This is a genomic window from Spirosoma gilvum (assembly GCF_054776815.1).
This window is the reverse complement of record NZ_BAAHBH010000001.1, coordinates 230,687-288,357: the sequence shown is the minus strand read 5'-3', so window position 1 is coordinate 288,357 and position 57,671 is coordinate 230,687. Positions and strand designations below refer to the sequence as shown.

Annotated in this window: 36 protein-coding genes (2 of these 36 running past the window's edge); 13 read left to right on the top strand and 23 right to left on the bottom strand. The window is 50.1% G+C overall.

The window, feature by feature from the left end; genetic code table 11:
• Nucleotides 1-506: the 5' end (the start) of a sulfatase family protein gene (locus ACYVFD_RS01085; protein ID WP_461087661.1), read on the bottom strand. 895 nt of this gene lie to the left of the window's left edge; only the first 506 of its 1,401 coding nucleotides appear in the window; it begins with the start codon at nt 504-506; its stop codon lies beyond the left edge, outside the window.
• A 690-nt stretch (nt 507-1,196) separates the two neighbouring features.
• Between ACYVFD_RS01085 and ACYVFD_RS01080 the strand changes: the two genes are divergently transcribed.
• From ACYVFD_RS01080 to ACYVFD_RS01065, 4 genes are all read left to right on the top strand, one after another.
• Nucleotides 1,197-1,619, top strand: coding sequence for a putative Ig domain-containing protein (locus ACYVFD_RS01080; protein ID WP_461087659.1), 423 nt, complete (start codon nt 1,197-1,199; stop codon nt 1,617-1,619).
• Between the two features lie 332 nt (nt 1,620-1,951).
• Nucleotides 1,952-6,046: a hybrid sensor histidine kinase/response regulator transcription factor gene (locus ACYVFD_RS01075; RefSeq protein WP_461087657.1), complete on the top strand. Its 4,095-nt coding sequence runs from the start codon at nt 1,952-1,954 to the stop codon at nt 6,044-6,046.
• 182 nt (nt 6,047-6,228) lie between these two features.
• The gene (locus tag ACYVFD_RS01070; protein ID WP_461087656.1) at nt 6,229-10,200 is read left to right on the top strand and encodes a hypothetical protein; all 3,972 of its coding nucleotides are present in this window, start codon (nt 6,229-6,231) and stop codon (nt 10,198-10,200) included.
• A gap of 240 nt (nt 10,201-10,440) precedes the next feature.
• Nucleotides 10,441-13,041, top strand: coding sequence for a hypothetical protein (locus ACYVFD_RS01065; protein ID WP_461087654.1), 2,601 nt, complete (start codon nt 10,441-10,443; stop codon nt 13,039-13,041).
• Nucleotides 13,042-13,142: 101 nt separating this feature from the next.
• Here the strand turns inward: ACYVFD_RS01065 and ACYVFD_RS01060 are convergent, their stop codons facing one another.
• Both ACYVFD_RS01060 and ACYVFD_RS01055 read right to left on the bottom strand, forming a co-directional pair.
• Entirely contained in the window at nt 13,143-13,775 is a 633-nt protein-coding gene (locus ACYVFD_RS01060; RefSeq protein WP_461087652.1) for an HAD-IA family hydrolase, read from the bottom strand.
• 14 nt (nt 13,776-13,789) lie between these two features.
• A complete protein-coding gene (locus ACYVFD_RS01055; protein ID WP_461087650.1) occupies nt 13,790-15,121 on the bottom strand; it encodes a glycosyltransferase in 1,332 nt (443 codons plus the stop codon).
• Nucleotides 15,122-15,255: 134 nt separating this feature from the next.
• On the opposite strand from ACYVFD_RS01055, the gene ACYVFD_RS01050 reads away from it, so the two are divergent.
• Nucleotides 15,256-16,653 carry a sensor histidine kinase gene (locus tag ACYVFD_RS01050; protein ID WP_461087648.1) on the top strand — a complete coding sequence of 466 codons (1,398 nt, stop codon included), beginning with the start codon at nt 15,256-15,258 and terminating at the stop codon, nt 16,651-16,653.
• A gap of 151 nt (nt 16,654-16,804) precedes the next feature.
• Here ACYVFD_RS01050 and ACYVFD_RS01045 read toward each other — a convergent pair whose 3' ends face one another.
• The 8 genes from ACYVFD_RS01045 to ACYVFD_RS01010 all read right to left on the bottom strand — a co-directional run bounded on the left by ACYVFD_RS01045 (nt 16,805) and on the right by ACYVFD_RS01010 (nt 27,969).
• On the bottom strand, nt 16,805-20,674 hold the full coding sequence (locus tag ACYVFD_RS01045; protein WP_461087646.1) for a beta strand repeat-containing protein: 3,870 nt from the start codon (nt 20,672-20,674) through the stop codon (nt 16,805-16,807).
• 87 nt (nt 20,675-20,761) lie between these two features.
• Nucleotides 20,762-21,031, bottom strand: a complete 270-nt coding sequence (locus ACYVFD_RS01040) for a hypothetical protein (protein ID WP_461087644.1) — start codon at nt 21,029-21,031, stop codon at nt 20,762-20,764.
• A gap of 35 nt (nt 21,032-21,066) precedes the next feature.
• On the bottom strand, nt 21,067-21,600 hold the full coding sequence (locus tag ACYVFD_RS01035) for an FAD-dependent oxidoreductase (RefSeq protein WP_461087642.1): 534 nt from the start codon (nt 21,598-21,600) through the stop codon (nt 21,067-21,069).
• An 85-nt stretch (nt 21,601-21,685) separates the two neighbouring features.
• Entirely contained in the window at nt 21,686-22,366 is a 681-nt protein-coding gene (locus ACYVFD_RS01030) for a peroxiredoxin (RefSeq protein ID WP_461087640.1), read from the bottom strand.
• Nucleotides 22,367-22,421: 55 nt separating this feature from the next.
• Nucleotides 22,422-22,619: a hypothetical protein gene (locus ACYVFD_RS01025; RefSeq protein WP_461087639.1), complete on the bottom strand. Its 198-nt coding sequence runs from the start codon at nt 22,617-22,619 to the stop codon at nt 22,422-22,424.
• Nucleotides 22,620-22,926: 307 nt separating this feature from the next.
• Nucleotides 22,927-25,500, bottom strand: coding sequence for an NHL repeat-containing protein (locus ACYVFD_RS01020; protein WP_461087637.1), 2,574 nt, complete (start codon nt 25,498-25,500; stop codon nt 22,927-22,929).
• A gap of 554 nt (nt 25,501-26,054) precedes the next feature.
• Nucleotides 26,055-27,389 carry a hypothetical protein gene (locus ACYVFD_RS01015; protein ID WP_461087635.1) on the bottom strand — a complete coding sequence of 445 codons (1,335 nt, stop codon included), beginning with the start codon at nt 27,387-27,389 and terminating at the stop codon, nt 26,055-26,057.
• Complete coding sequence (locus ACYVFD_RS01010; RefSeq protein WP_461087633.1) at nt 27,349-27,969, bottom strand: DUF4870 domain-containing protein; 621 nt, start codon at nt 27,967-27,969, stop codon at nt 27,349-27,351. The genes ACYVFD_RS01015 and ACYVFD_RS01010 overlap by 41 nt, the downstream gene beginning before the upstream one ends.
• 251 nt (nt 27,970-28,220) lie before the next feature.
• Between ACYVFD_RS01010 and ACYVFD_RS01005 the strand changes: the two genes are divergently transcribed.
• Entirely contained in the window at nt 28,221-29,861 is a 1,641-nt protein-coding gene (locus ACYVFD_RS01005) for a S8 family peptidase (RefSeq protein ID WP_461087631.1), read from the top strand.
• Between the two features lie 289 nt (nt 29,862-30,150).
• Here ACYVFD_RS01005 and ACYVFD_RS01000 read toward each other — a convergent pair whose 3' ends face one another.
• Both ACYVFD_RS01000 and ACYVFD_RS00995 read right to left on the bottom strand, forming a co-directional pair.
• The gene (locus ACYVFD_RS01000) at nt 30,151-31,395 is read right to left on the bottom strand and encodes a helix-turn-helix domain-containing protein (RefSeq protein WP_461087629.1); all 1,245 of its coding nucleotides are present in this window, start codon (nt 31,393-31,395) and stop codon (nt 30,151-30,153) included.
• 1 nt (nt 31,396) lies between these two features.
• Complete coding sequence (locus ACYVFD_RS00995; protein WP_461087627.1) at nt 31,397-31,918, bottom strand: hypothetical protein; 522 nt, start codon at nt 31,916-31,918, stop codon at nt 31,397-31,399.
• Between the two features lie 838 nt (nt 31,919-32,756).
• Between ACYVFD_RS00995 and ACYVFD_RS00990 the strand changes: the two genes are divergently transcribed.
• Nucleotides 32,757-33,776: a vWA domain-containing protein gene (locus ACYVFD_RS00990; RefSeq protein WP_461087625.1), complete on the top strand. Its 1,020-nt coding sequence runs from the start codon at nt 32,757-32,759 to the stop codon at nt 33,774-33,776.
• A 272-nt stretch (nt 33,777-34,048) separates the two neighbouring features.
• Here ACYVFD_RS00990 and ACYVFD_RS00985 read toward each other — a convergent pair whose 3' ends face one another.
• The 5 genes from ACYVFD_RS00985 to ACYVFD_RS00965 all read right to left on the bottom strand — a co-directional run bounded on the left by ACYVFD_RS00985 (nt 34,049) and on the right by ACYVFD_RS00965 (nt 46,343).
• Entirely contained in the window at nt 34,049-36,925 is a 2,877-nt protein-coding gene (locus ACYVFD_RS00985) for a beta strand repeat-containing protein (protein WP_461087623.1), read from the bottom strand.
• Nucleotides 36,926-37,196: 271 nt separating this feature from the next.
• Nucleotides 37,197-41,363, bottom strand: a complete 4,167-nt coding sequence (locus ACYVFD_RS00980; protein WP_461087621.1) for a hybrid sensor histidine kinase/response regulator transcription factor — start codon at nt 41,361-41,363, stop codon at nt 37,197-37,199.
• Between the two features lie 538 nt (nt 41,364-41,901).
• On the bottom strand, nt 41,902-42,642 hold the full coding sequence (locus tag ACYVFD_RS00975) for a LytR/AlgR family response regulator transcription factor (protein ID WP_461087619.1): 741 nt from the start codon (nt 42,640-42,642) through the stop codon (nt 41,902-41,904).
• 5 nt (nt 42,643-42,647) lie between these two features.
• On the bottom strand, nt 42,648-45,863 hold the full coding sequence (locus tag ACYVFD_RS00970; protein ID WP_461087617.1) for a histidine kinase dimerization/phosphoacceptor domain -containing protein: 3,216 nt from the start codon (nt 45,861-45,863) through the stop codon (nt 42,648-42,650).
• Nucleotides 45,864-46,151: 288 nt separating this feature from the next.
• Nucleotides 46,152-46,343 (bottom strand): cold-shock protein, encoded by a 192-nt coding sequence (locus ACYVFD_RS00965; RefSeq protein ID WP_461087615.1) that lies wholly within the window; start codon nt 46,341-46,343, stop codon nt 46,152-46,154.
• Between the two features lie 158 nt (nt 46,344-46,501).
• On the opposite strand from ACYVFD_RS00965, the gene ACYVFD_RS00960 reads away from it, so the two are divergent.
• Nucleotides 46,502-46,693 (top strand): hypothetical protein, encoded by a 192-nt coding sequence (locus ACYVFD_RS00960; RefSeq protein WP_461087613.1) that lies wholly within the window; start codon nt 46,502-46,504, stop codon nt 46,691-46,693.
• Here the strand turns inward: ACYVFD_RS00960 and ACYVFD_RS00955 are convergent.
• Complete coding sequence (locus tag ACYVFD_RS00955; protein ID WP_461087611.1) at nt 46,677-47,141, bottom strand: hypothetical protein; 465 nt, start codon at nt 47,139-47,141, stop codon at nt 46,677-46,679. The two genes, ACYVFD_RS00960 and ACYVFD_RS00955, sit on opposite strands and share 17 nt — an antisense overlap.
• Before the next feature lie 234 nt (nt 47,142-47,375).
• Between ACYVFD_RS00955 and ACYVFD_RS00950 the strand changes: the two genes are divergently transcribed.
• From ACYVFD_RS00950 to ACYVFD_RS00930, 5 genes are all read left to right on the top strand, one after another.
• The gene (locus tag ACYVFD_RS00950) at nt 47,376-48,227 is read left to right on the top strand and encodes a DUF6597 domain-containing transcriptional factor (protein WP_461087609.1); all 852 of its coding nucleotides are present in this window, start codon (nt 47,376-47,378) and stop codon (nt 48,225-48,227) included.
• 147 nt (nt 48,228-48,374) lie between these two features.
• Nucleotides 48,375-49,001: a DinB family protein gene (locus ACYVFD_RS00945; RefSeq protein WP_461087607.1), complete on the top strand. Its 627-nt coding sequence runs from the start codon at nt 48,375-48,377 to the stop codon at nt 48,999-49,001.
• Between the two features lie 59 nt (nt 49,002-49,060).
• Complete coding sequence (locus ACYVFD_RS00940; RefSeq protein ID WP_461087605.1) at nt 49,061-49,498, top strand: nuclear transport factor 2 family protein; 438 nt, start codon at nt 49,061-49,063, stop codon at nt 49,496-49,498.
• A gap of 378 nt (nt 49,499-49,876) precedes the next feature.
• Entirely contained in the window at nt 49,877-50,296 is a 420-nt protein-coding gene (locus ACYVFD_RS00935; RefSeq protein ID WP_461087603.1) for a hypothetical protein, read from the top strand.
• Nucleotides 50,297-50,333: 37 nt separating this feature from the next.
• Nucleotides 50,334-50,762: an SUKH-3 domain-containing protein gene (locus tag ACYVFD_RS00930; protein ID WP_461087602.1), complete on the top strand. Its 429-nt coding sequence runs from the start codon at nt 50,334-50,336 to the stop codon at nt 50,760-50,762.
• A 161-nt stretch (nt 50,763-50,923) separates the two neighbouring features.
• Here the strand turns inward: ACYVFD_RS00930 and ACYVFD_RS00925 are convergent, their stop codons facing one another.
• The 4 genes from ACYVFD_RS00925 to ACYVFD_RS00910 all read right to left on the bottom strand — a co-directional run.
• Nucleotides 50,924-51,616 carry a hypothetical protein gene (locus ACYVFD_RS00925; protein ID WP_461087600.1) on the bottom strand — a complete coding sequence of 231 codons (693 nt, stop codon included), beginning with the start codon at nt 51,614-51,616 and terminating at the stop codon, nt 50,924-50,926.
• Nucleotides 51,617-51,885: 269 nt separating this feature from the next.
• Nucleotides 51,886-53,436: a glycoside hydrolase family 28 protein gene (locus tag ACYVFD_RS00920; protein ID WP_461087598.1), complete on the bottom strand. Its 1,551-nt coding sequence runs from the start codon at nt 53,434-53,436 to the stop codon at nt 51,886-51,888.
• A 215-nt stretch (nt 53,437-53,651) separates the two neighbouring features.
• Nucleotides 53,652-55,427: a RagB/SusD family nutrient uptake outer membrane protein gene (locus ACYVFD_RS00915; RefSeq protein WP_461087596.1), complete on the bottom strand. Its 1,776-nt coding sequence runs from the start codon at nt 55,425-55,427 to the stop codon at nt 53,652-53,654.
• A gap of 15 nt (nt 55,428-55,442) precedes the next feature.
• A protein-coding gene (locus ACYVFD_RS00910) for a SusC/RagA family TonB-linked outer membrane protein (RefSeq protein ID WP_461087594.1) crosses the window boundary here: on the bottom strand, nt 55,443-57,671 show its 3' portion. Its footprint extends 996 nt past the window's final position; only the last 2,229 of its 3,225 coding nucleotides appear in the window; its start codon lies off the right edge, out of view; the stop codon is at nt 55,443-55,445.

The following is a 57,671-nucleotide window of genomic DNA, read 5'->3' as shown; positions in this document are numbered from 1 at the left end:
GGGGCCTTATGACCCAGCATGAGAAAAAACGGCTTAGATCGCTTGTTCTTTAGCCAATCCGCAGCCATTTTGGTAACAACGGTTGTATAATAGCCCTTGACCTCCCGACTCCCCTGTCCATTGATGTTAAACTCTGTATCCCAGTATTTACCCTGTCCTTTATGGGTCACAAAATAGTCGAAGCCAGGGCGTGGACTGTCGTTTTCCTCGCCCATATGCCATTTGCCAATGTAAGCCGTTTCGTAGCCTGCCGACTGTAACGTCCGGGGCATATTGGGCCGCTCGGCCGGAAAATCGGTAAAGTTGTTTACCACACCATGCGTGTGAGCGTATACGCCACTCAGAATGGAAGCGCGACTAGGGGAACAAAGAGAAGTGGTACAAAAATAGTTTTTGAAATATACCCCTTCGGCCGCCAGTTTATCAATATTGGGAGTTTTCAGGTACGGGTTTCCGCCAGCCCCTAGGGCATCCCAGCGCTGATCGTCGGTTAGAATTATAACCACGTTTGGCCGCTTTGTGGGCAATTCGTTTTCTTTTCTAAAGCCATAAAAGCTAAATAAAGTGGTTATGGCAAGCCCATAAAGTAGCAGGTTTGGTAAAGACCTCATTCTAGTTAATCCTTTTTAGTGGCCACCATGTATAGTGGCCTAATGTGCCTACAAGTTAAGTGTATTGTGGATTATGTTGGCCTTTTTCCAGTATCGTTTCACCCTCCTACCCTATGCCTTCACAGGCCGGGGTAGGAGTAAGCTCAACAAGGTTTCGCTGTGGCAAGTGAAAACACTTCACCAACAAGACATCCTATCCGAGTTCGGCCGGTTTCCGATCACCCGCTTTTCCGCCTGTCCTACTACAGTTTCAGGTTTGAATCGATGTATTCGCCGATGTACCGAACAGGGGTCGATAGGTCCTATGCTAGTCGTACCCGCAACTCATGGGAGTCACTCTTGGAATACGTTCGTCCCCGGAAGCGAATCCCAGCCTGGAGCCAGTTTGTTCATTTACAGTCATTTTCACTTCCCAACCCGTAAATTTTAGCTTAAATACGCCGAAAATTCATCGCTTTTTGCCCCAGGTTACAATAGGTCAAGTCAATGTTACAATAGTGAAAGTGACCCGTGTATGGCGCGCCTACCTTTGATCCATTGGAAATAACTCCATAGACCAGTTAACTAAGTTAATCTTTTCTTTTTATGCGCTCGTTTATGCTTATGTCAATGCTCTCGGCCAGCTTGCTGATAACTGCCGGAGCCTGTTCGTCCGGACTTATCCATCCGACTAGTTTTAGTGAGCCAGCAGCCCCGCCACCACCTCCTCCACCACCGCCACCACCCCCTCCGGCACCGACGGTCAATGTGGCTCCGGTTGCGCCCTCCATTGCGCAGATCAACCAGCCTATTAAAAAGCAGGTTACTTTCACGCTGCCAGCTTTCACTGACGGAAATGGTGATCCATTAACGTATTCAGTTACTGGACTGCCAAGCGGTATGACGTTTAACTCAACGACCCGGGTCATCACAGCCTTAATCGCCACTGCCGCTACCTATAGCTTTCAGTATAAGGCGTCTGATGGTAAACTGCAGAGTGCAGTAACCGTAGTGGTTAAATTTTCCTGAGAGTACCGAATCCTTGATTGGTCTATCTGCCTGGGTGGACCAGTCAAGGGTTGTTTACTAGCATCCGTACCCCTTCTGACAACTGGGCTCATCAATCACGACCGGAATTGGCTTGTATGTTGAGGCTTCCAAAGGCCCAGTAGGGCCGATTGCCGGTTAAGTAACACATTTTTTCTCTACCCATCTGCCCTAACAGCAAAATCCGGTTACCGATTGGACTCAACTTGGCAAGCTCATCCTGAGCAGGCTAAATTAGTTAGTACAGCGTACAATCAAGTAACAAACCAAACCGTGTAGGTTATTTTTATACATTAGAGGGAAATTTCATATGCATGCGTTTCCTCTTTTTAAACCTTTTTCTACTTTTATTAATTGACTGCAACGGTGTACTGGCTCAAAAAGGGTGGCAGGAATTAACCATTTCCAATGGTTTATCGCAGGGGATGGTTTTTGATATAAAGCAGGACGCAAAGGGCTTTATCTGGGTAGCGACCAAAGATGGCCTGAATCGATACGATGGGCATACTTTCAAGGTTTTCTCGCATGACCCCTACAATAAGTTCAGCATTTCGGATGATGCCTGCTCGGCATTACTGATAGACAGTCATCACCGACTTTGGGTTGGTACGCTGACCAATGGCCTCAATTTATTCGATCACCGAACCCAGCGATTTTATCATCTTACGATCAGTGATCGGGCAGCATCGGGGGCAGGCAACTACGAGATTCGTCAACTAGCCGAAGACCCCGAAGGCAATATTTGGGTCAGTACGGATAAAAATCAGTTATTTAAAATTAGCCTACCTGACCCACTCAAAACCGGCTTTCCAGACACCACAAATTTTACCCGACAGGTTCGTATACACCAACTCTCGTTTCCGGGAAAGGAAATGAATATCCATCATTTCCAATTTAATCCAACTGGCGAAGCTATTGTGGGTACGTCGGATGGCATGTCGATACTTAACTGGCGACAGCCTACCGGCCTGAAGCCGATAAACCGGGTCATTCATCGAGGCATTGCCATTGGGTCAACCGACGATGATGCGCTGCCAGGCTACTGGTTTTCGGCTACTCAGGAGGGCGTTTTTGCCTGGCATAATGGGCAGGTAAAGGCCCGCTGGTTTCCCTCCCAACGGACAGCAAACGTGACGATCAAGTGCCTGGACGAAAGAATAATAGCCATTGCGACGGTAGATTATTTATGGGTCATGTCACCCGCCGAATTTCTGCAGCGGGATAGTTTGACCGCCCAGAATGCCTACGCGGTAATGCCTCCCAGTCTATTTGGAGTCAGAGCACTGTTGAAAGATCAAACGGGCGGCTTATGGGTAGGTACGTCGGGGTATGGTCTGCGCCTGTTTAATCCAAAAATCAAGCTCTTTCAGACGTATCTGCCCAACCATTCGCTATCGTATCTGTATCAGGATCGACAGGGGCGGATTTATGCCCGGGAGCAGTATGCCTATAATCAGGTCGAATTAGCAACAAATCGGCTAACGCCGATCGATCCGGCGAACACAACAAACGGTATGGTACAGCGATTCCTGATCCAGGACCGCCAGCAAAATTTCTGGATAACGAATGGTGGCCCTGAGCCCGATCGGTTCTTTATTCAGAAATTTTCGAGTGACTGGAAACTGCTGAAAACCTATCCGCTTCCAAAGGGATTGTTTTTCGGTGTATTTGGCAATCAGACGGTTGACGATAAAGCGGGGAAGCTATGGATTGGCGCAGGCGATGGGAAGCTACTGCGCTTTGACCCCGTAGCCGAAACATTCCAGGTATTTTCGTACGAACACCTGTTGCCGAGTAAGGGCACTCCTGCGGAGACCTATGCCCTGTATTTCGACCGGGCCAATACGCTCTGGATCGGCACGCAAAAAGGGTTAGTTCGGGCGAAAAGCGTATTGACCAGGCCTGAGTTCTCTATTTACAAAAACTCGACAACCGACCGGCGAAGCCTCAGCAACGACTTTGTCTCGTGCGTAATCGACGACCCTTACCAGCCCGACCACTACCTGTGGGTGAGCACCAAAGGAGGAGGACTCGAGCAACTGGATAAACAGGCCGGTACGTTTCGACACTTTGCCGAGGCCCAGGGACTGCCTAACAAGGTCGTATACGGACTATTGGTTGACTCGTTTAAAAAATTATGGATGAGTACCAACCGGGGGCTAGCGCAGTTCGATCCAAAAACGTTTACCTTCCGCAATTATGCCAAAGCCGATGGCCTGCAGGATGATGAGTTTAATACAGGATCTTTTTTCAAATCCCCTTCCGGCGACTTGATGTTTGGGGGTATCAATGGGTTGACTATTTTTCGACCTGGGGACTTTGCCAGGGCGAACAGCCAATTACCCCAGGTGCATATAGTTGGGCTAAAAGTAAACAATAAGGCGGTAGAAACTGGGGCTGATGATGGTATTCTGGCGACGAATATTGAGGACGCCCAAACGGTTAACCTCAACCATACCCACAGTCTGTTGTCAGTTGAGTTTGGCGTAATGGACTACACCAATCCGACCAAGAACCGATACCGGTATCGCCTGGAAGGCATCAATGAAAACTGGGTTGAGGCTGGCGATAATCGAATTGCTACATTCACGCAACTCCCAGTAGGAACCTATCGGCTGGAAATGATGGGATCGGCAAATGGCAATGTATGGAGTAAACCCGTAACGCTACAGATCATCATGCATCCACCGGTTTATCGGACTGGGTGGGCCTATTTACTTTACACCCTGATCCTAAGCGTAGTAGGCTGGCTGCTTTATCGCTTTCAACGGCAACGGCTACTCCTGCAACAGCAACTTGTGTATGAACAACAGGAAGCTAGTCGACTGGCCGAGCTGGATGCGCTGAAGACCCAGTTTTTTGCCAATATCTCCCACGAGTTGCGGACACCGCTGACGCTGATTTCAGGCCCGGTTGAACAAATGGCAAAAGAATATGCCGAGGATTGGCGGTTCCCGATCCTGCAACAAAATGCGAAACGACTCCTTGGCTTAATCAATCAGTTACTCGATCTGACCAAACTGGAGGCTGGTCAGCTGAAGCCGGAACCCGAAACAGGTGATTTGGCTGGATTCTTTCGACTCGTGGCGAGTTCTTTTACGTCGATGGCCGAGAGCCAGCAGATTAACTTTTCCTTCGCCCAGGCTGAAACCGTGTACTGGACTTCCTTCGATCGGGATAAGGTCGAGAAAATTGTTACGAATCTGCTGGCCAATGCGTTAAAGTTTACGCCGGCTGGCAAGGCGGTGGTTATGGAGGTAGTCTATCAGGGAGGCAGAGCCTTTTTGACCCTGCGGGATACGGGTATTGGCATTCCTGCTGCTAAACTCCCCCATATCTTTGATCGCTTTTATCAGGTAGATGGGAAGGTGAATCGTTCCTACGAAGGGACGGGTATTGGCCTTGCCCTTGTCAAAGAATTAGTACAGGTGCTGGGCGGTACCCTCTCCGTCGATAGTACCGAAGGGGAAGGAACTACGTTTTGGGTAACCCTGCCTGCCACCCCGATTGACCCTTCCGTGGAGAATTTTACGAGTACGACGACGCAGCCTGAAAAGCCGATCAGTAGCCGCCAGATCAGCCATCGTAAGATACTTCCTGAAAGGCCGCTTCCAACCACGGGTTTGGCATCGGACAACCTGCTACTGATCATCGACGATAACGCCGACATTCGGGCGTATGTGCGGAGTATTTTCGAAACGCATTACCAGATTCTGGAAGCCAGCGATGGGCAGGAAGGCTTCGAAAAAGCTACGGAACAGTTGCCTACTCTGGTAATCTGCGATTTAATGATGCCCCGACTGGACGGGTTTGGCTTTTGTAAGGCGCTGAAATCGCAGATGGCGACCAGCCACATCCCCGTGATCATGTTGACGGCCAAGGCGACCGTTGCCGACCGCATTGAAGGTTTTGAGCTAGGCGCCGATGAGTACCTGACCAAGCCCTTCGACCAGACTGAAATTCAGGTGCGGGTACGAAACCTGATCCGCCAGCGGGAGCGGCTAGGGCAGTACTTTCAGGAGCGACTGGGGCTCCTCCCCGCTCCTCTTCCAGCCAATGAGGAGTTGATTACGAAGGAAAACGCTTTTCTACAGAAAGTACTGGTCGTGATAGATGCTCACCTGGCCGAAAGCGGATTTGATGTAGAGCAACTAAGCGGGCATCTGAATTTGAGCCAGCGGCAACTGGTCCGCAAGCTAAAAGCCGTGACAGGCCAAACCGCCGTAGAGTTTATTCGTAACCGTCGATTGGAACAGGCGGCTACGCTACTTCGCCATGGTGAGTTAAGCATCTCTGGCGTGGCCTATGCGGTCGGCTTCGAGAGCCTATCGTACTTCACCCGAAGCTTTCAGGAGAAATTTGGCGTGCCGCCATCCGCCTTTAGCGAGGATCAGGCAAAGGCTTATTAAGTAACCAATATTCGTTTCAGATTCTGTCAGGCTCCGTTTGGGGCCTGTTTTTTTGTCTATAGGGCACAGATGTCCAAAATGAGCAAAAGAATGTCCGAAATGGATTAACAGACAAGCTGGATTTGGGGTGATTTTTGGGGTAGCCTATAGGGACTATCTTTTCACAAGTATTTTCTTTTTGTATGAATCATTTCTACCCTCAATCAATCACGCGTCCTGGTCTGGCTCCGACTACAATCGTTGTCTCATTCCGAACGAAGCGTAGCCGCCAGAGCAGGCTGTGGCTCATGGCTTTATTGCTGCTGTGGTCTAGCTCGCTGCTGGCTCAGGACTGGAACCAGATTATTAAAACGGTGGCCTCGGACCGACGTACCTCATCCACCGCAGGCCGGGGGGCTGGTGATCATTTTGGGTCTTCAGTGGCCATTGATGGTGACTATGCCGTTGTAAGTGCTGGTGGGGCTGGCCAGGATGCTGGTGGGGGCAATACGCTCCAGTTAGCAGGTTCGGCCTTTGTGTTCAAACGGGTGAACGGTACCTGGACCCAGGTTAAAAAGCTGGTAGCTTCAGATCGGGGGGTGAATGATCAGTTCGCCTGCTCAGTAGCCATTAGTGGAAGCCTGATTGTGGTGGGCTCCCATCAGGAAGATGAAGACGCTTCGGGTGGAAATACGCTGAATGAAGCGGGTTCGGCCTATATATTCAGCCAGAATCAGGGCGGAGCCGACAACTGGGGCCAGGTCAAAAAGCTGGTGGCGGCTGACCGGGAGACTAGTGATTTGTTTGGTCACTCGGTAGCCATCAGTGGTGAGCAGATTGTGGTCAGTGCCCTGCTGGAAGACCATGATGCTTCGGGGGGCAATACGCTGAGTGAAGCGGGTTCGGCCTATGTGTTCAGCCAGAATCAGGGGGGCGCTAACAATTGGGGACAGGTCAAAAAACTGGTAGCCTCGGACCGGGGGGCTGGAGATAGATTTGGCTCCTCGGTAGCGATCAATGGAGGGCAGATTGTGATCGGTGCCTATGGGGATGACAAAGACGCTTCGGGGGGCAATACGCTGAATTTGGCGGGTTCAGCCTATGTGTTCAGCCAAGATCAGGGGGGGACTGACAACTGGGGACAGGTGAAAAAATTAGTGGCGGCTGACCGGGGGGCAGAGGACGGCTTTGGTGTTTCGGTGAGCATCAGTGGCGACCTGATTGTGGTTGGAGCGGCCGGTGAAGACCAGGATGCTACAGGAGCGAATACGCTTAGTTTTGCGGGTTCAGCTTATGTATTTAGCCGGAGTCAGGGTGGAGCTGATAATTGGAGGCAAGTCAAAAAGCTGGTGGCGGCTGACCGAGCGGCTTTTGATCGTTTTGGTGCTTCGGTGGGCATCAGTGGTAGCCAGATTGTCGTAGGGGCCTTTGATGAAGCTGAAGACGCTTCGGGAGGAAATACGCTTAGTGTGGCGGGTTCGGCGTATATATTCAGTCAGAACCAGGGGGGCGCTGATAACTGGGGTCAGATCAAAAAGCTAGTAGCCTCCGACCGGGGACCTAATGATCAGTTTGGTATTTCAGTGGCTATTAGCGGTAGCCTGATTGCGGTGGGGGCCAATTCGGATGGCGAAGATGATTTAGGGGGGAATGCAATCAGTGGTGCGGGTTCGGCCTATGTGTTCAATCAGAGTCAGGGCGGAGCCGACAACTGGGGGCAGGAGCAGAAAATCGTTTTAAGTGATTACCAGGTTGATGTTAACTATGGCTATTCGGTGGCCATCGATGGCGATTATGCGGTAGTGGGGGCCTATAAGGATGGTATCGACGCCAACAGTGGTCAGCCAATATTCAGTGCTGGCTCGGCTTATGTGCTCAAACGACAAAACGGCACCTGGACCCAGGTTAAAAAGCTAGTAGCCTCTGACCGGGGACCTAATGATCATTTTGGGTATTCAGTGGCCATCAGCGGGAGCCTGATTGTGGTGGGGGCCCATCAGGAAGATGAAGACGCTTCGGGGGGAAATACGCTTAATTTGGCGGGTTCGGCGTATATATTCAGTCAGAACCAGGGGGGCACTGATAATTGGGGTCAGGTAAAAAAGCTAGTGGCCTCTGATCGGGGACCTAGCGATCAATTTGGTATTTCAGTGGCTATTAGCGGTAGCCTGATTGTGGTGGGGGCCTACCAGGAAGATGAAGACGCTTCGGGGGGAAATACGGTAAATTTGGCGGGTTCAGCGTATATATTCAGTCAGAACCAGGGGGGCGCTGACAACTGGGGGCAGGTCAAAAAAATAGTCGCCAGTGACCGATCTGTGATCGCTCAGTTTGGTATTTCAGTGGCTATTAGTGGGAGCCTGATTGTGGTCGGTGCCTATGGGGATAATGTTTCGGGGGCTGCCTATGTGTTCAGTCAGAGTCAGGGTGGCACCGATAACTGGGGACAGGTTAAGAAACTGGTGGCCTCGGATCAGGCAGCGAGCGATAGCTTTGGTTTTTCGGTGGGCATCAGTGGCAACACCATCGTGGTCGGTGCCTACGCTGAAGATGAAGACGCTTCGGGAAGTAATACGCTTACCGGGGCGGGTTCGGCGTATGTGTTCAGCCAGAATCAGGGGGGAGCTAATAACTGGGGGCAGGTTAAGAAACTGGTGGCCTCAGATCGGGCAGCGAGCGATAGCTTTGGTTTTTCGGTGGGCATCAGTGGCAACACCATCGTGGTCGGTGCCTACGCTGAAGATGAAGACGCTTCGGGAAGTAATACGCTTACCGGGGCGGGTTCGGCGTATGTGTTCAGCCAGAATCAGGGGGGCGCTAACAATTGGGGACAGGTCAAAAAATTGGCAGCCTCGGATCGGGAGTCTACCAGTCAGTTTGGCACCTCAGTGGCCATTAGTGGCATTGAGATTGTGGCGGGTACACCTTATGAAGACAAGGATGCTAGTGGCGGTAATGCGATCACTGATGCAGGTGCCGCTTATTTTTTCAGGTCTAACCAGCCTGTTTTAACGGGCCTCCGTGCCAATCCCGGTACCGTCTGTTTGGGTAGTGTGACTACCTTCACCGCCAGCATCGGCAACCTGACGAGTAGCTATAGCTATACACTTACCAACGGCAGTAACACCACCATCGGAACGGGCAGTTCCGAAACCCTGAGTCAATCCCTGGTTGCAACAGGTAGCGGAACCCAGACCTTTACCCTCATCGTCAGCCAAAATGGCAGTGCCACCACCACTATTGCCTCCCTGACGGTCAATGCCAAGCCCAGCCCTAGCATTACCTCCCAGACTTCATTCCTAACTTGTACCACCCCCAGCATCAGTCTGACCGCTACTGGGGGAGTCTCCTATCTGTGGACTGACAATAGCACAGATGCCATACGTACGGTGACCTCACCAGGTGTGTATTCGGTGATCGTAACGAATATCAATGGTTGTACAGCCATAGCATCTAGAACGATTGCCAGCAATATGGTGCTGAACCTGTCCGCAGGGGCTAGCTTACCCCAGGCCAATGTGGGGGTAGTTGTCAGCCTGACCGCAAGCGGGGCCACGGCCTACCAGTGGAGTGCCCCCTCTACCGTCTTGCTGACCAGTCCTACGACGGGCTCGGCCCTGTCGGCCAGTCTGACCACGGCGGGGGTACAGACCTTCACACTGGTGGCCTCGGCAGGGGTGTGTTCCCAAAGTGCGTTGGTGAGCGTGACAGCGCTGGCAGGACCCGACCTGTCGGCTATTATGAGTTTGCCGGATGGTAATTTCCAGGCCGGGGAAAGCAAAGGGTTGCTGATGCAATTGCAGGAGGTCAATGGCTCGACGGCCTCGGGCAGTATTGTGATCACCATCACGGTTCCGACGGGCTATAGTGTGAGCTTCGACAACAGCCTGACCAGCATCAATGTGTCGGGAGGCAGCACTAATCCGGTATCCGTCCAGAATAACAAATGGCACCTCAGTAGTTCGGTAGCAGGTCAGCAGGTGAGCCTGTCCATCAATGGAGGTGAATCGGTAGTGGCCAACAGCACCCTGAATCTGGGCTTCACTATCACGCGTACCACGGCCAACGCAGGCAGTGTGTCCAATATCACGGTGAACATTGCTGATGATAGTGGCGGTCAGTATGATGTCAACCAGCTCAACAATATCTACGCCCGCGTCATTAGTGGCCTGTAACCTATCTCTGGACTAGTTGATTGGTGTACGGGTATCGGTTTAGTCTGACCATCAGACAACGGCTTGTTGAGTATCTGTTTTTTAGTATTGCATTCATTAAGGCCCCGTTTGGGGCCTGTTTTTTTGCAAAACGGTGGTCATGTCCAAAACGAGCAAAAGAATGTCCGAAATGGGTTAACATCAGCGGAGTGATCGACTGTTTTTTTGTACTCCAACATCAGCGTAGAAAACGGAAGAAATATGAAAAACAAGTACAGTTCTTTTGGGAGAATCCTGGCAATGATTTGTCTACTCTTACTAAGTGCCACAACCCAGAATAGAGCGCAAAACTTAGTTTGGGGGAAAGCAATAGGGGGCGACGGCGCGTTAAGCTCAAAAGCCATGGCGGTGGACGCGTCAGGGAATAGCTATCTGACAGGAACATTCATCGGAACTACGGATTTTGATCCTTCGCCTACCGCAACAGCCTCGCTTACGGCGGGAAGCAGCCCCGCAATTTTTATCGCCAAGTACGATCCGGCAGGCAATTATGTGTGGGCCAAAAGCCTGATTGGAACCAATACCAGTGTTGTCTCTGATATTGCCGTTGATGCCAGCGGTAATTGCTACATCACGGGCCAATTCTCGGGCACGTTGGACTTCGACCCTGATCCGGAAACGTCGTCTTCTCAAGGTGGAGACCGGACCCTGTATGTAGCCAAATATGATACCAATGGTAATCTGGGGTGGGCCTTCACAGAAGGAACTCCTTGTATAGGGTATTCACTCACCGTTGATGCCACAAACCACGTTTTAGTAACGGGGTTATTTGCGGGTAGAGTTACGTTTGGCACGGGCACACCCAATCAGGTAAGTTTAATCGGTACTGGTTCAACCGATATGTTTGTGACCAGCTATGAGGCTTCATCCGGCTCGCTCAACTGGGCGACAAGAGTGGGTGGCTCGGCGGGAACCAACGTCAAAGGAACAAATATTGAAGTAGACCCAGCTGGAAATGTATACGTAAAAGGGCAACTATCCGGTTCCGTCGATTTCGACCCTACGGCAGGCACGAATAGTATTACCGGGCCCGTGTTTCTGGCAAAATATAACTCGGCAGGTACCTATCAATGGGCTGATAAGGTTCCGGGTAGCAGTTCCCCCCTGGCTTACAAAGGGCTGGCTGTCGATCAGGCTGGAAATTGTTATTTAACAGGTGATTTCACAGGCACGGTAGACGTTGACCCTTCATCGTCAGTGGTTAGTTTTACGTCCACTGGGTTTTCTGACAGCTTTCTTGCCAAATACGATACCGATGGCAATTATGTTTGGGGAAAGCCTATTTACGGTAGTGGAATCGATGTAGGCGTTGATGTCGTTGTCGATGCGGCAGGTGCTAGTTATGTGTGTGGATTGTTTACGGGTACAACGGATTTTGATCCCTCGACGGGGGTAGCCAGCCTAACTGCTGCTGGAACGGCCAGTGTTTTTCTGGCAAAATACAATTCATCAGGTGAGTATATATGGGCTGGCAAGATAGATCATGGCACGGAAGCTTTCTATTGCATTGGCTTGGACGGCGCTGCGAACTTGTACGTTGCGGGTGTACTGGGTACTGCAACAGACGTTGATCTGTCGGCCAATACAGTTCTGTTAACGCCAGGTAGTAGCTTTAATTCGTATCTGGTAAAATACAGTGGCTGCCAAAGCATCACAAACCAGCCCGCTGCCGGTTTAGCCGTTTGTACTGGTAGCAGCGCGACCGCAACTGTTGGTATTTCGGGCGCAGCGTCTGGCTACCAATGGTTTCGTAACGGTACAGCGGTAGATGGACAGACGTCGGCAACCCTCAGCCTGACCAATGTGCAGGTTGCCAACGCAGGTGATTATGTGGTGGTGGTCAGTGGCGCGTGCCAGAGCGTCACCTCAACCGCCTTTAGCCTGACGGTTAATGCTGCGCCCAGCGCCAATATCAACCCCTCGAATCCGGCCCTTACCTGCACGAGTCCGACGGTGAGTTTAACCGCCACTGGAGGAAATAGCTATCACTGGAACGACAACAGTATCAATGCCATCCGTACCGCGAGTGTAGAGGGCCTGTATTCGGTGACGGTCACATCAGGGAGTGGTTGTACGGCTATAGCGTCAACCACGGTCAGCAGCCAAACCGTGCTGAGTCTGGTAACGGGCGCTTCCTTACCTCAGGCCAATGTGGGGGTGGTCCTCAGCCTGACGGCTTCGGGAGCCACCACGTACCAGTGGACGGCCCCGGCTTCGGCCCCCCTCACCACCCCTGCGACCAGCTCCGCCGTCTCGGCTAGCCTGACCACAGCCGGGGTGCAGACGTTTACCGTCGTAGCTAGCAGTGGAATCTGCAGCCAGAGTGCGCTGGTAAGTGTGACGGCACTGGCGGGTCCCGACCTGACGGCCATTATGAGTTTGCCGGATGGCAATTTCCAGGCCGGGGAAAGCAAAGGGTTGCTGATGCAGGTTCAGGAGGTCAATGGCTCGACGGCCAGTGGCAGTATCATCATTACCATTACCGTGCCAGTTGGCTATAGTGTCAGCTTTGACAACAGCCTGACCAGTATCAATGTCTCGGGGGGCAGTACCGTAGCCGTTCAGAACAATAAGTGGCATGTGAGCAGCAATATAGTGGGTCAGCAGCTCAGTCTGGTCCTCAACGGGGGCGAGTCAGTGACGGCCAGCACGACATTGAATGTGGGCTTTTTGATCACGCGAACGACGGCCAATGCGGGTAGCACCTCTAACATCACCATCAATGTAGCCGATGACAGCGCAGGGAGCTACGATGTGAATCGACTCAACAATGTTTATTCCCGAATCATCAGTGGCTTGTAAGTTGAAGGTCCGCTAACGGGTAACTGACGACATACGGACGGGTAAGGCTGGGGGCCTGCCCGTCCGTATGACACCGCAGCTCAATCGTAGTGCATATGCGTTTACAACTCCAGCACTTTTCTGACAATATCGGCTGGCGTATGGAAAAGGCTAATACCGGGGTAAGCGGCCAACGCATCTGGGCGCGTGTAGCCCCAGATTACGGCACCAAAGGCTACAGTGGCTTCCTGGGCCGCTTCTATATCCCGTACTTCGTCACCGACGCAAAGCGTCTCCTGAGGCCTCGTCCCCGTCTTTTCCATGGCTCGCTTGAATTTGCGCTGCTTGCTAAAAAGCGACGAGCCGCACCCGTAATAGCTGATCAACGAAGCGCTTACCGGCCCAAGTACGCGCCGTACATTCTCCTCACTGTTGGAACTGACGATCGCTAGTTTAACCCCCTGACTGGCTAACTGACTCAACAGTTGAGGTATGCCATTAAATAGTTGAATTTGATCGATATCCTGAGCCATACGTCGAATAAAGGAGCTGGCAATAAGGGGAATTTTCCAGGCAGGCAATTGAGCACGTTTGATCATCTGACGGGCGTCGAGGCCCCGTAGTTGGTCCACCTCCTGGGCTTGGATCACCGGGAAATTATAGGTATCAGCAAGCGCATTCATGGTCCTGAGAAAATACGGAAATGTATCAGCGAGGGTGCCGTCGAAATCGAAAATAATCAGCTTATACTTCATGGTAAGAGTGGATATTACATGTTATACTGAACAACCTCGGCTAACCGGCGGTCGGGCTGTTTCAGAAGTTGGTTGATATACTCTTCAGCCAGTTGATTGGCTGGGTACTGGCTGAACTCTTCGCTGAGTGCCTGCGCCTGCTGCCGGTATGTGTTGTCTGCCAGCACCCGATCGACTGCCTGTCGAATCTGAGCGGGTTTTGGCGTTTCGGTTTTGAGGTCGATACCTACCCCGTTGTGCTGAACTCGAGCGGCTATGTCTTCTTTGCCCTCATAAACGCCAGCTACAACCATCGGAAGCTTGTGTTGAAGGGCCAGCATAACGCCCCCGTAACCACCGTTGGTCACGTACACGTGGACATGAGGCATAAGGGCATCATAGTCGATAACATCGTCGATCAGGAAATGGGCCTGTGGGTAGCGTTGCCGCAGCTCGTCGGTGCCCGAACCACCCGTAGTGACGATGACCATCGTATCCTGTTCCGTCTTGTAGGCTTCGAGAGTTGGGACAATGATTTTCTCCACATTCCCCTCAAAGGTGCCTTGCGTGACCAGCACAACCCGTTTGTACATTCTGGCTTTTTCAGCCTGCGCAAACGGGATTTTCTGACCTGAGCGGTGCGGTAACAGGGGGCCAACGAACCGGACGTTTGGGCTTAGCCGCCGATAGGGATAATCGAAACCGGGCACCCCACTTTGCAGATACAAATCAGCATGTCGGAACACCGATTCGAACATAAAGCCCGGCTCCGGCGGCAGACCATACTGAGCACGCATCTGGTTGTGCAAATCGCTACAGGGTTTCATTACGACGTTGAACTTCAGATAGAGCTTAGCCCGGTTGGCCCAGCGAATGAGCGAACGCCTGATAGTGGGTAGGTTCGGATCGTCGGTGGGCAGGTTAACGGCACTTTCGAACAGCGGCAGCACGCCAACGGCTACGCCTTTGATACCCAGTAACTGCTGAATGAACAGCCCACCCAGACAGGCCAGGTCGTAGATGATCAGATCGAACGGCCAGTCGACATGGATAGCCCGGAGGTCGTCTACATAACCCGGAACAGGGGCCAGAAATGTCTGCTTTACATCGAAGCGAGCACGGGCGATGGGATTTTTGATCCGTTTCCGCTCCGGGAACAGTTCTTCCATGTTTTGCTGGTTAATGACTGGGGCCTTTACAAAGGGATAATGCGGCAGACCCAGTTTTTTAACCCGCTCGCCATAGTGACCGCCCACATACCAGCGAACATCGTGGCCAGCGTGTCGTAAGTGAACAGCCAGGCCGGTTAGCGGACTGAAATGACCATCGAAAGGTACGGTGGCAAAAAGGATGCGTCGGGCTCTCATGCAGTTGTGTTGTTTACAAGTATACACAAAGTTGCTGCCATCTCGTTGAGCGTCCAACGGTCGAACGATGAAGCGGTAAAACTAGCCGATGAAGCGGTATTTGCTTATTTTCGCCTGAACAAACACGCCTTCTGATGCTCACTTTTGACCTGACGTATACGCAGTGGTTCCTGCTTTTTACGGGAGCCGTGCTGGTTATGTTGATCGCTAACCTGATACAATGGGCCGTTCATCAGGAGCGCATCTATGGTCAGTACACGGCCTATATCCTGCTATGGATGATTGGATTTGGCGTTGACTATGTACACTTGCCCCCCAATGTGCTAGCCTTCGTACAGACCATTTCGCTACACCTATTTTCGCTGCTTTACTTAGAAATAGCGATCACGTTTTTTGTCCTGAAAGACCGACCTGGCTTGCTCGGCTGGTACCGCCGGGTTCAATGGAGCGTGGCTTTGGTAGCCTTACCCGAGGTGTATTTCAACCTGTTTTCATCGGCCTGGCAAACCGACTGGCATGAAATCCAGCTCAACCTGATTCGGGTGCTCATCATCCTGGTTACTTACCTGACCATCGCATATACTGTCGTTGTTACGATCCGTAAAACCGATGTGCTGGCTCGTTTTTTCGTGGCCGGAACGCTGGCCCTGTTGGTTAGCCAGCTACTGGGTATTCTGGTCATCGTTGAGTATGGTCAGGCCGGCATGAAAGCGGGTCTTTTTGGTCTACCCTTACCTATTCATCCTGGTTTTATCGGCCAGTTAGGCCTTTTGCTCGATATGGCCTGCGTATCGCTGGGACTCTCCTACCGCCAGCGACGCGAAACCCGGCGACAGATGCTGGCCGAGCAGCAACTCCTGCGCGAACGGGAACACAGTCTGCGCCGTCAACTGGAAGCCGATTTGGCGCTTCAGCAGCTCAAGCAGCAGCATACCGAAGCGCAGATGCGGGCGTTGCAGAGCCAAGTCAACCCGCACTTTCTGTTCAACGCCCTCAATACGCTATCCTCGCTGATTGACGAAAATCCCCGGCAAGCCACCGATTACGTGGATGAGTTGAGTTCGGTGTACCGTTACCTGCTGCGGTCGGCTGATCAGGAGCTGACCACGCTCGACGTTGAGCTGAATTTTATTCAATCGTATTTTCACTTGCTCAAAACCCGCTATGGCAATAGTGTTTGCCCGGAGGTTGCGGTGGCGAACGACTACCTTGATGGGCAGATTCCACCCCTGACGTTGCAACTGCTGGTCGAGAATGCCGTTAAGCACAACCGGGCCCTGCCCGAAGAACCCCTGACGATTCGGATTCGGACCACTGCAGCCGGTCAGCTTGTGGTTGAGAACAATCTACAGCGACGGAACGTACGGGTTGAATCAAACGGGGTGGGCCTGTCCAACATCACCGATAAATACCAGTTGCTGAACCGCTCTAACCCGGATGGTCCTACCCCCTTGATTGAGGCAGTAGATGGCTGGTTTCGCGTGACGCTGCCCCTGCTGGGTGGGATGAAGCCCGTGTTAAAAAATGAGTAGCCCACAGCAGAAAGGCCAAAGAATGGGGCGCTTTCCAGCAAATAGGCTACAGAGGTATTAGTAAACCAAGGTGAACTTGGGGCTTCTCAAATCGGCTTTGGACCACCTCAGTCAGTCATTCCATATGATAGACTTAACCGGACTATTTTAGTTACAGGCCGGTTATAATTCGGGCGTAGACATTATTAAGTCGGTTCACATCATACGTCTGACCACTGTCATCGGCCACATTCACCGTGATGTTCGAAGTACTGCCTGAGTTGGCCGTTGTTCGAGTGATGCTAAAGCCCAGATTCAGGGTACTATTGCCGCCTACCGATTGGCCATCATTAATTGTAAGACTCAGCTGTTGACCGGCTACACTACTACTTTGATGCCACTTATTGTTCTGTACGGTGGTGGTGCTCCCCCCAGAGACGCTGAAACTGGTCAGCGTATTATCGAAGCTGACACTATAGCCGGAAGGTACTGTAACGGTAATGACGATGGCCCCACTGGCTATTGAGCCGTTGACCTCCTGAACCTGCATCAGCAACCCTTTACTTTCCCCGGCCTGAAAGTTGCCATCGGGCAGGCTTACGATAGCGGATAGGTCAGGACCCGATAATGCCGTCACGCTCACCAACGCCGACTGGCTACAGGCACCGGTGGTACCTACCACGATAAAGGTTTGCACCCCAGCGGTGGTGAGGCTGGCCGATACAGCCGAAGAGGTAGCGGGGGAGGTAAATCGGGCAGTAGGCGGGGTGCTCCACTGGTAGGCAGTAGCTCCGGAAGCCGTCAGGCTGACGACTACCCCCACATTGGCCATGGGCAGGGAGCTCCCTGTTGAGATAACCAATACCGTATTACTGCTAACGGTGGTGTTGGCAGTAGCTGAACAGCCAGCACCTGATGTCACGGTTACGGAGTAAAGCCCAGCCGAATTGACTACGGCAGTGCCACTAGTAGCGTTTTGACTAACTAAACCAGGCCCACTAAAAGCATAGGCAAGGCCGTTCCCGGCGGTCAGGGTCAGACTGGGATTGGCGCATGTAAGGGTACCACTAAGATTGGCCGATAAACTGGCGTTCGGTAGTGCATTGACCGTCACGGTCGTTGTTGCTGAAGTGGACTGCCCCCCACTAACCAGAATTAGCGTAAAGGTTTGCGGCCCCGACCCGCTGGCCGTCACTAGTTGGCTAAGTGAAGTCGAACTACCCGTCCCAAGTGTGCTGCTACTGCCGTTGGTAAGGGTATAGCTATAGCTACCCGTTACATTCCCCACTGTGGCGGTGAAGGTGATCGGGTTTCCCGCACAAACGAATGCAGAACTGGCATTAAAAGCCGTAAGCGTAGGCGCTGGGGCGGCTGATTGATAGACTAGTTTGACCCGGGTAGCGGTGTAAACAACAGTCCAGTTGGCAGGGAGCCCTGCGACAGCACTGAACGTGCCCGTCACTGATGTGGCAGTCAGGATGATCACTTCATCACCATTGGCCGGGGTATAATTAATGGACACAGTGAGTGAACCGCCGAGTGTCGCCGTTCCGACCACCTCTATCTGGTCGAAATTTACGCCCGCCGTAGCGGTTCCGTTAACTTCGATGTCCATGAGGCTATTACTAAAATCGTTGCTTTCGTTGATCGTCAATTTACCCGGAGAATAGCCGGGTGATAGCGTTCCCCCGGCATTGGTAAAGCTCAATGCCTCGATAGTGCCTGTGCCTTTGAAGGTCCCACCTGGATTGTTACTGAATTTACCCGCTCCCTGTTGGGTTAGCAGCGTGGTAACATTTTGTAACGCTCCGATGGTAACGGTTCCGGCATTGGCAAACGTATTAGCCTGAAGATACATACCTGCACCTGCATTGTTGACCGTAAGTTGTCCTGTGGCCTGGTTGGCGAAGGCAGATTGATTGTAAATTCCATATGTGCCTACGCTGGCCACCGCGCCAATCGTAATAGTCGCCTGGTTCGTAAACGTGCCATTGAAATTACGAAGCCCTGCCAGGGTTGTACGATCTATGTTGATGGTCCCACCTGCATTGTTTGCCAAGACAGTCTCATTGAAAATGCCATGCGTCCCTACCGTTTCGGTTGCCCCGATGGTAATGGCTCCTGCATTGTTGAAGGTGCCCAAAAGTTGATAAATCCCGGTGTCGGTGGAACGATCAATATGGATGCTCCCGCCCGAATTGTTGTTAAAAAACTGGCGGTTCGTAAGGCCATAGGTCCCGACACTGGCCTCAGCCCCAATGGTAATATCGGCATTATTGGTAAAGGTGCCGGTTACGTTGAATAGTGCAATATAGCTGGAGCGATCGATCCGAATATGTCCACCTGTGTTATTGTTAAAGAAAAAAGTGTTCCATATACCTTGAAGCCCAACCGTGGCTACAGATCCGATGGTGATGTCGGCCGTATTGGTGAAGGTGCTGCCATAATCGTTAAACAACCCTGTCGTAGTGGAACGATCAAGCTGGATATACCCACCCGTATTGTTATTGAAGGTACGCGTATTCCTAATCCCGTAGAGGCCTATAGCGGCTGTTGCACCGATGGCGATGGTCGAGGAATTGGTGAACGTTCCGGACGAAACAAGAAGCCCAACCTCGCTGGTGCGATCGATGTTGATCGATCCGCCTGTGTTGTTGAAGGTGGCCTGGTTTTCAAGACCCGTTTCGCCGACAGAGGCTACCCCTCCGATGGTGATGGTCGACGAGTTGGTGAACGTCCCCGCACTGTGTTGAAGCCCGTAGCCGGTCATGCGATCAATCTTGATATGTCCACCCGTATTGTTATTGAACGTTGCCTGATTCGAAAGACCATACGTCCCTACTGCGCCTGCTGCCCCGATGGTGATGGCTGCTTCATTGGTAAAGGTGCCAGCACCGTGATGAAGTCCGATGTTGGTCGAATTATCTATCTTGATTTCGCCACCTACGTTATTGAACGTAGCCTGATTTTCAAAACCCGTTTTCCCGCTGGAAACCACCGCTCCAATGGTGATGGCTGCCGCATTGGTGAATGTCCCCGACGCGATGTAAAGGCCAAAATCCGTAGCGCGGTCAATGTCTATATGCCCACCCGTATTGTTGTTGAAGGTGCCCCAGCTCACCAGACCATTTGTTCCCACACTGGCCACTGCACCAATGGTGATGGCTGCCGCATTGGTAAATGTACCTGAAGCATGATACATTCCATTATCGGTGGTGCGATTGATGCTGATGCTTCCACCGGTAGTATTGGTAAAAGTAGCCAGATTCTCAAGCCCCGTTTTTCCAACCGTTTCTGTTGCCCCGATGGTGATGGTTGCTGAATTGACGAAGGTTGCCGATATCGATTTGGTTGCATCGGCATTGTTCATCAGACCACGACGCGATGAACGATCAATCTGGATAGCCCCGCCGGTCGTATTGGTGAAGAGGGCATCGTTCCAGATACCATGAAGCCCAATAGCTGCATTCGCTCCAATGGTAATGGCTGTTGCATTGGTAAAGGTGCCGAACGCATTAAACAACCCAGTGTCGGTGGCGTTGTCAATATCGATTCCTCCCCCGGTATTGTTGACAAAAAACCCCTGATTAACAATGCCATACGACCCAACACTGCTTACCGAACCCAGGGTGATGATGCCACTGTTGTTTACCGTACCCAGGTTGTTTAGCCCAGCGGTGAAATTAAACGTAAAGGGCGTAGTGTACGCTGCGGAGCCATTGATCGTCAACGTACCTGTCGCATTAATCGTCAGCACCGCATTGGTCTGAATGAGTACGGATTTGGCTAAAGCCGCTGTTCCGCCTGTTATGACGGGATCGTTCGCTACGTCGGGGATAATGACATCGTCGGTTGCATCCGGCACCCCCGCCGACCAGTTAGCCGGATTGCTCCAGGCAGTATTCATGCTACCCGTCCAGGTGGTCTGAGCAAATGCGCTTCCTGCTACCCAGACGAGCATCGGAAGTAGCAGCAAAAAACGCCGTGTAGCAAATTCCTTCAGGGCGATTTTATCTGTGAAAAGAAGTAGTTTTCTTAGCATTGAATTTTATGGTTCATTAAACCATACTACCCCAACCCATTCTTCATTTGCGGGGGTAGTATGGCATTAAAAAGCTGTCCTATTTAGTTATTCCTCTGCATACAGCATGACGTCCTCCACGCGGAATTTAACCAGCTCAATAATATGTGCATCAGGCCTTAACAGCGGTGGAATAGCCCGAAGAGCGCTTTCTTTGTTCTCAAAGTCGTAGATAAACCACAATTTGTGAACCCCATCTTTACAGCCCCAATGGGCGTGGGAAATCATATGCGAACCGGAGGTCAAAAAAACGTTAATCACTTTTTTGCAGTCCGAAACTTTTTCAGAATGAGGAATTTCAACCAGATACGTTGGCATGTTTTGATTGTTTATCGGTTAGGATTGTTCAAGGATTATAAACCAAACCAGCGACGCACACGACTTGAGCCAAAATAGGCTTTGTCGGTGACCAGCTCAGCAGATGCTTCCGTATAGGTGCCGAAAGGAGATGGACCCGAAAAGAAGTCCACACTGACCTGACCAACACGCCCATCGCCAAACTCTACGTAGCAAATACCATTTCCTTTATAAGGCGCAGGTTGTTCACCATTCTCGAAATCCGCCAGGATCGATGCTGCAGCAACTTTTGCTGCCCCTTCCGCAAAAACACCAGCCTTTGGCGTTCCGACACTGGTAACGTCTCCAATGGCATAGACCCCCGGATACTGCGTTTTCAGATTTGTTTTATCGACCGGAATCCAGCCATTCACAGTCATCCCGCTTTGCGCTACTACATCGGGAACACGATGTTTGGGAATACCCAGAAATAAGTCGAAAGGCAGCTGCGTTCCATCATCCAGTATGGCCTCATGGCGCGATGGGTCAATTGATTTCACCACATGTTTGGGAATAAAATTGATATCCCGTTCGGCAAATGCAGCAAGCAATGCTTTGGCCCGCACCAAGAACAACTACCCGTAATTTCCCTTTCATAGTTGCATTGACTGATTGAGGTTGTCTTTTCAACGGGTACTATGCAGGGACTGCCTTCGTTTGGCCGGGCTGAGGAATAATGCGCAGATAAGGCTTGATCGTTTTCCAGCCTTCCGGATATTTTTCTTTTGCCTCGGCATCCGAAACCGCCGGAACAATAATTACATCGTCCCCATCGGTCCAGTTTACGGGCGTAGCTACTTTATGTTGAGCCGTTAGTTGCATCGAATCCAGTACACGCAGTATCTCGTAAAAATTACGGCCGGTTGTCATTGGATAAGTCAGGTGCAGTTTGATTTTCTTGTCGGGACCTACTATAAAAACAGAGCGTACCGTTTGATTGGTGGCGGCCGTCCGACCTTCTGACGTTCCTGGCTCATCAGCCGGAAGCATATCATACAATTTGGCGATTGACAGGGTAGGATCACCAATCATTGGATAGTTTACGGGGTATCCCTGGGTTTCTTCAATGTCTTTTTCCCATTTCAAATGGCTTTCTACCGGATCGACACTTAACCCGATCACTTTACAATTCCTTTTCTGGAACTCCGGGGCCAGTTTGGCCATATATCCCAGTTCGGTGGTGCAAACTGGAGTAAAATCTTTGGGATGCGAAAAAAGAATGGCCCAGCCATCGCCAATCCAATCATGAAAATGAATGACCCCCTGGGTCGTTTCGGCCTGAAAATCAGGTGCCAGGTCATTTAATCGGATACTCATGGTAGTTGTCAGTTAATTGGTTTATAAGTAGGAAAGATGTATGGCTAATCAGTCGTCAGAAAAAAAGGAACCGTTTGCTACAGGTTTCGCATTTGTAGGTTTCAGGTTGAATGACGCCAAACGAAATCACCTTCATAAACCAACCAGCGGCCGATTTTTTCTCCGCAATAACCAGGTTACCTCCGCATGCTGTGCAGCGAATACCCAGAACTGTTCGTTTAATGATGATTTTATCCAGATCAAGCAATCCCATAGCCTGAGCAAAAGTGTGCCAGTTAAAACACCTGGCCTAAAAAAAGGGATGAATGTGGCTCGATAGGGACGAATGGTTGAAAACCAGGGAAGAAGTATGGTTGCCAACTGTTTTCCAGCACAACAATTGGCAACACTTGGGTACTATTGATAGCTACCAGTGCACAATATGTATACAATTAGGGCAAATCGTCACTTAGGGTAGTTTGGGGTATTGGTTACTAACGGTCGTGAATTATTGCCGGACCACTGGGCGGTTCCGGACAGGAATTACGGTTTATACTACTCCATTACTCAATCTTTTAACCTCATAAGCCACTAATAATGCGGGCGTAGATGTTGTTGGCGGAATTGCTATCATACGTATTGGAGGCATCGTTCGTCACGTTGACGGTGATATTCGATACGCTTCCCGAATTGGCCGTGGTCCGCGTAATTGTAAAGCCCAAAACGGCCACGCCATCCCCCTCGACAAACTGACCCGCATTTATGGTCAATGACAGTTGTTGACTAGCGATATTCGTCGTCAGACTCCATTTGGTATTGTCGACAGAAACCGGATTTGCACTGCCACCGGTAACCTGTATACTGGTGAGGGAGTTGGTAAAGCTAAGGCTATAGCCAACCGGGGCCGTTAGGGTGATCACCACCGAACCACTCGTACGCAGCCCGCCTACTTCAAACAGATTGAGGACGAAGTTGCGGGTGAGCTCAGCGCCACTGGCTCCGAAGTTGGATTGGGGTAAGGTGAGAGTTGGGGTTAGATCCGCCGTTGCCAGTGGCAAAGCTACCTTCCGGATCCGGTTATTATACTGATCGGCAATCAACAGATTCCCACTCCCATCTCTGACGATCCCTGTCGGATGAGATAGCGCTGCACTACTAGCTGGGCCCCCATCCCCACTAAACCCTTCCGAACCGTTACCGGCTACACTGCTAATAAGACCATTTACCCCTACTTTGCGAATCCGATTATTAGCTTGATCGGCAATAAACACATTACCCTGCCCATCGATAAAAAGGCCGGATGGTCCGGTGAAACTTGCCGCGGTGGCTGCTCCGCCATCCCCACTAAATACGAAGTTACCATTGCCGGCTATCGTCGAGATGTTCCCATCGGTGCTCACTTTCCGGATCCGTCTGTTGCCTAGGTCTGCAATATAGACATTGCCACTGCCATCCAAGGCCACCCCGAAAGGCAAATTCAGGCTTGCGCTGACGGCGGGCCCCCCATCGCCACTAAACCCTTCCGTACCATTGCCCGCTATCGTCGAGATCGTACCATCGATACTCACTTTACGAATACGCTGATTGACCACATCGGCGATAAAGACGCTCCCGGCTCCGTCTACGGCTACCCCTGAGGGCAAATACAGGCTTGCGCTGACGGCGGGCCCACCATCCCCCCCAAAGTCAGCCGTGCCATTGCCCGCTATCGTACGAATGGTCCCATCGGTGCTCACTTTCCGGATACGATGATTGCCCTGATCGACAATGAAGAGGTTCCCGGGGCCGTCTACGGCTACCCCGGAGGGCGAATTGAGCGCGGCACTGGTGGCGGGGCCTTCGTCGCCACTAAAGCTTGCCTCTCCATTGCCCGCCACCGTGGTGATGGTACCATCACTGGCGATCTTACGGATGCGGTTGTTAAGCTGATCGGCGACAAACAGATTCCCATTCCCATCCAGGGCCAGGCCAGCCGGTTGATTCAACGCTGCGCTGGTAGCCGGGCCATTATCGCCCCCAAAATCAGTAGTACCGTTGCCCGCCACGGTGTTGATGATGCCATTGGTAGCCACCTTTCGAACGCGTTGATTGATGGCATCGGCAATGAACAGATTGCCCCCACCATCCACGACTACACCAGCCGGTTGATTAAAACTGGCAGATGTGGCAGGCCCCGTATCGCCACTAAAGCCAAGTGTCCCATTGCCCGCCACCGTGATGATCACCCCATCGGTTCTAACTCGGCGTATCCGTTGATTGCCCTGATCGGCAATGAACAGATTTCCATTGGCATCTACCCACACAGCCGCCGGGTTCCATAAAGTTGCACTGGTCGCCAGGCTATTGTCGCCACTAAAGCCGGGTGTACCATTCCCGGCCACCGTGTTAATGAAGGTATCAGGGGTTATCTTGCGAATCCGATGATTGCCCTGGTCAACAATGAAGAGGTTCCCACCGCCATCGACGGCCACACCAGAAGGCTCAGTAAAACTGGCCGCGGTGGCAGGCCCGCCATCGCCACTAAACCCACTGGTACCAGTACCTGCCACGGTACTGATGATCCCATCGGTAGCTACCTTACGGATGCGGTTGTTACCCAGATCGGCAATGAATAGATTGCCACTGCCGTCCACGGCAATTCCCATCGGGCTATTAAGTTTTGCACTCGTAGCCGGGAATCCATCTCCACCAAAACCAATGGAGCTACTACCGGCTACGGTCGTGATGGTGCCGCTGATGTCTACCTTCCGAATGCGACTATCACCTAAATCGGCAATGAACAGATTGCCACTGCCGTCTACCGCTACGGCACCCGGTTGCTTCAAACTGGCCGCTGTGGCTGGTCCTCCGTCACCACCATACCCATACGAACCGTTGCCCGCCACCGTGGTAATGATCCCATTGGTAGCTACTTTTCGGATGCAACTATTGGCCTGATCGGCGATAAACAGATTGCCACTGCCGTCTATGGCTACACCCAACGGCGTATTGAGGTTCGCACTGATTGCGGGTCCGTTATCCCCTTTTAGCGTAGAGCCAGCAATCGTCGAGATGGTTTGGGCCGGTAGCCTGAAGGTCGCCAAAACGAGCAACGCACTCAGGTAAGCGCCTACAAAAGGTTTTACGGTAAAATGGGTGAGAAGAGATGGGTTCATATAGTTTATGTATGGGACAAGCGAGCTCTATATACACTGATACTGAAACGAATATATCGAATAACTTACACGAATTGATTCGATTCGTTTGATTATTAATCGGCTCTATAAAAGAGACCTATTTAGATTCACCTCGACACTTGGGACAACATCCACAAAACGTAGACGAATCCCCTCCATCGTTGACCAGCAACACGTTTAATCGGGTGGCTGACCCAGCCAGTTTGTCGCTAAATTGACTTTTGCACCGGCCACCTGTTGACGATAAGTAAAGCGAACTACTTGTTAATTGACGTTTCATCATACGCCCGAAATAAGGGCATGTCAATCTCTATTTGTATCAGGTGGGAGTGTTTCGTAAGAAGAAATGACTTGTGGCTACAAATCCAGGAATCCATCAACTAGCAGGTGAAGTCATGACGTTGACAGTATATACGAACGGTTTCGCATTCAGTCGCGAACCACCCAAGGAACTCCATGTAGGCTTATGGTTTCGTTTCGCGCGGCTCGTTGACAGCTACAGGGTGTTAGCCAGCCTACCGGTAGGGTTTCTACTAGGGATTGCGAATGAGTTGTTGATCGCTGGAGCGAGGCCCAGACTGCACGCTCCACTCGGAACCGACCGTCACCGTCCAGCCCTCGCCACGGAGGGTGGTACCCTCAAGCCGAATCGGGCCAGCCAACACGCGCTGGCCGTCCTCGCCGATCAGCACGCCGTTGGTTGCCTCCAACGTACCCCACTCACCCTGACTGCGGTAGGGCAGGACGAACACCGTCCCGGCTCCGGGAATGGGCGTGGCGCCTACGGCGTTGAACGTCGCCCCACCTCCTGACGGAACCACCAGCACAGGACCCTCCACAAAACGCTTCCGCAAGTCGAGCAGACGGGCTTTTCGCTGTTTGTCGCGCTCCTCTTCCGCCGAGCGGATTTCTGAGCCACCGTACCGGGCTGAGGCCTCGTCCGCATCCGCCGTTGGTCGGATATCCAGAGCGACCATGACCAGTTGCCCCAAGTCGGAGGTGCTGCGTACATGGCGTCGCCAACCTACCGACACCGCATCCAGAAGCACCCCGTAGGCCGTACCCGTTGCATAGGCCTGTTGCAGAAACGTCTCGTGGCCTTCGGCTGCGGCCAAATGCTCGATGGTGCTGGCCAATGCCTCAGCCCGCGAGTCAGCCGTGACGACAATACCGGTGTATTGGGCCAGCCCTTCCCGAATCTCTTCGACACGCTCATTCTCGGCGGCATTGGCAAACTGCGAACGTCGTTTAAGTCGGAAGGCGGCTGCATCGCTCAACGTGCGCTTGCGGTCTTCACCCGACTGAGCCAGTGCCCGTGACAAGGCACGCCACTCCAGCCGCAGCCAGATTCGGCCCTCGAACGTATCTAAGTGCGCATTCTGGCCGGAGACGGGCATCAGCCCCAGCTCGGGTTGAATGCGGTGAAACAACTCGTGCAACAGGAACTCGCGCCGTACGCGGGGAGTTGGTAGGGCCCCGGTGAAGTCCCACATATAGGTAACCCAACGCGAACCACCCCACTCAACAGGTGCATTCGTGAAGCCAAAAACACGCGGCCAGTCGTTGGCCGGACGCGGTTGATTGGTAGCCAGCGTGTGGGTGCGCGCGTCGGCAAATACCATCGGCCCACACAAGGAGAGGCCCCACAATCGGCCACTATCCCGTTGGCAGAGGGTGGCGGCCTCCTGAAAATAAACCTCGGCCCGTTGCGAATCAACCTGGCCGATTGCAGGATTGACCAGCCACAGTGACAAGCATACAGGACCCAGCCACAAGCTACAGCTACTGAGTTGTCTATTCATCGTTTTGTTAACTTGTCGGGATACCTTAACGAATAATAGGAAAACTGATCGAATAAACCGTTTCACGACCCCGTTTGATTTGCCAATTCGCCAGCAGAATAATCATCGAATTAGCCAGATAGAGCGTCAGCATAATCGGAAGAAATACAAACGGTGAAAGAATATAGGATGACTTCCCGAAAAGACTGACGATCCACATAAAGAGAAAGCCGTAGGTGATCAAACACCAGGTAATCTGGAAGTTGATCATCCGCCTTCCGAGTTCATAGACCCCTTGCACTTTATCCCGTTTCATAATCCAAAGAATCAGCGGCAGAATCAGGTTGCCCAGGGGAATGACCCAGAACGAAAGCGTGGCTAAGTTCATCAGCTGTAAAAATCCGGGGTCTGCTTCTTGGGTAAAATCCAGCAATTCGTCGATGGGTATCTCTAAAGCTTGGGCGATCAAGCGGAGCGTGTTGCCGCGCGGTTCGGTTTGTCCGGCTTCGATTCGTTGCAGGGTTCGCAGATTGATGGACGACTGGTCGGCGAGTGCTTCCTGAGTAAGGCCTTTACTTTTTCTGAGCGACTCAATTTTTTCGGCTAACAATCCCTTGTTCATGGTTGCCTTATTGATGCCCAAAGATAGCTGGTAAGCGCGTGGCATGTGCTGGATTTACTACCAAACGATTGTGCTGAGTCGCTCCTAGTCAAAGCCTGTAAGTTACCTAATTTAATCAGTTAGTTATTGCCATTTAGCTACTGGTTACTGATTGAGACTGGTAACGCCCTGAGCGTTATGTTTATTTTGAAATCATAAACGCAAAACGAAGGTTAAACTGACTGTTCGGACAGATAAGGCCAACCGCTTTTCTGACTAAAATCAATACAACAGCATAGTTCCGACTCCTTGTAGTTATGAAAGGTTATCTATTTTTCTTAGCAGGCAGTTGGTTGTTGGGGCTGGGTTGCTATGCTCAAATCCCGCCACCGCAGTGGCATCACCTGGACCCAGACGCGGATAAAATCATCGGGATCAGCACTGACCGCGCCTACCAACTGCTCAAAACTCTTCCAGCCCCTGGAAGACCTCGTAAACCCATTATCGTGGCTGTAATTGACGGGGGCATCGATGGCAACCACCAGGACCTGAAATCGGGGCTATGGACCAATGCCAAAGAAATAGCCGGAAACGCTAAAGACGACGACCACAACGGCTATGTGGATGATCTAAACGGCTGGAATTTTCTTGGTCAGACCAATGGTCATACCCTAGCCAACGAGCAGCGAGAAGAAACCCGGCTCTACGTCCGGCTCAAACCAAAATACGAGGGGAAGACCCGTGCCAACAGGGCTTCATTTACACCGGCCCAACGGGCAGAATTTGACCTGTGGACCCTGGCAAAATCCTACCATGAACGCAAGCGGGCCGAGTTTCAGAAAGCCTATTGGGCCGACAGTCTTGCGCTTATTGATCACATAAACCGGCTTTCCGCTCTAAAAAAGGCATTGGGGGTGAGTCGCTTAGATACTACCCTGTTGCAACGCCCGCCAACCGCCGACTCGACCTTGCTGGGCTACGCGGCTCACTTTTACCGGGATATGAAACGACGGGACCTGAGTGATACCGACACATTGCTCGGTTTCTATAAAATCGTAAACCGCCAGCTAAAAGACTTTATAGATTATGACTACAACCCCGCCTATACGCCCCGCTCAACCATTGGCGACGATCCGGCCAAGCTAAACCAACGCGACTACGGCAACGCTGATGCCAGTGGTGGTTATACCGAAGGACCCACGGCTCACGGCACTTACGCAGCAGGCATCATAGCCGCCGATCGTACGAACCTCATGGGTGTTAGGGGGATTGCCGATCGGGTGCAGCTCATGGCTGTGGTGGCCATCCCAAGAGGGGACGAACGGGACAAAGACGTGGCCAACGCCATCCGCTACGCCGTGGACAATGGGGCCAGTATCATCAACATGAGTTTCGGAAAGTATTTCTCACCCGAAAAGGCCGTGGTAGATGAAGCCATCCGGTATGCGGATCGGAAGGGCGTGTTGCTGGTGCATGCGGCTGGTAACGATGGCTTAGACATTGACTCGGCCCAGCAATACCCCACATCAACCTACCTGAATGGCCAACCCGTCCCGAATCTGATTACCGTTGGGGCCAGTGACCGCCGTGCCGACAGTACGTTAGCCGCCTGGTTCACCAATTATGGCCGACATACTGTGGATGTGTTCGCGCCAGGGGTGCGCATCTGGTCTACCGCTCCCCACAACCGCTATGTTCTGGGGAGCGGTACGAGTGTAGCGGCTCCGGTAGTGGTGGGCATGGCCGCTGTGTTGAAAACGTATTTCCCCAATCTAATGGCGGCTGATCTGAAGCGTATCATTCTGCAATCGGCCGTGGTGTATCATACACCCGTGTTTAGGCCGGGTACCAGGCAGAAAGTCGACTTTGCCCACTTGTCCAAAACCGGGGGCATCGTTAATCTGTACGAAGCGCTTAAACTAGCGATGGCCGAGCAAGCCATACGGATTAAAAAATAAAAGGCTGTTTTTAACTTCTTAGCAATAGATTCTCTACAATACCATTGACTGGTAAGAACAAAAGGAGGGAAAGCTCGATTAGTTACAGCTTCACCTGACAGTTTGGCGTATTATCTTCTGGCTGACCCTCATTAGCTCATCATCTCTTTTAACGCCCGCATAACAGACACACATCGCGCTTCGTCTCAAATTGGAGCGTATTTTGAGAATCAGCAGGTAGTCATGCTGTTGCTTTCTTTACAATCGCATGAATAACAAGACGGGGGTTATCTGCACTGGCTAAAGCACGTTAAGTCTGTTGACCAGGAGCTTGATGACGGCTCACTTCCGGTTGACTGGATAGATAATCCCGTGGGGATACTCCTGTAAACTTCCGAAAGGACCGGTTAAAGGTGGCTTTCGAATTGAAGCCACAGTCCAGCGCCATACCCAGCAAACTCAGGTGACTATTAGCTGGATCATTAACCACCCGTTTGAAGGCCTTCACCCGGTACTCATTAATGAAATCATTGAAGTTCCGACCTGTACCCGTGTTAATGAGTTGGGACAACAAGCCCGGATTCAGGTGTACCAGCCGAGCCAAATCCGTCAGGCTCAAGTCCGGGTCAAGAAACGGGCTTTCAGCCTCCATATAGGCCAGTAGCTTACTTAATGGCTCCAAGAGATCGGGCGGTAAAGTTGATGTTTTTCCGGACGCCGGACGAACAGGCGCCACTTCGAACTCCACGCGTTGGTCACTCAGCGTAAGCGACGAGACGACTGTCTTGGATTCAGATTCGGGCAGAACCGCTTCTGCTCGAAAACGAAACAGGCGGGTGGGTTGGCGCTGGGCATAACCCTCGATACTGACATAGTAAATCAACACCACAGTGACCAGATCCCCCCACCAGTTCTGCCAGTACGTCAGGTTGAGCCACCGGTCAAGCCCTGTCAGACACACATTGAACACCAAAGTTGCCGTTAGGGCGAGCAGAAAGTTGCGAAACCAGCGAAAACTAACAATCTCCAGGTTCGAAAACTGAGTGGTTGTCCAGGTCCGGTAAGCCCGGTATAAGTGGAATGACCAATACAAATACAGCAACTGCTGGGCTAAGCCCAGTACGAAGGTGAGGTCATCGACCCACACATCGTGGACTGTTGTCTTCCAGTGACGCACAAAAGCTGATCCCTGGCTAAACACCAGCAAACGGTAGAGCGCGTCCAGGACGAAGGGAAGAGCATGCCAGGCATCGCGCGCCTGAAAGCGAAAACGGGCGTCAAATTGGCTTTTTAAATAGAAGTAAACCAGGGGCGGTAACAGGAAGCTCAGCGTTCGAGGAAAAAACTCGAGTTGTTGCCAGAAAATATGGATGCCGCCGAAGCCCAGCAAATAGATCCAGATCTCAAAGCTGAGGGCTACCAGTACCCAGCCAAGTAGCTTATCCGACAACCGTTCTTCCCGACGGCCCCGTAGCCAGAGCAAGATGGCGTAGATCCAGCCCTGAATGAAGCCCAATAGCAAGGGCGTCGAATACGCCGAAAAGTAGAAGGTCATCTTACCAGATATTAAAGGTTTTCCGGTTATCGTCTTTACTAACGACCCGTGAAGGTTTGCCGGTAAGTGGCTGACCACTCATGACTAGATTCACTTGGCTATCGTCGGCAAAATACACCCTGGTTCCGACGGGTAGTTGTTGTTTAATGCTGGCATAGGGACCTATAGTAACAATCTGAGTGCCATTGCCGGTCTCGCCGGGTTTATAGGTGATGATGGCTACTTTGTGGGGCAGCAGACTGTTGTTGCGGAAACGAACCAGAAGGTCCTCATTGGCTAAGGGCGATACAGGTGTTTTCTGCGGAGTGTGTGTTGTACCTGTTAGTAACGTTTGGCCTTGGTCGGCAGCTTTAACGGTCAGAATGAGGCCCTCCTTGGTTTCCCCATCGCTACTGAAGTAAAGGTTTGCCCCAATTGGCCAGTGGCAGGGAATCATCTCTCGTCGATTCATGGTAAAACCGTAGGCGATGCCCGGTCCCTCCACTCGAAACATCCGGTGAGCGCCCGATGTATTTTTGAGCATAAATGAAACGCGATCCGCGGGGGGGGCACCGGTAGCGGGATGGCTAACAAGGCTAGCCGCCAAGAACAAAGTGACGAAAAGTAAGAAGCGATCTATTGGGCTGGTTTTCATAGCATCAAAGCATGTTGAATGATGCCCCAAAGTTGACGCGTCATCGGCGGCTGAATCGACTCACTAAGAATTTGAGACGACTCAAATTATATTTTGAACCGCTTAAAACAGGCCGCAAGCCAGCAAAGCAGCAGTCGTTATGGGCGTGATCTTGTCAAAAGGTAGAGAAACTCTGATGAATTCGTTTAAATCTAACCCGGTTTATCAATTGGATCAAGCATCGGCAGTGGGTCAGGATTCTGTTATCTTTCGCTTTTCAGTATTTCTTAAAACGCCCATTTATTGGAGCAGATATAACGAAGTTTTTTGTCTCAACTTGGAGCACTTATGAGATTTAGACTGATTCGAGGCTTCTTTTAGAAATCAGAATCAAGTGAATTAGTGACCTAAGTGATTGGCAACTGTGAATACCAACGCTGTGGCCAGCCTGCAAGTGCCGATTCGCAAGAGAAAGCCGGTTCGTTTACTACGGGCCAACGGCGTACTCGACTAGCTGACAACGTAGACTTCTCCACCAGATCATTTCAGCAAAAGCCTTGATTCTTGACTAATTCCTATATCGATACGCCAAATCGGATGCCTGCATATCAGTTTCCTAATTGCTCAATTCATACTGGAATTCCAACAGTTCGCAAGCTTGATACTAGGGCCTCCCACGATTGAACGCATAATTTTAGGCCATAACGGCGGTAAAACAACCCGCTAATGAACCCCTTCAAGGAACGCCATGAAATTATCGTATTATCCGCTATATGGCTGGCTACTGGCAGCCTTACTGACCGCCTGTAGCCATCCACCGGTCGATCCAATGAGTACCGACCCAATCGAAACCCTGCCCGAAAAGCCGGTCGATTTCCAGTTTTTTAATCTGGTTGCAACCACCACCAAACGGAACGTGGTCGGCCTGACCTGGAAAGCACAGTCGGGCACACCAACTTATCAGATTCAACGGGCGACCCTCACCAGTGCCGCCGATGATGTAGCAAATTTGACGTTTCAACCGATCGGGGAAACCAAAGAAACCACATTCGAGGATAAAAAAGTAGCGCCCAAATCATTCTACTGTTATCGAGTTGAGGCCCTATATAGTGCCAGTAAAGTGATTGAAAGTGAAACGACTATTGGTATAACGACCAGTGAACCATCGGCCTACGAGCAAGCGCTGGAAGCTTATACCAATCTGGGGGACGATACGGGAGGAAAGCGCTATGATATTCCAAATCCTACGTTCCTGCCCCAAACCGTCATTAAGATTATCAAAGATAATGTTGGCAATCAGAATGTGGACATTGTTCTTTTACTGGACAACACGGGTAGTATGGGGCCTTATATTGATGCCTGTCGAAAAGGGTTAAATCAAATAATCGATGCCTTACCGCCAAGCGCCCGGTTAGGAGCCGGTGGGTATCGGGACCACGGGGATTTGTACGTATTACGGTATCAGGATTTGACCACTGACTTCACATCCGTTCGTAGCTTCCTGTCAACAATGACCGCTAGCGGAGGAGGAGATTTGCGGGAAGCGGTGTACGATGCGGTTTATGGTGTACTTGACCAGGCGAAATGGGTCAACAAGAAGCGAATTATCATTGTGGTAGGAGATGAGGCCCCCCACGAAGAGCCTGATAAAACGGATCATAGCTACCAGCAGGTAGTTGATAAATGCCGTCAGGCAGGAGTAGAGGTGAATTTGTTCCCGATTCTGATTAATGAGTCCCTTGACCAAAACGCTGAGGGTGGAAACTAAGCAGGGCGTGAGAAACGCCAACTTGTGATTACAACTACCATTGGGCCAGCTATTGACTAGCCCGCTTTAAGTCAACTGAAAACGGGACAGTTTACCGGTATTTGGCCTGGCAGGGGGAGAAATAACGGTTGGTTCATGAATGACTCCATTTTTGGTGAAGATGCATGAACGTTCATTCGTCTCAGGTTGGAGGGTTTATTGAGACAATTAGCTTTGGGCTATTTGTCCACAATAAATCCTCCATTTCATTATTAGTTGGATAGAGAATGGACTCACAATCCCGTTATAATCCGGGCATACACGTTGTTGAGCCGGTTCACATCATAACTACCACTCCCATCATCAGCCACATTGATGGTGATGTTGGAACTGCTGCCCGAATTAGCCGTGGTCCGGCTGATGGTGAAACCTACATTCAACACCCCATTCGCCCCCACCGACTCACCCCCATTGATGGCCAGACTCAACTGCTGGCCTGCCACCTGGCTACTCACATGCCATTTGTTGTTCTGCACCACTATCGGATTGTTCTCGCCACCCGACACATTGATGCTGGTCAGGCTGTTGTCGAAGCTGACACGGTAGCCCGTCGGCACGGTGAGGGTGATGACAATACTGCCTGAGGTTGGAGACCCATTGACCTCCTGCACCTGCATCAGCAGGCCTTTACTTTCACCAACCGAGAAGTTGGCATCCGGCAGGCTCATGATCGCCGACAGATCAGGGCCCGCCAGGGCCGTTACACTCACCAGGGCACTCTGGCTACAAACCCCACTACTGCCCACCACCGTAAAGGTCTGTATGCCCGCCGTGGTTAGGCTAGCCGAGATCGCCGAGCCAGTAGCCGGACTACTTAGGGAGGCTGAACTGGGACCGCTCCACTGGTAGGTAGTAGCCCCTGTTGCAGTCAGGCTCACCACGACGCCCACATTCGCCTGCGGCAACGAGGAACCAGCCCCAATACTCAGTGCAGTGTTGCTAAAAATAGACTGGGTGGCTACGGCCGTACAACCACTGGCTCCCGTAACGGTGACGGAGTAAGTCCCACTGGCATTCACCGTTCGGACTGCATTGGTGGTGGCATTATCCCAGCGGTAAGTTTTGCCCCCAGTAGCTGTCAGGCTGAGGCTGGTAGTGGTACAGCTAAGGGTACTACTGGCCGGAGTGAGGATAGAAGCGGAAGGCGGGGGGGTGACTGTTAAGCTGGTAGTAGCACTGATGAGCTGCCCCCCGCTACTGACCGTCAGGGTGTAACTCTGGCTACCAGTACCTGTGACCAATAGACTCAGGCTGAAGGCCCGGCTGCTGGCGGTGCCCATGGTGGTGCTGGTGGGCGGTGCGCTGCTACCATTGGTGAGCGTGAAGGCGTACGGCAGGGCGGCATTACCCACCGTAGCGGTGAAGGTCAGGGGGCTGCCTTCACAGACGACCACCGGATTGGCGGAGAAGTCCGTTATTGTTAGCCCGGCGCAAAGGGCGCTCACCTCGGCACTGGAATTACAGCCGGGGGCATTGTTGCGAATGTCGCTGGACACCGAGGCCGCTAGCAGGCTACAAATGGAGGCAATGGCGCACGTAATCAGGTTGGGATTATCATGAATACTTAACTGACTTCCTACCGAGGTGAGGGATTCCAGGCCGCTCAGGCTGCTCAGACTGGCATTGTTGTAGAGGCCAAAGTCCTGCCCTACCCTAGTGAGCTTCTCTAAACCCGTCAGACTGGTTAAGTTAGGATTATCATGAATACTTAGATTACTCCCTACCGAGGTGAGAGAGCCAGGCCCGCTCAGACTACTCAGGCTAGCATTGTTATAGATGTTAACAGAATTGGTTACGCTAGTGAGCTTTTCTAAACCCATCAGACTACTCAGGTTGGTATTATCATGAATATTTAAATCACTGCCTACCAAGGCGAGGGAGTTAAGGCCGCTCAGGCTGCTCAGACCGAGATTGTTGTAGATCTCAACACCCGTCCCAACGCGGGTGATCTTTTCCAAACCCGTTAGGCTACTCAGGTTGAGGTTATCATGAATACTTAAAGCACCTACCGAGGTGAGGGAACTCAGACCGCTCAGACTGCTTAGGCCAGGACTATTATAGATGTAGATACTATTTACTAAGCTGGTGAGTTTCTCTAAAGCAGTCAGGCTACTCAGGTTGGCATTATCATGGATAATTAAATTACCCCCTACCGAGGTGATCAAATCAAGGCCACTCAGACTGCTCAGACCGGGATTGTTGTAGATACCAACATTATTATTTACGCTGGTGAGTTTCTCTAAAGCAATCAGGCTACTTAGGGTGAGGTTATCATAAATAAATAAATTACCCCTTACCGAGGTGAGGGAACTCAGGCCGCTTAGACTGCTCAGACCGGGATTATCATGAATACTTAAAGTACTTACTGTGATGAGGGAACTCAGACCGCTCAGACTGCTTAGGCCAGGACTATTATAGATGTCAATATCACCTCCTACGCTGGTGAGTTTCTCTAAAGCAGTCAGGCTACTCAGGTTGGCATTATCATGAATACTTAAAGCACCTACCGAGGTGATCAAATCAAGGCCACTCAGACTACTCAGACCGGGATTGTTGTAGATACCAACACTGTTCCTTACGCTGGTGAGTTTCCCTAAAGCAGTCAGGCTACTTAGGGTGAGGTTATCATGAATACTTAAAGCACCTACCGAGGTGATCAAATCAAGACCACTCAGACTGCTCAGACCGGGATTGTTGTAGATACCAACATTATTATTTACGCTGGTGAGTTTCTCTAAACCCGCCAGGCTACTCAAGTTGGCGTTATCATGAATACTTAAATTACCCCCTACCGAGATAAGGGAACCCAGGCCGCTCAGACTGTTCAGACCGGGATTGTTGTAGATGTTAATATTATTCGTTATGCTGGTAAGTTTCTCTAACCCTGCCAGACTACTCAGGTTGGGGTTATCATGAATATTTAACTCACTACCTACCGAGCTGAGTTGGCTTAAGGCGGTCAGGCTGGTGATATCAGCCCCTGAAATAACTAATGTAGCCAGTGTATGAGTACAGCCCGCAGGAAAAGCGTCTACCTGGGCCTGACTGGATAAGGTGACATTGCCAGCTGGGCATTGGGCCCACGCTCCCCTGAAGACTATACAACTCATTAACAGAAGCCAGAGCAGAGGATGGAGAAATAAGACAGATGGACTGAACCTCCAAGGAAAATGTGTTTTCATAGCGTTGCCTGCTGAACAGGAGTTAAGTAAAAAAGCCGTCGATCTCCAACCAACCCGTTAAGCTACCCATCCAGGAGGCCAGCGCCCGCTTTGCCCTTGGGTAAACGCTCGGTGGCCATGCTGGCCGATCAACCGCACAAGAATAGAGGTGTCTGCGTGGAAACAGGTGGAGAATTGTTCCGAAAAGGTGGAGAATTGTTCAGCCCTGGGCCGAATGGCGATAATTTCCAGGCGAAATCCCAAATTCGTCAGAAAATACCCGGCTGAAATACTTCGGGTCGTCGAAGCCAACGCCATACGCCACTTCGGAAATGGAAAGGGAGGAATCTGCTAATAGCGTCTGGGCTTTGCGTAAGCGCAAGGTTCGTAAATAACGGTTGATCGATAGGCCGGTTAGGGCCGTCAACTTCTTATGGAGGGTCGTGCGGCTCATGCCCATCGTCTGACAGATGTCATCGACCGAGAGCTGGGCATTATCTGCGTTAGCCTCCAGGGTGGCCCGAAGCTTACGCAAAAACGCATCCTCCAGAGGCTCGTCTGGCTGGTTGGCGGAAGTCGTGACCGGAACGTTCTCTAGCGGGGTGCTTCCCAATGCCCGTTGGCGGTAATGACGTTGCAGCAGCCGCCGGGTCTGAATCAGGTTCGCCAGCACAACCAGCAGTTCTTCGCGCAGGAATGGTTTTACTAAATAGGCATCAGCCCCTCTCCGTAAGCCGGAAAGTCGGTCGCTCATGGCTGCCCGGGCGGTCAGCAGCACGATGGGAATATGGCTGGTTCGCTCATCGTTTTTCAACGTATCGCATAAGTCAAATCCGTCTTTAACGGGCATCATGACGTCGCTCAGAATCAGGTCGGGGCTCTTCTCAAACGCCAAGTCCATACCGACCTGCCCATTTTCAGCCCGGATCACCTGGTAGTCGGCCCGGAGGCAGGTTTGAATGTAGGTCGCTACGTCATCATTATCTTCCACCAGCAACAGGAGTGGTAGATTGGCGGTAGAGGAGAGCGTTTCCGACTTACTCCACTCCGCAGGAGCAGGGCTAGTCAGAACCGGAGCCACCGACAGCTCCTGAGCGGGCCCGGCCTGGATAGGTTCGGCCTGGCGGGTTAGTGGTAAGCTAACCACAAACTCTGCCCCCCCGTTAGACTCATCCAGGCCCGACCAGTTCCGAACGGCTAGGCCGCCCTGCATGAGCAACACCAGTTCCCGCACCAGCGATAGCCCAATGCCGGTGCCACTAACCGGTGAACTGGGTAGGGTAATGTCCTGACTTGGTCCGGCCTGAATAGGTCCGGCCTGATGCGGTTCTGCTTGAAAGAAACGGTCAAACACCTTAGGCAGGATCGACGGCTCAATGCCGGGTCCGGTATCCCTGATGCTGAACCGAATCCAGGGGGTATCCAGATGATCCGTTGGCGTAAGTTCTTCATAATATCCTTCCGGGCCCAAGGGTTGCCAGCTATTCAGGCACTGCAACTGATAGTCGATTTGTCCGCCCTCGGGGGTAAACTTCAGGGCATTGGTCAGCAAATTAGACAGAATATCCTGAAGTTTGTCTTTATCAAAATCAGCTTCACATTCCTCCGTGAGAACACGCAGTTGTATGTTCTTCATCTTGGCCATCGACTGGAACGATTCAATGATGTAGCGGGAAAAAGCTCCCAGATCGGCCCGTACCGGGCGCAACTGCATCTCACCGGCCTCAAGTTTGGAGAGGTCCAGTAGTTGGTTGATCAGCCGAAGCAGATTGGTGCCGTTCCGTTTGATTAACTCAGCCGCCTGTCGCAGTTGCTGAGGCTTTTCGTCCGGTTTGTAGGCTTCCAGCCCGGCGGCCATCCCCAGGATGACCGTCAGTGGGGTACGAAACTCATGCGAAATATTGGCGAAAAAGTGAGAACGGGTCTGGTTGAGCCGGAGCAGGTCCCCAGCCTGCTGCACAATAATCGCTTTGTCGCGCTCGATGCGGGCAGTAGCCTGCCTAACCTGAGCTTCCAGCCGGAGCTGTTCGTTCCGATGTCGCCAGATTCGCCACCGTAACCAGGCCCAGAGGCTAGCCGCGACCCCTAGCACCATCAGCAGCAAAAACCAGGTCTGTAAATAAAATGGACGTACCACCATCACCTTGATGGTCAGCGTGTTGGTTGACCACTGGCCATCAATGGCCTGCGCCTTAATTAGTAACGGGTGTTCGCCATAGGGCAGATTGCTTAAGCGCAGCGTTGGCTCCGACTGGTAGGTCCAGTCGTTATCCAGATCGTTGAACCGATACGCATATAAATTTTTTTCGGCATTGATGTAGTTGAGCAGGGCAAAGTCCAGTGTACTGGATCGGTCATCGGGCTGAATGGTAATAGTATGGCTGCTTACCACTTCTTCGGTTTTGTCTACGACCTGATCGACCGAATTGCCGTACTGCCGAAACGAGGTGATCTGTACCCGTAGTTCAGGCGTTGGTTTCTGGGTTTGGAAATCCTGCGGGTCAAAGGCTGTAATGCCGTTCAGTCCGCCAAAGTAGATGCGGCCGTTCTTCTCCTGAAAATGGGAAATCCGGTTGAACTCGTTATGGGTAATGCCGTCTTCGACCAGATACGTCCGGGTCGTCAGTCGGACGGGGTCAAACTGCATGATGCCAAAATCGCTGCTCATCCAGAGGTGGCCCCGCTGGTCGGGATACACAGCATAGATGTTATCGTTGGATAAGCCTTCGCTACGCCGAAATGAGCGATACGTCCCCGTTCGGCGGTCCCACCGGATCAGTCCCGCATTGGCAGTCGCCAGCCAGTAGATGCCCGCTGTATCCTGATAGACATGATGGTAGCTTTCAGCGGGCAAATAAAATTCCCGCTTTTCCCCGCTCCCGTAACGGGCCGTAATACCTTGTTGCAGATGGAGCATATATAAGCCCGTATTGGCGCAAATCCAGATGACGCCCTGCCGGTCGGGAGCAATGTGCATTACCTGCGCCTGGGCCAGTTCGGTAAATTGATTGTACCTGGCATAGGGTGTTATCTTCCCCTGTGTCGTATCGAACAGGTAAAGCCCGCTTCGTCCACCCAACAGCCAGTGTTGAGCGTTCAGCGGATACATAGCCCAGGCGTCCCAGAGTTTGGGCAGGTTGGTCGCCTTAGTTATACCGGAAGCAGGTTGGTAACGAACAAGCTCATTACCAATACCGCCATAGAGCGTCCCCTGTACATCCTGCGTTAACCCATACGCCAATGCGAACGCATCGCTGTCGGTTTTGAAGGTACTGGGGCTATATAGTCGCTTAGGGATCCCCCCCCATCGTGGAGTGCTATACAAACCAAACTTCTCCAGATTGGCAAAGACCTGATCGCCCAGGACGGTAATTCCCCGAACAGCTGCTTCCCGTTTGTCCTTCCTGTCCTCATAAAATAAGCGGTGAAAGTGGTTCTCAGCCAGTTCAACCTGATACACACCAAAACTGGTACCTAGCCAGAACAGACCGTTCCGGTCGCGGAAAAAGCTTCGGTTCACAATGGGCTCGGCCGATAACTGAGGGGCAATCGTCAGCACAACGCCTTGGGTTGCACCCCGTAAACTCGTTCCGTCCCAGATTAAACCGTTACGGTCAAAGGCGTAAAAAACGGGAAAAATATACTTATTTGATGATGACAGTAACGATTTCGGTACTACGCGCTGGTTACCCAACTCGTCTACGCTATAAACTATATCGAACGCTGGCTTTACCGGGGCTCGGGCGATGTAGAAGAACTCGATACTGGCGTTTCGCTGGCCATAACAGATATTAACTGACCCCGGCTCATGAGAAAATTGGTGCACAATACGCCCATCGAGAGTTAGCTCAAGCACAAACTGATCATCGGCAATGGCCCAGATTGTATGATGGTTAGTGAGCTGAAAGGCAATGAGTTTTTTAAACTGTGATAAAGTCACATACCGCAGCCCGGACTGGGGATGGTATGAAACCAACCGGGCGGGTTGACAGTCGGTGAAGAAGATAGTGCCCTTATCGCTGCGGAGCAGACGATAATGATCATCGGGCACCGTCGAAAGGCGTTGTTTACCAAATTTTTCCTGGTAGGAAATCGCCTGACCGGTTAACGGGTTAAACAGCGTGATCTGCGACTGACCAGTAGGACCCATAAGCCACAAATAACCGTCGGCATCCTGAGCAATCGATTGTATATCGTCGAAATCGAGTCCGTTCCGTTCTTTGGTGTAGGTGGTAAATTTTAAGCCATCGAAGCGATTAAGACCGAACTTAGTGCCAAACCACATAAAGCCCTGCTTATCCTGAAAAATGGCGTTCACCTCCCGGTGCGATAAGCCCTGCTCGGGTCCGTAGTGTTTCACCGAGGCTGTGTAAGACTGAGCTTGCACACCTATACTGCCCCAAATCCATAGCGTTACGACCAAAACAAAAAGGCCTACGCTCGTTTTTTGGGTCCCCACGAAAATAGTCTTGCTCATTCTAGTTACTAGGTCCCCAGGCTACGGGTCTACTATATCCTCTTAATAACAAAATACCATGAATAAGGATAATGTGTTAATATATACGGATAACTTAAGTTATCCGGTTTTTTGTGCCTGTTAAACTACGTCACCATTTAACGGGTATAAATCTTATTAATAACGATTTCACTTATCAGCATAATTCTCAATTGTTCATCATTTCTTGAAACGCCCGTTTCAGGCCCCTAACGCTGGATTTCTGCTGATGGCATGAATTCTGACTACGCGCAGTCTCAACCGGGTCGCCGGAGCGATTGTCATCTCACGAATCAACCGCGACGGCGGACCGTTTCAAAATCTCACATTTTAACTGAGTTTATGAGACTGTCTTTCTCCCAAATGACGAATTTGCCGGGCCCCGGAGCGACCGTCCGGGGCCGCGGCCCCTTTTTTAGATTTACTCCAATTAGGATTCGTTTAGACCCAGGGCTTTGAAAAGCTCTTCCCGGTAGGATTTGCCGATCGGAATTTTAGTGCCTTGTAAAGCAATTTCCGTTGGAAAAATCTCATCGATGAGACTGATGTTGACCGAATAACGTCGGTGAGTGCGGAGAAATAGGGTCGGGTCCAACTGCGCTGCAAACTCTTGAATGGTGGAGCGTACCATAATCTTTTTGGTTGATTTCAGGTGCAGGGTTACGTAGTTGGCGTCGCTCTCCAGAAAGAGCAGTTCATTAAAAAACACCTTCCGAAACACATAGCCCTCCTTTACAAACACGAAACTTCTAGCGGAATTCGAAACCACTGATGCTGGCTTTACATCCGTCTGATTGCCCGTAAAATTACTGAATGCAATTTCGATGGCTGCATACAGTTCTTCTTTTGTAAATGGCTTTACTATGTAGGCATGCGGTTTTACTTTTTTGGCCCGGTCAATCGTTTCGGCATCACTATTGGCCGTTAATAAAATAAAGGGTATCGGGTGTGTATCATTGAGTTTTTGTGCTACATCAATTCCATCTTTTCGCCCGGCTAACTGGATGTCCAGCAGCAATAAATCGGGTTTATCCTGTTCGAGCAATTCGAGTGCCTCGGTATAATTAATGGCCGGGCCGCAAGGCGAATACCCTAATTCCTCAAGGGTATGTAAAATGGTACGGGCGATGACCAGCTCATCTTCTACGACTCCTATTTTTAAAACAGACATGAGCGTTAATCCAGGTTTTTACGCGTTTGCCGATTGGTAAACTGAATGGTAAAGACAGCCCCGTTTTGGGTTACGTAGTGAACCGATCCACCAAGTTGCCGACTCAGATCATTGACCAGTTGCAGACCAAGTGTCCTGGCGCTCTTCACGTCAAAGCCAGCAGGCAAACCAGGCCCGTTATCAGCATACAATAATGCATAGTTTCCCTCGCTCATTGTCTCTATCTTCAGCCTTATTTCACCGGCTGCCACTTCAGCAAAAGCATATTTGTAGGAATTTGACAGTAATTCATTCAATATCAATCCAAGCGGAACGGCAGAATCAATATCCAGATGCAAATCAGGTACACGTATTGTAATCGTTACAGGTTTTTGTTTCTGAAATACGCTCTGCACCTGGTTGCACAAATCATTGACAAACCGGTTTAAATCGATGGTGCTAAGGTTTTCAAGCTGGTAAAGATTCTGATGAATCAGGGCAATGCTCCGAACCCGGCTTTGTCCTTCCTGAAGTGCTTCTCTAGCAGTTTCATCCGTCAGACTTTTACTTTGTAGCTCCAGCAATCCCGAAATAACCTGTAAATTATTTTTGACCCGATGGTGAATTTCCTTCATCAGCACATCCTTCTCCAACAGCAGCGCCGACTGCTCGGACAGGGATTTTTTTAACTGGGCAGTTCGTTCGTTGACCGTTTGTTCCAGCTTTCGTTTATCAAGGGCTAATTGCCTGATTCGCCAATTGATCAATACGTAAATGCCCAGTAGAAGGAGCAAAACGGCGACCGAAATAAACCACCATTGCAGGTAAAACGGTTTTAGGACCGTCAGAGGAATAGCTAATTCCCGTTTACTCCAGGCTCCCACGCCATTTTGTCCTTTAATGCGTAGAGTGAATTTTCCGTACGGTAATCCACTAATGCGAATTGAGTTCTCACGAAGGTAATTCCAGTCCTTATCAATGCCTTCGATTTTATAAGCATACCGGTGCCCTTCGTCCTTTGTAAAATCCAGCAGTTGAAATTCCAGCGTAAAGAACTTATCGCCGGGCGTTAGTGTAATTTGTGGCTTGTTGATCAACTCGGCTGTTTTATTGACCAGTTCATTCTTTGCATTAACAAATTGATTAAAGGCAATGACCTGAAGTGGTATCTGAAGTGAATTGGTATCGGCCCTGAAATCACGCGGATAAAACGCATTGACCCCATCTATCCCCCCGAAAAATAACCGGCCATCCAGCGCTTTAAACGAGGAGGTTCTGTTAAATTCATTGTGCGTAATGCCATCGACGGTGGTATAGGTATTCACGGCGAACGTTTTTCGATGAAAGCGAACCAAGCCGTAATCGGAGCTAATCCACAGATTATCAAACTCATCGGGTTCGATCCGGTAGAGCACGTCGGAAGGAAATCCATCTGTGATGTTAAATTGTCGGATGGCGTTCGTTTTAGGATTCCAACGGTAAAGACCTTCCCCATTGGTGGCCAGCCAAAAATCTCCGCTTGTATCCTGATAGGCATCGAGCAAACTGAGTCCGTTTAAAACGGTGGACTGGATGTAGACAACTGCCCAGCGAAGGCCATGTCCAGAAATAGAACCAGGCTTGGCCACCACTTTATACAATCCATTTTCGGCGACGGCCCAAACGTCCCCGTCTTTGCCTTTAAAAAACCGGTACACAAATTTCGGCTCGGGCGAGTTGGGTGTCAGGACAGATAGCGAGTCGAACCGGTGCGTATGGGTATTAAATAGATAAAAACCTGTCGTTCGACCTAAAAGTAGCAGGCTGTCGTTCAACGAAAACATCGACCAGATTTCCGATCCTACCCCACCCGCATACGGTACAATCGAATGCTTCGTCTCATCATACCGAAACAGATTATAACCACCAACGTAAACTGTCGACTGGTGTTTGGTAATCGCGTATTTTATTTCAAGATCGGCAACCGCCTGGGTTTTCGATGCTGACTGGCTGAACGTATGCGTCCATACGTTGGCGATAACCGAGCCATTTTTATCGGCATAGATTCCTCTAGTCTGGCTATTGGGTTGAACGTTCTGTCGGCTGAGGGAGAAATAAGGTTCGAATCGATTCTTTTCAGTACGTAGCTGAAAAACGCCTAGTGAAGTGCAAAGCCAAAGGTTACCGAGGTTATCCGGAAAAAGCTGGTATAAAAACAGGTTTTCAAATCCTTTTAGCTCGGATTTCGCAAGTACTTTCAAAAACGTATCCTTATTCCACAGATAAAGCGCATCCAGGCCAATGTACAACAAGGACGATCTGCCATCGGTCGAGAGCAGAATCTGATACCAGTACCGGCCACTGATCGCATTCAGATTATCTTTTTTCAGGTTTACAACGGGCTTTAATCCCAATCTTTCACCCACACTAGTCAGAGCAAACGTATCCGGTTGGGTACGGGTATTATACGCTAGTAAAAGGCCATTTTGAGGAGTGAAACCAATTGGCAACGAACGTAATACATTGGGTTGCCGAAAGATAATAACCGTATCCTTCGTGATTAGGTATTGTGGATCGGCGTTGGTTAATTTTAATAGCGCTTTACCGCTCCCAAAAGCACAGAAAGGGCCGGTAACCCGAAAGTCTTTGGCAGTGGCGACCTGATTCCATTCTTTCATTTCGTAGCGAAGCCGAAAACCTCCTCGGGCTGTATAGGTCCAGAACCGGAATGGGAATGCAGTTAAAAAAACGACACCCCCACTTCCATCATTCGCTATCCAGTATACATCTTTCTCCTTAAACGGCAGGTTCGAAAAAGCCACCGTCAGGGGTTTTACTTCCTGCGTTGTGACGTCCATTACATCCACTTTCCCGTTGGTGGTGAGCTGAAAGCCGGCACTTCCGTATGCAATAAACAGGCGATTGGCCTCGGCTTTTGCCAATTGAACTACTTTGTTGTCCTGTAGTCGGTTTCGCTGTCGGGTAAAGAGCAGACAATTTTTACCGTCATAGCGGTTCAATCCATTTCGGGTACCAAACCATAAAAAACCAGCCTCATCCTGTAGTCCACAAAATACCTCGTGTGAAGCTAGGCCATTCTCAATCGAAAGCATTCGTTTGGTAACCGTATAGTCGGTACTGACAGGTTTCGGTAAGTTTTGGGCCGACAAGCTATGACTGGCGATGATAAAGGCTAGTATCAGGCAACGGCAACTATCAACGCAAAGAGAGTGTCTTCTTACTTTCTGAGTGAAACGGTTCATATTGAAACGCCTTTATGCGCAACGTTAGCAGAGAAATGTTGAACATGAGCCAGAATGAACTTCTCTCTCGGTAAAAATACGACTGAGAATGTTTGTTAAGACGACAAATAAGTAGCCATCCGTCGGAGCGGGTGATAAATGAACTAAATAAGATTCGAGTATTTAACTGGATTACCTACTTCTTACCAGGCACTTTTTTTAAGATTCTTTAGCAATGAGGCTCTAAAATGAATAAAGACATGCTGAAATGGCATGTCTTTATTCATTTTACTTGATTACCGCGTCGGCTTATGCCAATTCCACGTTAACGGCGTTTAAGCCTTTCTTTCCTCGCTCGACAGCGTATTTAACTTTGTCGTTCTCTCGAATCTGATCGATAGTTCCCGATACATGGACAAAGATGTCCTCACCCCCATCATCGGGTTTAATAAAGCCAAAACCTTTGCCTTCATTAAAAAATTTAACTGTTCCTGTTTGCATTGCTGATTAAAATTTTGGTCAAGTAAAGCAGAATCTGTTAGAATTCCAAGTTAGTGATGATGTTATGATTTGTTTAGGCGCCTTTAGTAAGAATTTTTCTTTTCAATGGCTGACTACTCGTTTATTATGTGTCTAAATCAACCTGTTTTTTTACGAGAATGGCAGTTCCAACAAATTCCATAAAATACAAGCCCTCCCCCGTTTCCACAATGAATATGATGTCGCTTGCCATTGCGCCTATAAGCTGTTTTGTGATTGCCAAACTGCTATTGATGTTTCTTACCTTCGATCTGATTGATGTAGAGATTTCGCTTATTCTCACAAAAACGCCTTTTACCTCACACGAGTAAAGGTCTGGTCTAAATCGTTTCCCCATGTTTCGCCGTCTTCGCACAATTCACCTTTTCCCAGGATGGTATCCCCATGATCGGTAATGGTCCAGCTATAGCGTTGCCAGAATCCAGGCGCATGGCGCCACCATTTCACCACATTGCCCTCAACGGAAACCGCATACTTTCGCGAAATCTTCCGCTCGTCGAAGAAGAGCATAAATAATTCGCCTGTAGCGTCGTCACTGCCAAAGATGCCGATACCAACCGGAAACCCTTCTTCATAGACCTCTAAATACCACTTCAGAAAGGCACCGCCCTCGATCCATTCGAAGGATGCTTTTCCTGGCAACATTTTATTGGGGACGGCGGGATGGGTGCTAGCCGTTGTCCATTGGCCAACCAATTGACCCAATTCGCTTAAGGCGGGATTGGGAATCTGTGCTTTGTGGATACCTTGGTTTTCCATAAATGGCATTGGTTTTTGACAATGAACCTGGTTTACGGTTAATGGTTTATAATTAGCAGATTTTTAGCCAGTTGTTTGCTTGCCACGATCTAATTCCATAAGCTTACAGTAATTAAGTGCTCGCTTTAATTCATTCGATTATCTTTATTTCAACGCCCGTTTAATAGCTATTTCGCACACATATACGCTTAAATAACTAACTAGTAAACTATAGTTGATCAGTCGCGACCACCCATGTTTTACCAGAAATATTCCCCTTCTCCTCATCTGGCTCCTTTTGTGGAATGCTATTATATCTGGGAGAATAAACCTGAGACAACTACCTGGATGCTATCTGCTAAAGATCCGTTGGTAATTGAATCACCACCGTCAGGGTTTGGGTCGTTTGTCTTTAATCTAGGAACGCCTTATTCTGTAGAAACTACCCAGCAAAATACGCTTCAGCTACTCCCTACAGCGTTTGTAACCGGACAGGCGACCCGCCAATATCGACTTCATCTGCCCGACCATATCCGCATGGTTGGTATCGTTTTTCGCCCATCAGGGATAGGTAGTTTGTTTGGATTGCCAATGGCAGAATTGACCGATGAGCGCATTGCGCTGACCGATGTACTGGATAAATCTGTACAGTATGTGACTGAGCAACTGGTCGAAGCACCCAGTCATACGGCCCGAATTGCTTGTCTTGAGCAGTTTTTGTCCTTTCAGTTGGTAAAACGGAATCTTCATGCCGACCGTATCGACCACACATCCAACCTGATTGTGACTAATCGGGGCATTGTAGACATGAACGAGTTGATTGAGGATTCTTTTTTATGCCGTCGGCAGTTTGAGCGAAAATTTCTGCAACGGGTGGGAGTCAGCCCTAAGTTTTACGCTCGTATCCGGCGCATTAGTTATTTATGTTCTGAACTGGCTGGACAACGTTGGCAAATCAGTGATTGGCAGGATCTGGTTTATCGCTGCGGTTATTACGACCAGTCGCATTTTATTAAAGAGTTTACGGCATTTACCGGTAAAAATCCGTCACTCTATGTCCGGAACAACCTTGAGTTGACGCATTACCTGTCGGAGCAGGATGTATAGAGATCACTGGAGAGAAACCCTCCTCGACAAGCGGCAGAATGTCGCAATTTTACAATGACGACCTGGGACAGCCCTGTAGTTTTGCCTCATCAATCAAATAAGTAAACGATGAACAACTACTGGACAAATACAGGACTATTAACAGCTATGCGAACCTACTATCTATGTGGGCTTATAGCGCTTCTTCACAGCCCATTGCTGGCACAAAACGCGGCCCCAACAAAGCTCTGGACTGAGGCCGATCGGCAATACACGATCGATAACCTCAAACGTACCCGCGATTTAGTGGTACAGGAAACCGAAAATCTAAGCCCGGCGCAATGGCGTTTCAAGGAGTCACCCGATCGCTGGAGCATTGGCGAAATTGTAGAACACCTCGCTTTGTGGGAAATCATCTGGGCGCGGGAAGTGAGTATGGGAAGCCGTAGCAAACCCCAGCCTGAACTCAATCAGACCAGCAAACCCGATCAGTTCTATGCTAACTGGATCATGGAAGATACGCCACATGTATCCCCCGATTTTTCTCGCCCGACGGGTTTTATCGAAGGCAAAAACAACCTCACCTTTTTTCTGAAGCTACGGAATCAAACCCTATCGTTTGTGGAGAAAACCCAGACGGATATGCGTGCACAGTTTGAACTGACCGGTACCGATAACCCACGTAATATGCACCAGGTTTATATTTTCCAGTGGGGTCACGTCGATCGACACTTACGTCAGATTCGCAAGGTGAAAGCGCACGTAAACTACCCGAAGGAAACCGCAGAAAAGTAATTGCGCAGATTAAAATCCATCCATTTTTCATTTTCACAATCACGATATTCCTTACTATCATGGAAACAATAAAACAGGAATCCATAGCTGAACTGACCCGCAAAGGGGCTTGCCTGGCATTTTTTGAAGCGTATAGCGATCTCGATACCGCCCGAATGATTAACCTCGCTACCCCCGATGCAACCGTCCATTTCATACCCCTCGGTGAAGATGGCAAAGGCACCTTCTGGGAGTTTGGTAAAACAGTCTGGCAGTTGATTATGGATTGCTTTCCGAATGTCGACAATACCGTTGATGCCATCACGGCTGACGGCGATGTAATTACCTGTCAGGTTACGATTTTTGGTACACAGGCCAATGAATTTATGGGTATCCCCAGCAAAGGCCATACGTTCAACAGCGATCATGTCTTTGTTTTCCGCTTCGATCCATCTGACCGAATTACGCACGTTGACATTAACTGGGATAGCGCTCGTTTTGTCAGTCAACTATCCTGATTGACCTCCCTGCCGATTTTTATAGTGTCTTGAGGTATACGAAAACCTTCCGGTTAGTAGTTGGGACGGCATAGGCCCCCAGCTCTAATCCCGGAAGGTTTTTACGTTATAAGTCAAGCCCTCAAGCTCCGGATAACTCATATTTTGGCGTTTGCTACTAACTGGACCGTGGTGGCGACGCCACTTGACCTATATTAGCGGTTAATCGTCTCCCAATGCACTCTCTAAAGTGAGACGAAGCGTATTCATGGATTTGCCCCGTAACTGGGTCATTTGAAGAAACAGTAGTTAGCCTAAACTTTCATACTTTAGCCAATAAATAAGCGATTTATAAAACAGATTTATAAATTCACAAAATCGGCTATTAACTTTACTACTATGGAATTGCAACGAATTATAGAGGCAGACATAATGACCCATTTCCTGTTTTTTTGGGCCCTTATTGCTTTGGTCTGTATGGTCTTGTTGGGAGCTAAAAACCAAACCAAACATCTGGTCAGTTCTGACTCGAGCAGTCAAATGATAGGCTTGTATTATCAGTTAGAGAGCGGAGTCAATCTATTTATCTGTAAGGCTAGTGCGGACAAAGGCAGATTGATAGCCAACCTAGTTAAAGCCCTAATCAATAGTTCTGCTGAAGCAAGTGGTGTAGTAGATAGTAATTCCTTCCAACAAGTATGTGGTGAAACTTTTAATCCTACTAGGCTGCATACAAAGTTAATCTCATTAACGACTAGCGTCTATCCTATGTATCACAATACAGGCATAGTTGTAAGCGGTCCCAACACTCAATATTGAGTACTTAGATTTACATATTGGCGTTTATATAACAAAAATGGTTGGTAAAAGCATCGGGAGTATTCTAGCTGACTTAGGTTGGACTAAAGGTAGAAATGTTGATATAAGTAAGATCAAAGAACACCTTTCACAAACTCATTATCCTTTGTTCAACGAAGTAGAAAGCTTTCTTGAAGAATTCGCTTTTTTAAAATCTAGTGATGGGCAAACAGTGAGTTTTGACGTAATAAATGCAGAAGAATCAGTTGACCCCTTATGGATACAGGACGACTATTCTAAGCGCATTGGTACAGATAATCTGTGTATTATTGGGCAGGCTCTAAACAGTCATCTTGCTCTTTTTATGGATGACAAAGGAAGAATTTACGGTGGTTATGATGACTTTCTTTGCTTAGTTGGTAGCTCTCGTTATGAAGCATTAGAAAAATTGTATTTTGACCATTTGAGCATGATGGAGATCAAATAGTGTAATTTAAATAGCCGAATAATATAAAAATAGTACAATACAACTCTTGGAATAGGGCAACTTATATGGAAGTTGGCCCGTTTCCTAAAATTTTGTTTTCGAGGATAGACGTGTGCTACACTTGTTCACCCAACCCAAGTTAAAACCAATAGTACTGTTTCTTAGTCGCTGACTACTAAGCGTTGAGGGAAGGTCAGATTACCGATGCTGATAGAATAGGTGCCAGGTTGTAGAGAGTACTCAATTGGCGAGCTAAGCCGGATGATGAGTTGATTAGGATCTTCACCCCGACACGTAGTTAAACAAGCCCCATCTGCATCAATAACGGCCGCCTGCCCACCGGCTAAATTCGTAAAGGTAAGCCTGGTTATGTCTGGGTGGCTATAGAGATGTTCAACAGGCAGGTTCAGTTCTAATAGCTTTGTTTGCCGCGAAAAGCTAAGTTGAGTAGCTGGGGCCTGCTGTGGTTTGAGTGATCCGGTAGCTACAACAATCAACTCATAAACTGCCGTTGTTTTCTGGTTTCCTACGCGTAAGATTACTTTAGGGGATTGGCCCGATCGGTTACAATAGCAAAAAACCGATAAGTCTATCGTACCATCGGCCATTACGCCATCGAGTAGCTGAGCGCCTTCCGTCAACTCGAATATTGGTTTAAGTCCTCCTTCGATAACAGGTGGTAAGTGAACCGTGATTCTTCCATTTGGCGCATCAAAACGAACATTCTGATTGGGTACTCCAACAAATGAAATGGCTTTGATGGCTGGTCTATCATCAGTTATTTCTTTTGGCTTCTGACAAGCCAGTTGCAACAATCCCAAACCCAATAGCCAGGCGAGAATAATTGTCTTCATACGAAAGTAGTATTAACTATCAATCAGCCAGACCCTTATAACCTTCCAGGGGTTGTAACTGTCAATGTTCTTATTTGTTGCAGTTTCTCATGAGTCCGATACACGCTGGATACGCTTGGCTAGTTCAGGTCGGCTTCTATGCCTAAATTTCGGGATTACGCTCCACGCGTATGTAGCTTTTCCATAAAAATGATTTGGCAATTGGCCATCATAGTGTCGGTTTTGAGAAACCTCACAGGATCACCTGACCTCACAAACAACCACCACACTTAATCGATTATCAGACTTTCCAGCTTGCCTTCCTGCTGCACGGGCGTTTTTACATGCCGGAAATTGTTGCCGCTGACGGTAATGTTCTGCGTTTTCTCTCCAGTCAATTTCAGGAACACATCCGTCCCCATTTTGGGAAAGCAGTCATAGATAAACGCATCGTCTACGTTGGTTAGCGCTACTACCGATATACCAGCATGAGGAGTCGGTGTCTTTACGCCATCGATTTCCAGACTTTTCACATTCTCGGCAACAATGGATGGGCCACTCTTCGTGCTGACCGATACATTATGGAACTCGATGTTCTTAGCTTCCCTGATCAGAAAACCTTTTTCAGCCGTGATGTCAAGATCAGTGAACGTAATGTTGTCAATCGGCATTTCTTCCAGTCCATTCAGGTAAGCAGCCTGCTTGGTTTCGGCAGTGATGTTGCTAAAATGGATGTTTCGGAAAGTGGGCGTTCGTTCCGAAACGGGTTCGGGTTGGGTTTTGGTGTACTGCATATCCAGCACAATTGCCTGCTCACGGATGTTCTTCATGATGACATTATCAACCCGAATATCCTCAACCACTCCTCCCCTGCCCCGAGCCGTTTTGATCCGAATGCCCCGGTCGGTTCCGTCGAAAATACAGTTGGAGATTGCTATTTTCTTCACTCCACCCGACATCTCACTGCCGATCACTACGCCCCCATGTCCGGCCAGCATCGTACAGTTGGTAATGGTGTAATTTTCGGCCGGAACGTTCATTTTACGACCGGCCCGATCCTTTCCTGATTTGATGGTAATGCAATCGTCGCCCACGCTGATGTGACAATTGGAGATATGCACGTATCGGCACGATTCGGGGTTAATGCCGTCGGTGTTGGGCGAATGGGGATTGTTGATGGTGACGCCCGTAACCGTTACGTTCTCACAAAATTCCGGGTTTACCGTCCAGAATGGTGAATTGCGAATGGTGATGCCTTCGATAAGTACATTTTTGCAATGCATTGGCTGTATAAACGGTGGTCGCAGAAACCCTTTTTCGACCCAACCCGGCAGATCAGGCCGGAGGATGTCTTTGTTTAGTCGATGAAATTCGTCCTGCCATTTCGAGCCGGGCGATGTTTTCACCGTCACCTCCGAATAACCCCACCATTTTTTTCCGTGTCCATCGATCAATCCCCGACCGCGAATGGCGATGTTTTCAGCTTTGTAGGCATAAAACAAGGGTGAAAAATTCGTTACGTCGGTTCCTTCCCAACGTGACGCTATCATTGGTAAGTAATCGTCGAAATTGTCACTAAAGTGCAGCTCAGCCCCAGCGTCGATCAGAATGGTAATGTTGCTTTTGAGATGAATGGGGCCGGTGAGGTATTTGCCGGGTGGGAAATAAATGGTTCCGCCCCCACGCTTTACGGCGGCATCGATCGCTTTTTTAATGGCTGCCGTAGCAATATGGCTGCTATCGTTTTTGGCACCGTACTGAAGCACATTCAGATAGACGCCCTGCTGCGCCCAAAGTGGGCAGGTGAATACGGATAAGAGGATGAGCAGATAGTTTTTCATGGATAGAAACTTGACTGGCTAGTTAAAAATCAACCCTGCCTACGTTGGTAGTAACTACACAAGGTAAGCAGGGTGAATGCAACACTAATTAACTCTAGTAGATTAAAGAGCGAAAGAGATAAAGAACGAAAGAGTGAATGAGCTAGTGAGGTATTGTATCACAGTTAGTGACTATAACATCTATTTGCTCTTTATCTCTTTCGCTCTTTCACTTTTTACTTCAACGGATCGAACGCGCCCCCCCAGGTGTTGTTCTGAATCAGTTTGGGGTTGTTATCGATGGCCGATTGCGGAATCGCAAAGAAGTAATACTCTGGTTTCCAGGCAATGTCGTACTTTGTATCCAACTGTTTGAACGCCAGGGTGAAGTAATTGGTGTATACATCATCCAGTTTCAGATTGTCGCGGGTGGTAGCAAAATCGGCAGGTACGCCTGTCGTTTTCAGGTTGATGGTAACCCCCGTTCTCCGTTTGCCGTTCAGCGTTTTCTCGATTAGCTTCCAGCGACGTAAATCCCAGAACCGCTTGCCTTCGAAGGCAAATTCAATTTGCCGCTCATACAGGATCGCATCGAACATTTCGGCACGGGTCATATTGGCTTTCAAACCATACAGATTGTCGGCACCGGCTTCGATACCTGCCCGCTTGCGAATGGCAATCAGTTGCGTATAGGCCTCGTCCAGTTTGTTGATACCCGTAGCACTTTCGGCCAGGTTCAGCAACACTTCGGCAAAGCGAATCTCGATCCAGTCGGTACCTGAGTACTGAACATCGCCAGCTGCCACCGATGGGTTAATGGCTTTACGCGTATAGAAACCAGTGTTTGTGGCTTTCGCTTCCACCGTTTTTCCACCCACATAGTAGGTCCAAAGTTTATTGGCTGTATTGCCATTCAACGGCCAGGTAACCCCATTATAGGCAATCGTTTTGTCGAAACGAGGGTCACGATTTTTGAAGAACAATTGATCGGTATAAGTGTATTTGGCCGATTCACCGGGTTTCTTGCCATCCAGCATTGGGAATGCCTTGACCATTTCCCACGAAGGCTGATTCGAGCCACCACCTGTTCCGGCATAGGATGGGCGGGTACCGTTGTCGTAGCCGTTATTTTTCTTCAGCTGGTCGCCCGTTGCGGTATTATAGCCCGTAATAAAAACGGCTTCGGGGTTGTTGACTTCCTGGAACCAGAGTTGATCGAACGATGCGTGCAGCCCATATCCGTTGGCCGTCAGCAGATCATACGCCTGTTTGTTGGCATCGTAGGAAGCCTGCCATTTAGTAGCATCGTCCGATGGGTTGAATTGTGGGCTGGCGGCATACAGCAACACCCGTCCTTTCAGGGCAGCAGCCGCACCTTTTGTGATCCGTCCCCAGTCGCTCGACGACGACCAGCGGCCCGGAACCGAAGCAATCGTCGAATCCAGATCTTTTACGATCTGGGCAAAACTTTCGGCGGTGCTGTTTCTGGGCAGATAGTCAGCTTCTTTCGCTTCGACGCCAACAGCCGCCAATGGGCTCAGCACAAGGGGTATTCCACCATACAGGCGCACCAGATCAAAATAACGCCAGGCCCGGAAAAACTGAGCCTGCGCTCTCAGCTTATTTTTGGTAAACTGGGGCAGTGTTCCACCGTTCACATCCTTCAGGAAAGTATTGATGACCCGAATTTTACCGTAATTGTTGGTCGCATCGAGCTTCGTACCAAAATCACCAACTTCATTAACGAGTAGTGAGCCCTGCAGCAGTTTGCTATCAGCATACGACTCGTCCGACAGCCCACTGATACCCGTTGGTTCTGGTCCGAGGGAGCCAATTGGCGTAGGCAGGTTCTGGTCGTAAATGTAGTCGAGGTTCATTTGGGTGAGTACCGAATCTTTAAAGATCAGGTCCCCGCTGGTCGAACTCAGGTCAGTTTTGTCAAGTACTTTCATACAACCTGACATAGCCAGGGGTAGGCAGAAAGCAGCAAGAAGTTTATAGGAACGTTTCATTGTATCTAAAGAATTTTACAAGCCAAGGTTTAAGCCCAATGAGAATGACCGAAGTACGGGATAGGTATTGTAGTTGCCCGAGTACGATTTGTAATCGTACGGGTTATACAGGTTTAGCGGATTGGTAGCTACCAGGTATATGCGTACTGTGCTCAGGCCTGCTTTACCAGCCAAACGGGCTGGCAATCCATACGAAACATTGAAGTTACGAACCGTCATTTGGGTTGAACTTCTGTACCAGAATTCAGAATCGACCGTGTACGTATCTTTGTAATACGGGCTTGGATACGCAGCGTTCGGATTATCAGGAGTCCAGTGATCGGTCCAGAATACAGGCCGGTTTGCCGACAGAGTTGCCTGCGAACGGGCATCACCCTCTACCATCGCCTGCCCGCCAAACGATCCACCAATGGTAGCGGCAACCGTCAGGTTACGATACGAAGCGCTGAAGTTGAAGCCAAAGCCGTAGTGGTTGCTGGCTTTTTTGTTCAGATAATCCAGGTCGTCGGTTGTGATCTTTCCATCGGGAGCCGTGTATTGACCCGATGCATCTTTCGGCCCACGAACGTCCTGATAATAGAGCATACCCGGTTTTGGCGCAGCACCAAAGAGTGTATAACCGGGGTTTTTCTCCAGATAGCTATCCACATCCTGTTGCGTCCGGAACATACCCAGGTAATGATAGCCCAGCACACCTACGTCGGTCGAACGGCCAGTTGGATCAAGGTACGTTCCCTGTATGCCTCTGCTTACATCGACCAGAATCTGCTTGTTATCGCTCCAGCTCAGGAAGGTATTGACTTTGTATGACCAGTCGCTGCCAATTTTGTCGTTCCAGCCAAACGAAAGTTCCGTTCCGAAGCCATCGACACTGGCATAGTTTTCAGAAGGCAGCGTAGCGCCAACCAGCAGCGGTACCGACGAGGTTAAGGCCGTCAGCATGTTGTAGCGATGATCGTAGAACGCATCCAGGGTCACCGAGAGTCGGCTTTTCAGGAACTGTGCGTCAATACCGATGTTATACTTGGTGTCGTTATCCCAGCGAGCCTGCCGGTTAGCCATAGCGTTGTTGGGCGATACGATCAGCGGACGATCGGAGTTGCCACCAAATACAGCGCCTTTACCAGTCTGGATTGAGTAGTTAGACAACCAGTTATACGGCTTGGTCGCATCGCCACCCATGAAACCGATCGAACCCCGCAATTTCAGGTAATCGATACCACGCACGTTGTTTTTAAAGAATGGTTCTTCCGAAATGACCCAGCCTGCTGAGAAGGATGGGAAGAAGCCCCAGCGATACTCAGGTGCAAAGTTGGTCGAAGCATCGTACCGGATGGCACTTTCAAACAGGTACTTACCAGCGTAGTTATAGTTGATCCGTCCCGCATACGACAGGAAGCCTGCTTCGGTTTCAGTTTCCGACGTGGTTTGGGTACCGATGGCGTAGCGCATATTGTCCAGTCCGCCAACAATCACACCTTCGGCCATAGCCGCTACGTTATCCGTGTGTGTTTCTGCCTGCTCGAAGAATGCAATCGCCGAAATCGAATGCTTGCCAAACTGACGGTCGTAATTCAGATACCCGTTAAACTGATAGGTATCGATATAGCTTGGGTTCATCCGCACGCGGTCGCCATTGTTTAGCAGCGTTGTTTTGATGACATCGCCCCCGTAAATGTGCTTGTGGTCGCCAAGCATCGAGAAGCTATATACATTGTATTTGGTACCGTACTGCTTACCGAAGCTGTTATCGAACGTGCGACTATACAGCACTCTGGCTTTCAGCCCTTTAACACCCGGAATCTCATAGTCCAGATTGGCAGTTACATTCAGCCCGGTCGTTTTGGTCTGCGTATAGTTGTCCGAATTCTGAACGGCAAAGAAGTTAAACGCATCGATGGTATTGGTGTTGCTCGAGTTCGACAGCAGAACCGGCAGGCCATTGACATACGGCGGGTTGAACTGTGGCGTATACAGCAGACTCTTCATGTCGTTCTCGGCATTTTCGCCACCCTGCTTCAGGTAGTACATACGCTTGTTACCAAGGTAGCTGCTGAGCGACAGCGCTGCTTTCAGCCCTTTGGTCACCTGCATATCGGCACTGGCCCGGAATGTCCATTTATCCGTATTGATATTATCGAAGTTGGCATTCTGTGCATTATAGGAAGCCCCGGCAAAATAGGTAGCCTTGTCGTTCCCACCACTGACGTTCAGCGCATGCCGTTGAACGGTTGAGGGTTGCCA

Coding starts and splice junctions, on each gene's coding strand:
- ACYVFD_RS00945 (WP_461087607.1), top strand. CDS start 48,375: ATGCGAACCTACTATCTATGTGGGCTTATAGCGCTTCTTCACAGCCCA.
- ACYVFD_RS00925 (WP_461087600.1), bottom strand. CDS start 51,616: ATGAAGACAATTATTCTCGCCTGGCTATTGGGTTTGGGATTGTTGCAA.
- ACYVFD_RS01075 (WP_461087657.1), top strand. CDS start 1,952: ATGCGTTTCCTCTTTTTAAACCTTTTTCTACTTTTATTAATTGACTGC.
- ACYVFD_RS01050 (WP_461087648.1), top strand. CDS start 15,256: ATGCTCACTTTTGACCTGACGTATACGCAGTGGTTCCTGCTTTTTACG.
- ACYVFD_RS00930 (WP_461087602.1), top strand. CDS start 50,334: ATGGTTGGTAAAAGCATCGGGAGTATTCTAGCTGACTTAGGTTGGACT.
- ACYVFD_RS01055 (WP_461087650.1), bottom strand. CDS start 15,121: ATGAGAGCCCGACGCATCCTTTTTGCCACCGTACCTTTCGATGGTCAT.
- ACYVFD_RS00935 (WP_461087603.1), top strand. CDS start 49,877: ATGGAATTGCAACGAATTATAGAGGCAGACATAATGACCCATTTCCTG.
- ACYVFD_RS01000 (WP_461087629.1), bottom strand. CDS start 31,395: ATGACCTTCTACTTTTCGGCGTATTCGACGCCCTTGCTATTGGGCTTC.
- ACYVFD_RS00975 (WP_461087619.1), bottom strand. CDS start 42,642: ATGTCTGTTTTAAAAATAGGAGTCGTAGAAGATGAGCTGGTCATCGCC.
- ACYVFD_RS00915 (WP_461087596.1), bottom strand. CDS start 55,427: ATGAAACGTTCCTATAAACTTCTTGCTGCTTTCTGCCTACCCCTGGCT.
- ACYVFD_RS00970 (WP_461087617.1), bottom strand. CDS start 45,863: ATGAACCGTTTCACTCAGAAAGTAAGAAGACACTCTCTTTGCGTTGAT.
- ACYVFD_RS01065 (WP_461087654.1), top strand. CDS start 10,441: ATGAAAAACAAGTACAGTTCTTTTGGGAGAATCCTGGCAATGATTTGT.
- ACYVFD_RS01060 (WP_461087652.1), bottom strand. CDS start 13,775: ATGAAGTATAAGCTGATTATTTTCGATTTCGACGGCACCCTCGCTGAT.
- ACYVFD_RS00960 (WP_461087613.1), top strand. CDS start 46,502: ATGGCAGTTCCAACAAATTCCATAAAATACAAGCCCTCCCCCGTTTCC.
- ACYVFD_RS00950 (WP_461087609.1), top strand. CDS start 47,376: ATGTTTTACCAGAAATATTCCCCTTCTCCTCATCTGGCTCCTTTTGTG.
- ACYVFD_RS01080 (WP_461087659.1), top strand. CDS start 1,197: ATGCGCTCGTTTATGCTTATGTCAATGCTCTCGGCCAGCTTGCTGATA.
- ACYVFD_RS01010 (WP_461087633.1), bottom strand. CDS start 27,969: ATGCCACGCGCTTACCAGCTATCTTTGGGCATCAATAAGGCAACCATG.
- ACYVFD_RS01070 (WP_461087656.1), top strand. CDS start 6,229: ATGAATCATTTCTACCCTCAATCAATCACGCGTCCTGGTCTGGCTCCG.
- ACYVFD_RS00990 (WP_461087625.1), top strand. CDS start 32,757: ATGAAATTATCGTATTATCCGCTATATGGCTGGCTACTGGCAGCCTTA.
- ACYVFD_RS00920 (WP_461087598.1), bottom strand. CDS start 53,436: ATGAAAAACTATCTGCTCATCCTCTTATCCGTATTCACCTGCCCACTT.
- ACYVFD_RS00995 (WP_461087627.1), bottom strand. CDS start 31,918: ATGCTCAAAAATACATCGGGCGCTCACCGGATGTTTCGAGTGGAGGGA.
- ACYVFD_RS01025 (WP_461087639.1), bottom strand. CDS start 22,619: ATGGGATTGCTTGATCTGGATAAAATCATCATTAAACGAACAGTTCTG.
- ACYVFD_RS01045 (WP_461087646.1), bottom strand. CDS start 20,674: ATGCTAAGAAAACTACTTCTTTTCACAGATAAAATCGCCCTGAAGGAA.
- ACYVFD_RS00965 (WP_461087615.1), bottom strand. CDS start 46,343: ATGCAAACAGGAACAGTTAAATTTTTTAATGAAGGCAAAGGTTTTGGC.
- ACYVFD_RS01030 (WP_461087640.1), bottom strand. CDS start 22,366: ATGAGTATCCGATTAAATGACCTGGCACCTGATTTTCAGGCCGAAACG.
- ACYVFD_RS01005 (WP_461087631.1), top strand. CDS start 28,221: ATGAAAGGTTATCTATTTTTCTTAGCAGGCAGTTGGTTGTTGGGGCTG.
- ACYVFD_RS01040 (WP_461087644.1), bottom strand. CDS start 21,031: ATGCCAACGTATCTGGTTGAAATTCCTCATTCTGAAAAAGTTTCGGAC.
- ACYVFD_RS00985 (WP_461087623.1), bottom strand. CDS start 36,925: ATGAGTTGTATAGTCTTCAGGGGAGCGTGGGCCCAATGCCCAGCTGGC.
- ACYVFD_RS01020 (WP_461087637.1), bottom strand. CDS start 25,500: ATGAACCCATCTCTTCTCACCCATTTTACCGTAAAACCTTTTGTAGGC.
- ACYVFD_RS00955 (WP_461087611.1), bottom strand. CDS start 47,141: ATGGAAAACCAAGGTATCCACAAAGCACAGATTCCCAATCCCGCCTTA.
- ACYVFD_RS00940 (WP_461087605.1), top strand. CDS start 49,061: ATGGAAACAATAAAACAGGAATCCATAGCTGAACTGACCCGCAAAGGG.